The sequence below is a fragment of the Geodermatophilus aquaeductus genome, from assembly GCF_900182545.1.
Classification (GTDB): domain Bacteria; phylum Actinomycetota; class Actinomycetes; order Mycobacteriales; family Geodermatophilaceae; genus Geodermatophilus; species Geodermatophilus aquaeductus.
In genome coordinates this window covers 228,660-284,884 of sequence record NZ_FXTJ01000005.1, presented here as the reverse complement: position 1 = coordinate 284,884, position 56,225 = coordinate 228,660, and the positions used below count along the sequence as shown (strand labels likewise).

General features: G+C 73.4%; 54 protein-coding genes and 1 pseudogene (1 of these 55 only partly in view). 19 read left to right on the top strand and 36 right to left on the bottom strand.

Features of this window, described 5'->3' with window-relative positions:
* Positions 1–146: 146 nt before the first annotated feature.
* Positions 147–1,169, bottom strand: coding sequence for a diacylglycerol/lipid kinase family protein (locus FN207_RS14800; protein WP_142459241.1), 1,023 nt, complete (start codon positions 1,167–1,169; stop codon positions 147–149).
* Between the two features lie 82 nt (positions 1,170–1,251).
* Between FN207_RS14800 and FN207_RS14795 the strand changes: the two genes are divergently transcribed.
* Positions 1,252–1,725 carry a hypothetical protein gene (locus tag FN207_RS14795; protein ID WP_246066067.1) on the top strand — a complete coding sequence of 158 codons (474 nt, stop codon included), beginning with the start codon at positions 1,252–1,254 and terminating at the stop codon, positions 1,723–1,725.
* On the opposite strand, the gene FN207_RS14790 is transcribed toward FN207_RS14795, so the two are convergent.
* The 6 genes from FN207_RS14790 to sodN all read right to left on the bottom strand — a co-directional run bounded on the left by FN207_RS14790 (position 1,722) and on the right by sodN (position 5,531).
* Positions 1,722–2,504 carry an HAD-IIA family hydrolase gene (locus FN207_RS14790; protein WP_110905487.1) on the bottom strand — a complete coding sequence of 261 codons (783 nt, stop codon included), beginning with the start codon at positions 2,502–2,504 and terminating at the stop codon, positions 1,722–1,724. The two genes, FN207_RS14795 and FN207_RS14790, sit on opposite strands and share 4 nt — an antisense overlap.
* Positions 2,505–2,509: 5 nt before the next feature.
* Positions 2,510–3,001: a GNAT family N-acetyltransferase gene (locus FN207_RS14785; protein WP_142459239.1), complete on the bottom strand. Its 492-nt coding sequence runs from the start codon at positions 2,999–3,001 to the stop codon at positions 2,510–2,512.
* A complete protein-coding gene (gene pssA, locus FN207_RS14780) occupies positions 2,998–3,828 on the bottom strand; it encodes a CDP-diacylglycerol--serine O-phosphatidyltransferase (protein ID WP_142459238.1) in 831 nt (276 codons plus the stop codon). The genes FN207_RS14785 and pssA overlap by 4 nt, the downstream gene beginning before the upstream one ends.
* Before the next feature lie 9 nt (positions 3,829–3,837).
* On the bottom strand, positions 3,838–4,515 hold the full coding sequence (locus FN207_RS14775) for a phosphatidylserine decarboxylase (protein WP_142459237.1): 678 nt from the start codon (positions 4,513–4,515) through the stop codon (positions 3,838–3,840).
* A 68-nt stretch (positions 4,516–4,583) separates the two neighbouring features.
* Positions 4,584–5,000, bottom strand: coding sequence for a VOC family protein (locus FN207_RS14770; RefSeq protein WP_142459236.1), 417 nt, complete (start codon positions 4,998–5,000; stop codon positions 4,584–4,586).
* 126 nt (positions 5,001–5,126) lie between these two features.
* Positions 5,127–5,531 carry a superoxide dismutase, Ni gene (gene sodN / locus FN207_RS14765; RefSeq protein WP_142459235.1) on the bottom strand — a complete coding sequence of 135 codons (405 nt, stop codon included), beginning with the start codon at positions 5,529–5,531 and terminating at the stop codon, positions 5,127–5,129.
* Between the two features lie 51 nt (positions 5,532–5,582).
* On the opposite strand from sodN, the gene FN207_RS14760 reads away from it, so the two are divergent.
* The gene (locus tag FN207_RS14760; protein WP_246066066.1) at positions 5,583–5,945 is read left to right on the top strand and encodes a S26 family signal peptidase; all 363 of its coding nucleotides are present in this window, start codon (positions 5,583–5,585) and stop codon (positions 5,943–5,945) included.
* Positions 5,946–6,271: 326 nt separating this feature from the next.
* Positions 6,272–7,564, top strand: a complete 1,293-nt coding sequence (locus FN207_RS14755) for an epoxide hydrolase family protein (protein WP_425459853.1) — start codon at positions 6,272–6,274, stop codon at positions 7,562–7,564.
* Positions 7,565–7,653: 89 nt separating this feature from the next.
* Here FN207_RS14755 and FN207_RS14750 read toward each other — a convergent pair whose 3' ends face one another.
* Positions 7,654–8,265, bottom strand: a complete 612-nt coding sequence (locus tag FN207_RS14750; RefSeq protein ID WP_142459233.1) for a dTDP-4-dehydrorhamnose 3,5-epimerase family protein — start codon at positions 8,263–8,265, stop codon at positions 7,654–7,656.
* A gap of 93 nt (positions 8,266–8,358) precedes the next feature.
* On the opposite strand from FN207_RS14750, the gene FN207_RS14745 reads away from it, so the two are divergent.
* Positions 8,359–9,552 (top strand): NAD(P)-dependent malic enzyme, encoded by a 1,194-nt coding sequence (locus FN207_RS14745; protein WP_142459232.1) that lies wholly within the window; start codon positions 8,359–8,361, stop codon positions 9,550–9,552.
* Here FN207_RS14745 and FN207_RS14740 read toward each other — a convergent pair.
* Both FN207_RS14740 and FN207_RS14735 read right to left on the bottom strand, forming a co-directional pair.
* The gene (locus FN207_RS14740; RefSeq protein ID WP_142459231.1) at positions 9,542–10,996 is read right to left on the bottom strand and encodes a pyridoxal phosphate-dependent decarboxylase family protein; all 1,455 of its coding nucleotides are present in this window, start codon (positions 10,994–10,996) and stop codon (positions 9,542–9,544) included. The genes FN207_RS14745 and FN207_RS14740 overlap by 11 nt on opposite strands.
* Entirely contained in the window at positions 10,993–12,333 is a 1,341-nt protein-coding gene (locus tag FN207_RS14735; RefSeq protein ID WP_142459230.1) for an MFS transporter, read from the bottom strand. The genes FN207_RS14740 and FN207_RS14735 overlap by 4 nt, the downstream gene beginning before the upstream one ends.
* Positions 12,334–12,459: 126 nt before the next feature.
* Between FN207_RS14735 and FN207_RS14730 the strand changes: the two genes are divergently transcribed.
* Positions 12,460–12,879, top strand: coding sequence for a hypothetical protein (locus FN207_RS14730; RefSeq protein WP_142459229.1), 420 nt, complete (start codon positions 12,460–12,462; stop codon positions 12,877–12,879).
* A 29-nt stretch (positions 12,880–12,908) separates the two neighbouring features.
* Here FN207_RS14730 and FN207_RS14725 read toward each other — a convergent pair whose 3' ends face one another.
* The 11 genes from FN207_RS14725 to FN207_RS14675 form a co-directional block, all read right to left on the bottom strand.
* Positions 12,909–13,298, bottom strand: coding sequence for a DUF4362 domain-containing protein (locus FN207_RS14725; protein WP_142459228.1), 390 nt, complete (start codon positions 13,296–13,298; stop codon positions 12,909–12,911).
* Between the two features lie 9 nt (positions 13,299–13,307).
* A complete protein-coding gene (locus FN207_RS14720) occupies positions 13,308–14,345 on the bottom strand; it encodes an acyltransferase family protein (RefSeq protein WP_142459227.1) in 1,038 nt (345 codons plus the stop codon).
* Positions 14,342–15,169: an alpha/beta hydrolase gene (locus FN207_RS14715; RefSeq protein ID WP_142459226.1), complete on the bottom strand. Its 828-nt coding sequence runs from the start codon at positions 15,167–15,169 to the stop codon at positions 14,342–14,344. Before FN207_RS14715 ends, FN207_RS14720 begins: the two co-directional genes overlap by 4 nt.
* Before the next feature lie 75 nt (positions 15,170–15,244).
* Entirely contained in the window at positions 15,245–15,925 is a 681-nt protein-coding gene (locus FN207_RS14710; protein WP_142459225.1) for a response regulator, read from the bottom strand.
* Positions 15,922–17,184 carry a sensor histidine kinase gene (locus FN207_RS14705; RefSeq protein WP_142459224.1) on the bottom strand — a complete coding sequence of 421 codons (1,263 nt, stop codon included), beginning with the start codon at positions 17,182–17,184 and terminating at the stop codon, positions 15,922–15,924. Before FN207_RS14705 ends, FN207_RS14710 begins: the two co-directional genes overlap by 4 nt.
* Positions 17,185–17,212: 28 nt before the next feature.
* The gene (locus tag FN207_RS14700) at positions 17,213–17,926 is read right to left on the bottom strand and encodes a metal-dependent hydrolase (RefSeq protein WP_142459223.1); all 714 of its coding nucleotides are present in this window, start codon (positions 17,924–17,926) and stop codon (positions 17,213–17,215) included.
* A 138-nt stretch (positions 17,927–18,064) separates the two neighbouring features.
* Entirely contained in the window at positions 18,065–18,256 is a 192-nt protein-coding gene (locus FN207_RS14695) for a DUF6104 family protein (protein ID WP_110905470.1), read from the bottom strand.
* Between the two features lie 9 nt (positions 18,257–18,265).
* Positions 18,266–22,135 (bottom strand): multifunctional oxoglutarate decarboxylase/oxoglutarate dehydrogenase thiamine pyrophosphate-binding subunit/dihydrolipoyllysine-residue succinyltransferase subunit, encoded by a 3,870-nt coding sequence (locus tag FN207_RS14690; protein WP_142459222.1) that lies wholly within the window; start codon positions 22,133–22,135, stop codon positions 18,266–18,268.
* A 116-nt stretch (positions 22,136–22,251) separates the two neighbouring features.
* On the bottom strand, positions 22,252–23,070 hold the full coding sequence (locus FN207_RS14685) for an ankyrin repeat domain-containing protein (RefSeq protein WP_246066064.1): 819 nt from the start codon (positions 23,068–23,070) through the stop codon (positions 22,252–22,254).
* A gap of 49 nt (positions 23,071–23,119) precedes the next feature.
* Entirely contained in the window at positions 23,120–23,887 is a 768-nt protein-coding gene (locus FN207_RS14680) for an ABC transporter permease (RefSeq protein ID WP_142459221.1), read from the bottom strand.
* The gene (locus FN207_RS14675) at positions 23,884–24,885 is read right to left on the bottom strand and encodes an ABC transporter ATP-binding protein (protein ID WP_142459220.1); all 1,002 of its coding nucleotides are present in this window, start codon (positions 24,883–24,885) and stop codon (positions 23,884–23,886) included. The genes FN207_RS14680 and FN207_RS14675 overlap by 4 nt, the downstream gene beginning before the upstream one ends.
* Positions 24,886–25,074: 189 nt before the next feature.
* Here FN207_RS14675 and FN207_RS14670 point away from each other — a divergent pair, with 189 nt between their 5' ends.
* From FN207_RS14670 to FN207_RS14655, 3 genes are all read left to right on the top strand, one after another.
* Positions 25,075–25,533, top strand: a complete 459-nt coding sequence (locus FN207_RS14670; protein ID WP_142459219.1) for a universal stress protein — start codon at positions 25,075–25,077, stop codon at positions 25,531–25,533.
* A gap of 13 nt (positions 25,534–25,546) precedes the next feature.
* Positions 25,547–26,656 carry an adenylate/guanylate cyclase domain-containing protein gene (locus tag FN207_RS14665; protein WP_142459218.1) on the top strand — a complete coding sequence of 370 codons (1,110 nt, stop codon included), beginning with the start codon at positions 25,547–25,549 and terminating at the stop codon, positions 26,654–26,656.
* An 85-nt stretch (positions 26,657–26,741) separates the two neighbouring features.
* Positions 26,742–28,385, top strand: coding sequence for an ABC-F family ATP-binding cassette domain-containing protein (locus tag FN207_RS14655; protein WP_142459217.1), 1,644 nt, complete (start codon positions 26,742–26,744; stop codon positions 28,383–28,385).
* Here the strand turns inward: FN207_RS14655 and FN207_RS14650 are convergent.
* From FN207_RS14650 to FN207_RS14640, 3 genes are read right to left on the bottom strand one after another with little or no spacing between them, the layout of a single operon-like run.
* On the bottom strand, positions 28,378–28,944 hold the full coding sequence (locus FN207_RS14650; RefSeq protein ID WP_246066063.1) for a GNAT family N-acetyltransferase: 567 nt from the start codon (positions 28,942–28,944) through the stop codon (positions 28,378–28,380). The genes FN207_RS14655 and FN207_RS14650 overlap by 8 nt on opposite strands.
* Before the next feature lie 2 nt (positions 28,945–28,946).
* Positions 28,947–30,038, bottom strand: coding sequence for a PHA/PHB synthase family protein (locus FN207_RS14645; protein ID WP_142459216.1), 1,092 nt, complete (start codon positions 30,036–30,038; stop codon positions 28,947–28,949).
* On the bottom strand, positions 29,959–30,384 hold the full coding sequence (locus FN207_RS14640; RefSeq protein ID WP_142459215.1) for a hypothetical protein: 426 nt from the start codon (positions 30,382–30,384) through the stop codon (positions 29,959–29,961). The genes FN207_RS14645 and FN207_RS14640 overlap by 80 nt, the downstream gene beginning before the upstream one ends.
* Positions 30,385–30,506: 122 nt before the next feature.
* Between FN207_RS14640 and FN207_RS14635 the strand changes: the two genes are divergently transcribed.
* Positions 30,507–31,277 carry an SDR family NAD(P)-dependent oxidoreductase gene (locus FN207_RS14635; RefSeq protein ID WP_221888207.1) on the top strand — a complete coding sequence of 257 codons (771 nt, stop codon included), beginning with the start codon at positions 30,507–30,509 and terminating at the stop codon, positions 31,275–31,277.
* 44 nt (positions 31,278–31,321) lie between these two features.
* Here the strand turns inward: FN207_RS14635 and FN207_RS14630 are convergent, their stop codons facing one another.
* Entirely contained in the window at positions 31,322–32,215 is an 894-nt protein-coding gene (locus FN207_RS14630) for an alpha/beta fold hydrolase (protein ID WP_185938347.1), read from the bottom strand.
* A gap of 148 nt (positions 32,216–32,363) precedes the next feature.
* Between FN207_RS14630 and FN207_RS27315 the strand changes: the two genes are divergently transcribed.
* The gene (locus FN207_RS27315; RefSeq protein ID WP_142459214.1) at positions 32,364–33,842 is read left to right on the top strand and encodes an AAA family ATPase; all 1,479 of its coding nucleotides are present in this window, start codon (positions 32,364–32,366) and stop codon (positions 33,840–33,842) included.
* 155 nt (positions 33,843–33,997) lie between these two features.
* Entirely contained in the window at positions 33,998–35,251 is a 1,254-nt protein-coding gene (locus FN207_RS14620; RefSeq protein WP_142459213.1) for a polysaccharide deacetylase family protein, read from the top strand.
* A 16-nt stretch (positions 35,252–35,267) separates the two neighbouring features.
* On the opposite strand, the gene FN207_RS14615 is transcribed toward FN207_RS14620, so the two are convergent.
* Entirely contained in the window at positions 35,268–35,453 is a 186-nt protein-coding gene (locus FN207_RS14615; RefSeq protein WP_142459212.1) for a hypothetical protein, read from the bottom strand.
* Positions 35,454–35,585: 132 nt separating this feature from the next.
* Between FN207_RS14615 and FN207_RS14610 the strand changes: the two genes are divergently transcribed.
* A complete protein-coding gene (locus FN207_RS14610; RefSeq protein ID WP_425459851.1) occupies positions 35,586–36,452 on the top strand; it encodes an alpha/beta fold hydrolase in 867 nt (288 codons plus the stop codon).
* 692 nt (positions 36,453–37,144) lie between these two features.
* Here FN207_RS14610 and FN207_RS14605 read toward each other — a convergent pair.
* The 3 genes from FN207_RS14605 to FN207_RS14595 form a co-directional block, all read right to left on the bottom strand.
* Positions 37,145–38,236 (bottom strand): hypothetical protein, encoded by a 1,092-nt coding sequence (locus FN207_RS14605; protein ID WP_221888205.1) that lies wholly within the window; start codon positions 38,234–38,236, stop codon positions 37,145–37,147.
* A gap of 109 nt (positions 38,237–38,345) precedes the next feature.
* Positions 38,346–38,945: an RES family NAD+ phosphorylase gene (locus FN207_RS14600; protein ID WP_142459211.1), complete on the bottom strand. Its 600-nt coding sequence runs from the start codon at positions 38,943–38,945 to the stop codon at positions 38,346–38,348.
* A gap of 3 nt (positions 38,946–38,948) precedes the next feature.
* On the bottom strand, positions 38,949–39,350 hold the full coding sequence (locus FN207_RS14595; RefSeq protein ID WP_142459210.1) for a helix-turn-helix domain-containing protein: 402 nt from the start codon (positions 39,348–39,350) through the stop codon (positions 38,949–38,951).
* Positions 39,351–39,471: 121 nt separating this feature from the next.
* Here FN207_RS14595 and FN207_RS14590 point away from each other — a divergent pair, with 121 nt between their 5' ends.
* Both FN207_RS14590 and FN207_RS14585 read left to right on the top strand, forming a co-directional pair.
* Entirely contained in the window at positions 39,472–40,686 is a 1,215-nt protein-coding gene (locus FN207_RS14590; protein WP_142459209.1) for a hypothetical protein, read from the top strand.
* Between the two features lie 523 nt (positions 40,687–41,209).
* Positions 41,210–41,422, top strand: coding sequence for a hypothetical protein (locus tag FN207_RS14585; RefSeq protein ID WP_142459208.1), 213 nt, complete (start codon positions 41,210–41,212; stop codon positions 41,420–41,422).
* 301 nt (positions 41,423–41,723) lie between these two features.
* On the opposite strand, the gene FN207_RS14580 is transcribed toward FN207_RS14585, so the two are convergent.
* The 4 genes from FN207_RS14580 to FN207_RS14565 form a co-directional block, all read right to left on the bottom strand.
* On the bottom strand, positions 41,724–42,299 hold the full coding sequence (locus tag FN207_RS14580) for a hypothetical protein (protein WP_142459207.1): 576 nt from the start codon (positions 42,297–42,299) through the stop codon (positions 41,724–41,726).
* 409 nt (positions 42,300–42,708) lie between these two features.
* Positions 42,709–42,930, bottom strand: coding sequence for a hypothetical protein (locus tag FN207_RS14575; protein WP_246066062.1), 222 nt, complete (start codon positions 42,928–42,930; stop codon positions 42,709–42,711).
* A gap of 33 nt (positions 42,931–42,963) precedes the next feature.
* Positions 42,964–43,578 (bottom strand): hypothetical protein, encoded by a 615-nt coding sequence (locus tag FN207_RS14570; protein WP_246066061.1) that lies wholly within the window; start codon positions 43,576–43,578, stop codon positions 42,964–42,966.
* 192 nt (positions 43,579–43,770) lie between these two features.
* The gene (locus FN207_RS14565) at positions 43,771–43,980 is read right to left on the bottom strand and encodes a helix-turn-helix transcriptional regulator (protein WP_142459206.1); all 210 of its coding nucleotides are present in this window, start codon (positions 43,978–43,980) and stop codon (positions 43,771–43,773) included.
* A 763-nt stretch (positions 43,981–44,743) separates the two neighbouring features.
* Between FN207_RS14565 and FN207_RS14560 the strand changes: the two genes are divergently transcribed.
* Positions 44,744–45,079, top strand: a complete 336-nt coding sequence (locus tag FN207_RS14560; RefSeq protein ID WP_246066060.1) for a hypothetical protein — start codon at positions 44,744–44,746, stop codon at positions 45,077–45,079.
* 191 nt (positions 45,080–45,270) lie between these two features.
* Here FN207_RS14560 and FN207_RS27535 read toward each other — a convergent pair.
* A pseudogene (locus FN207_RS27535) lies at positions 45,271–45,558 on the bottom strand (TIGR02391 family protein); the annotation flags it as partial.
* 15 nt (positions 45,559–45,573) lie between these two features.
* The gene (locus tag FN207_RS27530; RefSeq protein WP_185938346.1) at positions 45,574–45,750 is read right to left on the bottom strand and encodes a TIGR02391 family protein; all 177 of its coding nucleotides are present in this window, start codon (positions 45,748–45,750) and stop codon (positions 45,574–45,576) included.
* A gap of 452 nt (positions 45,751–46,202) precedes the next feature.
* On the opposite strand from FN207_RS27530, the gene FN207_RS27525 reads away from it, so the two are divergent.
* The gene (locus FN207_RS27525) at positions 46,203–46,829 is read left to right on the top strand and encodes a GPP34 family phosphoprotein (protein WP_142459203.1); all 627 of its coding nucleotides are present in this window, start codon (positions 46,203–46,205) and stop codon (positions 46,827–46,829) included.
* Positions 46,830–47,490: 661 nt separating this feature from the next.
* Here FN207_RS27525 and FN207_RS14540 read toward each other — a convergent pair.
* A complete protein-coding gene (locus FN207_RS14540; RefSeq protein WP_142459202.1) occupies positions 47,491–50,955 on the bottom strand; it encodes an RHS repeat-associated core domain-containing protein in 3,465 nt (1,154 codons plus the stop codon).
* Between the two features lie 586 nt (positions 50,956–51,541).
* Between FN207_RS14540 and mobF the strand changes: the two genes are divergently transcribed.
* From mobF to FN207_RS14525, 3 genes are all read left to right on the top strand, one after another.
* A complete protein-coding gene (gene mobF, locus FN207_RS14535; RefSeq protein WP_142459201.1) occupies positions 51,542–55,204 on the top strand; it encodes a MobF family relaxase in 3,663 nt (1,220 codons plus the stop codon).
* Positions 55,205–55,335: 131 nt separating this feature from the next.
* On the top strand, positions 55,336–55,623 hold the full coding sequence (locus FN207_RS14530) for a hypothetical protein (protein ID WP_142459200.1): 288 nt from the start codon (positions 55,336–55,338) through the stop codon (positions 55,621–55,623).
* Positions 55,624–55,632: 9 nt separating this feature from the next.
* Positions 55,633–56,225, top strand: partial view of a tyrosine-type recombinase/integrase gene (locus FN207_RS14525; RefSeq protein WP_142459199.1) — the 5' portion only. 574 nt of this gene lie beyond the right edge of the window; 593 of the gene's 1,167 nt are visible here — the first part of the coding sequence; the start codon lies at positions 55,633–55,635; its stop codon lies beyond the right edge, outside the window.

The window sequence follows — 56,225 nt, the reverse complement described above, 5'->3', positions numbered from 1 at the left end:
GTGGACCCGGCGTGGCGGGCACCGACCTCACCGTGCGGTGCCCGTCCCCACGCTGCGGGGCGGGGTCGGGCGCCGCGGGTTGAGGCCGGTCGTGAGCAGGGCCGATCGCGCGCAGGGCGAGGCCGGCCGCGAGCGGCGCCGGCCGATCAGGCGACGACGCGCAGCGCTGCCGGCACCGAGCGCACGCGCAGCCCGGTCGCCGTCCCGAGGTGGTCGCCGTCGAGCTGCCAGCCCTGCGGGCGCGTGGCCCGCAGTTCCAGCGCGTCCAGGTCGTGCAGGCGGTGCACGCCCCGGCCGCGGGCGTCGGGACGGCGGGCCAGCACCTGTCGCGTGTGGTGCAGCATCCGCAGCACGCCCATCCGGCCCAGCGCGAAGACGTCGAGGCCGGCGTCGAAGGAGGCCTCGGGGCTGGGGTTGACCGGCCGGGTGCCCAGGTAGGTCCACGGGCTGACGTTGGAGACCAGGCAGAGGAACAGCCCGTCGAGGTCGTCGGCGCCGGGGACCGACAGCGTCATCGCCGGGCGCCGGCGCTCGCGGCCCAGGACGAACGCCCGGGTGGCCTCGCGGACGTAGAGCGCGCCGGTCGAGCGGCGCCCGCGCGCCCGCTGCGCCTCGACGCGGGCGATCACGTCCGCGTCGAAGCCCAGGCCCGCGGCGAAGGCGAACCAGCGCGGGTCGGTCCACCCGTCGTCGGCCGCGGCGTCGGCCTCGGCGACGGCCGCCGCGGTGCCGGGGTCGGTCCCGCGCAGCGCCGCGGTGCTGGTGCCCGTGGCGCTCGCGGTGCCGAGCGAGACCCGGCGGGTGCGGCCGGAGCGGAGCGCGTCGAGGATCTCCCCGGTGGCCTCCACGGGGTCGCGCGAGCGGCCCAGGGCCCGGGAGAAGACGTTGGTCGAGCCGCCGGGGACGACGGCCAGCGTGGGCACCTGCGCGCCGGGGCCGTCGGTCAGCAGGCCGTTGACGACCTCGTTGACGGTGCCGTCGCCCCCGAGCGCCACGACGACGTCGAACCCGTCGGCCAGCGCCTGCCGGCCGAGCTCGCGGGCGTGCCCGCGGTGGGTGGTCTCGGCGAGGTCCACCTTCAGCTCACTGGCCAGTGCCCCGACCAGGACGTCGCGCACCCGCCCCGTCGTCGTCGTCGCCGCGGGGTTGGCCACCACGAGCGCACGCATGCGGTCAGGCTATCCAGCCGACCGCCTGCTGACCGGCACGGACGGGGTCCTGGCGTGACCGGTGACGCGTAGCCTCGCTGGTGTGACGGACGAGGACGGGAGCCGCCGCCCCAGCCGGGCCGAGCGGCTCCTCGGCGGCGCCGCGCAGCCCACCGCACGCGCACCCCGGCCCCCGCGGCCCGAGGCGCCGGCCGCGGTCGTGCGGGCGGCGCTGGTGGCCGCCGTCGAGGCGGCGCTGCTCATCGGCGGCGCCCTGGTGATCCTGTGGCTGACCCTCACCAGCGACCCCGACAGCGTCGGCCGCGCGCTGGCCGAGGTGGTCTACGTCGGGATCTTCGGCGTCGCCCTGGCCGCGGCCGCCGTCGGGCTGCGGCGGGTGTCGGCGTGGGCGCGCGGGCCGGTCGTCGTCCTGCAGATCCTGCTGGGCCTGTTCGGCTACAGCACCGCGTTCCCGGGTGGCCAGCCGCTGCTGGGCGTCCCGCTGATCGTCCTGGCGGTCGCCGAGCTGTACCTGCTGGCCACGCCCGAGGCGCGGCTGGCCTTCTACGAGCGCTAGACGAGGCCGACGACGTCGGCGATCGAGTCGAGCACCCGGCTGGGCCGGAACGGGAAGCGGGCGACGTCGGCGGCGGCGGTCGAGCCGGTGAGCACGAGGATCGTCTCCAGGCCCGCCTCGATGCCGGCGACGACGTCGGTGTCCATGCGGTCGCCGATCATGACCGTGCTCTCCGAGTGCGCCTCGATGCGGTTCATGGCGCTGCGGAACATCATCGGGTTGGGCTTGCCGACGAAGTAGGGCTTGGCGCCGGTGGCCTCGGTGATCATCGCGGCGACCGACCCGGTGGCCGGCAGCGGGCCCTCCGGCGAGGGCCCGGTGACGTCGGGGTTGGTGGCGATGAAGCGCGCGCCGGCCCCGATCAGCCGGATCGCCCGGGTGATGGCCTCGAAGGAGTAGGTGCGGGTCTCGCCCAGGACGACGTAGTCCGGGTCGGTGTCGGTGAGCGTGTAGCCGGCCTCGTGCAGCGCCGTGGTCAGGCCCGCCTCGCCGATGACGTAGGCGGAGCCGCCGGGCAGCTGGTTGGCGAGGAAGTCCGCCGTCGCCAGGGCCGAGGTCCAGATCGACTCCTCGGGCACCTGCAGGCCGGAGCGGGACAGCCGCGCGGCGAGGTCCCGGGGCGTGAAGATCGAGTTGTTGGTGAGCACGAGGAAGCGCCGGCCGGTGTCGACCAGGCGGGCGAGGAAGTCGGCGGCCCCCGGGAGGGCCTGGCCCTCGTGCACGAGGACGCCGTCCATGTCGGTCAGCCAGCACTCCGCAGGGCCGCGCTCGAGGGTCATGATCGTCAGCCTGCCGTACCGCGCCGGTCGGCCGCGAAGCCGGTCAGTGCGTCGTCGGTGAGCCGGAAGACGGTCCACTCGTCCAGGGGAACGGCGCCGGCGGCCCGGTAGAAGGCGATCGAGGGCTCGTTCCAGTCGAGCACCGACCACTCCAGCCGGTCGTAGCCGCGCTCCACGCAGGTGGCGGCCAGCGTGCGCAGCAGCTCCCGGCCGAGGCCCGCGCCGCGGTGCTCGGGTTGCACGTAGAGGTCCTCGAGGTAGATGCCGTGGGTGCCGCGCCAGGTGGAGAAGTTGAGGAACCACAGCGCCGTGCCGACGACGGCGCCGTCGGCGAGGGCGACGTGGCCGAACAGCGCGGGGGAGTCGCCGAACAGCGCGGTCCGCAGCTGCTCCTCGGTCAGCCGCACCTCGTGCGCGGCCTTCTCGTACTCGGCGAGCTCGCGCACCAGGCCCACCACGGCCGGGACGTCGTCGGGCCGGATCGGGCGCACGCTCATGTCAGGACCTCACGGAGGCGGGCCGGCACCAGCCGGGCCAGGGGCGAGAGCAGCGGCACCAGCACCGGCGCCAGCAGGTAGCCGTAGGCCAGCACGCAGCCGGTGACCACGGGGACGGTGGCGAAGCCCACGACCAGGGCGACCGCGGCGGCGACCAGCCCGTAGGGGCGCCCGCTCTTCGGGCTCACCAGCGAGCGGAACGACCGGAAGCGGATGGTGCTGACCATGAGCAGGGCCGGGACGGCGACGATGAGCAGCACCCACAGCCGGTCGCGGCCCTGCATCTGGTCGCCGAAGGCGAAGACCGAGGCCAGCACGACGCCGGCCGCGCCCGGACTGGGCATGCCGGTGAAGTACCGCTTGTCCGCCGTCGGGTCGATGGTGGTGTTGAAGCGGGCGAGCCGGATGGCGGCGCAGGCCACCCACAGGAAGCAGACCACCCAGCCCAGCGGGTCCCACTCGTCGCGGCCTTCGGAGAACAGCGTGAAGGCCAGCAGGGCGGGGGCCAGGCCGAAGGAGACCAGGTCGGCCAACGAGTCGAACTGCAGGCCGAAGGAGCTCACCGCCCCGACGAGCCGGGCGACCGCGCCGTCGGTGATGTCGAAGAGCACCGACAGGCCGATGAGCACCGCGGCGAGCGTGTACTGCCCGCGGATGGACACCAGGATCGCGGCGAAGCCGCACAGCATGTTGCCGAGCGTGAACAGGCTGGGCAGGGTCGCGAGCGCACGACGGCGGCTGCCGCGCACCGAGCCGCGGACGAACTCGACCGTGGCCGTGCGCCGCGTCGGGGCCGGCCGCCCCTCACCCGAGGCCGAACTGGGCACCGGGGCTCCTCAGCCGGCGTCGGGCCAGCGGGCGATGACGGTCTCCCCGCCGCGCACCCGCTGCCCCTTCCGGACCGTCAGCGTGCACTCGGCCGGCAGGAAGACGTCCATGCGCGAGCCGAACTTCATGAGGCCGAACCGCTCGCCGGTGGCCAGCCGCCGGCCGACGCCGGTGCGCGTGACGATGCGGCGGGCCAGCACGCCGACCAGCTGCCGGAAGACGACGGTGCGCTCGCCGTCGCGCAGCCACAGCTCGCTGCGCTCGTTGCGGTGCGCCGACTCCGCGCGGTAGGCGGCCAGGAAGCTGCCCGGGCGGTAGGAGCTCTCCGCGACCTCGCCGCGGTAGGGCGAGCGGTTGACGTGCACGTCCACCACGGACAGGAAGACGCTGACCTGCTGCCAGCCGCCCTCGGGCGCCGGCTCCGGGGCCACGCCCTCCTGTGGCTCCCCGGCGACCATCACCATGCCGTCGGCGGGGGAGACGACGACGTCGGCCGGTGGCTCGACGCGGTCGCAGGCGCGTTCGGGGTCGCGGAAGAACAGCACCATGTAGGCCGACAGGGCGAGGAACGGCCAGGCGGCGATCCGCGCCCAGCGGCGGCCGGCGCCGGCGCCGGCCGCGGCCAGCAGGGCGGCCGGCGCGAGGGGTCCGGTGATGAAGGGCCACCCGGCCCGGTCGATGCGCATCGAGGCCCGACGGTACCGGGGACGGCCGGCGTCCCGGCCCACCCGCCGGGAGCGGCCCGGCGGGTCGCCTACACGGCGGGGGTGGCCACGTTGACCAGCCACCGGATGCCGAAGCGGTCGGTCACCTGACCGAAGGTGTCGCCCCACACCTGCTTCTCCAGCGGGACGTCGACCTTCCCCCCGTCGGCGGCCAGCGCCTCGAACCAGCCCGACAGCGTCGCCAGGTCGTCGCCGGACAGCGACAGCGACACCTTGTCCGGGCCGCCGGCGTCGGGGTCGTGGCCGTCGGAGGCCATGAGCTCCAGGCCGTGCTCGGTGCGCAGGAAGCCGTGCATGACGTCGTCGTCGGGGTACTCGCCGCCGCCCCCGCCCACGTCGCCGAAGGTCATGACCTCCAGGTGCCCGCCGAGGACGGAGCGGTAGAGCTCCAGCGCCTCGCGCGCGTTGCCGGAGAAGTGCAGGTAGGGGGTGAGCCGGACGGCCATCGGGTCTCCTCGGGTCGGGTGTCGGGGATCAGACCGGCGGGGGCGCCCGGACTCATCGGTGCCCGGGGACGACGACGGCCGGCGGGCGAGGTGCCCACCGGCCGTCGGGGTCGTTCAGGGAACCGCTTACGCGGCGGCCTTGGTCTCCCAGAAGATCTTGTCGATCTGGGCGATGTAGTCGAGCAGCTTCTGGCCCTCGGCGGGGTCCATGCTGCCCTTGCCGCCGGCCGCGCCGGCCTGCTTGGTGGCCTTGTTGAACAGCTCGTGCAGCTGCGGGTACTTCTCGAAGTGCGGGGGCTTGAAGTAGTCGGTCCACAGCACCCACAGGTGGTGCTTGACCAGGTCGGAGCGCTGCTCCTTGATCAGCACGCAGCGCTGCTTGAAGACCTCGTCGTCGCTGCCCTGGTACTTCTCCTGGATGGCCTTGACGGACTCCGCCTCGATGCGGGCCTGGGCCGGGTCGTACACGCCGCACGGGAGGTCGCAGTGCGCGGTTGCCTCCACGGCGGCGAACAGGCGGCTGAGCAGCATGTCCCTACCTCCGGATGTCGCGGGATCTGGTCGTCTGCGACCCTACTCGCGGTGATCACCCCCCACACCGGCGAGCGCCCCGTCCCGCCGCTGCCCACGGTGTGGGTCCTCGCGCGGGTCACCGGGCCGTCGATGACGCCGACCGTGCGCCACGGCGACCGGCTGCTGGTGCGCCGGCTGCGCCCCGGCCGGGCCCGGGTGGGCGACGTCGTCCTGGCCCGGTTCCCGGCCCGCCCGGACCTGCTGGTGGTCAAGCGCGTGCACCGGCTGCTCGACGGCGGCACCGTCGACGTCCGCGGGGACAACGGGCTGGTCACCGACGACAGCCGGGCGTACGGGCCGGCGGTGGCCGTGGGCCGCGTGGTGGCCCGGCTGCGGCCGCGCCCCGGCCGGCTGGCGCCGCCGCCCGCCTAGGGCCTGTCCTGCGGATGATGTGCGGCACGACTGCCGCCGGTGTCCCTGAGCGGCCCATTCCGTGACAGTCCGGGTGATCTCAGACGGTGGCCCGTCGGCACGACCAGCGGACGCTCGTCCTCGTCCTGCTGCCCGCAACGCCGAAGGCGGCCGGCTCCACGTCGTGATCGCACGCGCTTCGGGTGCCATTACACGTCTTCGCGATCACGGAGGGTGCCGCCACGCAGGAAAAGGTCCTCCGACCCTGGCGTCAATTCGAGGTCCGAGAACTGTGGAAATCGCCCCCGGTTTGCGTTGACCGCGCCGGTGGCGCTGGTTCGGGGCTACTGCGTCACGCCCGGTCTCCGGGGCTTCCCCGTAGGTCTCGAAATCGAGAGGCAGACCCAGCCATGACTGCAGTTGCAGAACAGACGGCACGTGGGATTCGCCCGTTCACGATCCAAGTCCCCGAGGCGGACCTCGAGGACCTACGTGCTCGCATCGTGGCCACGCACTGGCCCGAGAAGGAGACAGTTCCTGATCAGTCGCAGGGGCCACGGCTCGCCACCATGCGGGCGCTCGCGGGCTACTGGGCCACCGAGTACGACTGGCGCAGGTGCGAGGCGCGGATGAACTCCTTTCCGCAGTTCCTCACCGAGATCGACGGACTGGACATCCACTTCCTCCACGTGCGGTCGAAGCACGAGGATGCACTGCCACTCCTCGTCTGCCACGGCTGGCCGGGTTCGATCGTGGAGCAACTGAAGATCATCGAGCCGTTGACCGACCCCACTGCTCATGGTGGGCAGGCATCGGACGCGTTCCACCTGGTGGTCCCCTCCATGCCCGGCTACGGATACTCCGGCAAGCCGTCCACCCCCGGCTGGGGCCCCGAGCACATCGCGCGTGCCTGGGCCGAGCTCATGAAGCGCCTCGGATACGACCGCTACGCCGCCCAGGGCGGCGATTGGGGCGGGCAGATAGTCGATCTGATGGGTGCCCAGGCACCTGAGGGGTTGATCGGCATCCACACCAACTTCCCTGGCGCTGTTCGAGACGACGTGACAGCGGCGGTCGTGTCGGGCGGCCCGCCGCCGTCCGATCTCGATGACGAGGGAACACGGCTCTACGAGAAGCTGAGGGACTTCTGGGCGACGGATGTGGCCTATGCACTCGAGATGGGAACCCACCCGCAGTCGCTGTACGGAATTGCGGACTCACCCGTCGGCCTGGCCGCGTGGATGCTCGACCACGATTCGGCCAGTCTGGCACTGATCGCCCGCGTCTTCGACGGTCAGTCCGAGGGCCTCAGCCGAGACGACGTACTCGACAACATCACCCACTACTGGCTGACGACCACGGGGGTCTCTTCGGGCCGCCTCTATTGGGAGAACAAGTTGTCCTTCTTCGGCCCGAAGGGCGTCTCCATCCCGGTAGCGGTCAGCGTCTTTCCTGACGAGCTCTATCAGGTGCCGCGGAGCTGGGCAGAACGGGCCTATCCCAAGCTCATCCATTACAACCGGCTGCCCGTGGGTGGGCACTTCGCAGCCTGGGAGCAGCCGGACCTCTTCACAGAAGAGGTGCGCGCGGGCCTGAGGTCTCTGCGCAAGGTCCAGGTGCCTGAACCGCGCAGCTCCTGACGGAACCGCGGCTCCAGGGACATGGATGTTGTCCCTGAGGCCGCCTCCAGGGACACGGATGGCGGCGCGCGAGATCCGCAGGACAGGCCCTAGGCCCGGGCCCCGGCGCGGAGCTCGGCGTAGCGGGCGGAGCACTGCTCCATCGTCGGCAGGATCCCCTGCTCGCGGGCCTGCGCCAGCGTGGGCGCGGCGCGGTCCTTGTCCGACAGCCGCACCTCGACGTCGGACGGCCACGGCAGGTCCAGCTCGGGGTCCAGCGGCGAGACGCCGAACTCCCGGCCGGGCGAGTAGCCCGAGGAGACCAGGTAGGTGACCGACGAGCCGTCCTCGAGCGACAGGAAGGCGTGGCCGAGCCCCTCGGCGAGGAAGACCGCGCGCGGCTGCGCGGAGTCGAGCAGGACGGCCTCGGAGACGCCGAACGTGGGGGAGCCGACCCGGACGTCGACGACGACGTCGAGCACCCGCCCGGCCGGGCAGTAGACGTACTTGGCCTGCCCCGGGGGCACCAGTGCGAAGTGCACCCCGCGCAGGACGCCGCGGGCCGAGACGCTGTGGTTGGCCTGGGCCAGCGGCAGCGCCCACCCGGTGGCCGAGGCGAGCACGTCGGCGCGGTACCACTCGGTGAAGCGGCCGCGGTCGTCGCCGTGCGGAACCAGGTCCAGGACGTAGCCGTCCGGGACGGCGAGCTCGCGGATCTCCACGGCGGCACGGTAGCGAGGGCGCGCGCCCCCGGCGTCGCCCTGTGGGGGTGCACGCCGCGGCGACCTCGGTCACAGCACTACCCTGCTGGGTCCATGGGCGCAGAGACGGGTTCCGTCGAGGCCGGTGGCGACCGCTTCTCCCAGGACCCGGCGTTCGCGGTCCACGAGGGCGGCAAGCTGGCGGTACGCCCGACCCGCCCGATCGAGACCCGCGAGGACCTCGCGCTCACCTACACGCCGGGCGTGGCCCGCGTCTCCAGCGCGATCGCCGCGGAGCCGGCGCTGGCCCGGCGGTTCACCTGGGCGCCGCGCGTGGTGGCGGTCGTCTCCGACGGCACCGCCGTCCTCGGCCTGGGCGACATCGGCCCGGCCGCCGCGCTGCCCGTGATGGAGGGCAAGGCCTGCCTGTTCAGCGAGTTCGCCGGGCTGTCGTCGGTGCCGGTCGTGCTCTCGACCACCGACGTCGACACGATCGTCGAGACCGTCGTCGCGATCGCGCCGTCCTTCGGCGGGATCAACCTCGAGGACATCAGCGCGCCGCGCTGCTTCGAGATCGAGGAGCGGCTGCGGGCGCGGCTGGACATCCCGGTCATGCACGACGACCAGCACGGGACGGCGATCGTCGTCCTCGCCGCGCTGCGCAACGCGGCGCGGGTGACCGGCCGCGGCCTCGGCGACCTGCGGGTCGTCGTCGCGGGGGCGGGGGCGGCCGGCATCGCGTGCACGAAGATCCTGCTCGAGGCGGGCGTCGGCGACATCGCCGTCGCCGACTCGCGCGGGGTGCTGCACCTGGGCCGCGAGGACCTCAACCCCGTCAAGCGCTGGGTCGCCGAGCACACCAACCGGGCCGGCTACGCGGGCACGATGACCGGTGCGCTCGAGGGCGCCGACGTCTACCTGGGGCTGTCCGGCGGCTCGGTGCCCGAGGCCGCGATCGCCTCGATGGCGCCGGGCTGCATCGTGTTCTCGCTGGCCAACCCCATCCCCGAGGTGGACCCGGAGATGGCGGCCCGGTACGCGGCGGTGGTCGCCACCGGGCGCAGCGACCTGCCCAACCAGATCAACAACGTGCTGGCCTTCCCCGGGGTCTTCCGCGGCGCCATCGACGCGGGCGCCACGGCGATCACCGAGCGGATGAAGCTCGCGGCGGCCGAGGCCATCGCCGGGGTCGTCGGCGAGGACCTCGCGCCGGGCCACGTCGTCCCGAGCCCGCTGGACCGCCGGGTGGCCACCGCGGTCGCCGAGGCGGTGGCGGCCTGCGCCCGCGACGAGGGCGTCACCCGCTGACGGCGGACTCCCGCCGCGGGCGGTAGACCAGGTCGAGGACGCCGGCGAGCAGCCGCTCGGCCACCGGGCGGGGCAGCGCGGCGACCAGCGCGTGCACCGGCGCCATGCGCTCGGGCAGCGTCCCGCCGCCGACGCCGGCCAGTTCCAGCAGCGCGTCGACCTCGGCCACGGTGAGCGCCGCCGGGTCGATCGTCGCGGCCGCCGCCACCAGGCCGGGGTCGGCCACCGGCGGGGGGAGGGCCGCGGCGGCGCAGGCGGCGTCGGCGAGGTCGGCGAGCAGCGCGTCGACCCGAACGGCCGTGGCGCCGGTGACCGTGAGGTGCAGCGTGGCCGGCAGGTCCGCGCCGCCGGGCTGGGCGAACGGTGGCTGGGGCTGCAGCAGCCAGCCGCGGGCGGTGGCCTCGTCGGCGAGGTGGAGCACGTCGACGCCGTCCGGCCCGTCCTGCGCGATCGCGACCAGCGTGGCCACCGGCGTGCCGACCACCCGCAGCCCGGGGATCGCCGCCGCGCCCTCGGCCAGCGCCACCGTGGCCGCCCGGGTGGCCCGCGCGAGTTCGGCGTAGCCGTCGCGCCCGAGCCATCGGTGCACCGCCCAGGCTGCGGCCATCGGCCCGGCCGGGCGGGTGCCGGCCAGCGTCGGGTTGACCACCGGGTAGCCCGGCCAGCCGGCGGTGCTGAACCAGTGGCCCTGCCGCAGCTCGGGCTCGGCGGTGAGCAGCACGGAGACGCCCTTGGGCGCGTAGCCGTACTTGTGCAGGTCCACCGACAGCGAGGTCACGCCGGGCACCGACAGGTCGAAGGGCTCCGGGACGTCGTCGAGGAAGGGCAGCACCCACCCGCCGATGCAGGCGTCCACGTGGCAGGGGACGCCGGCGGCGGCGGCCAGCGCGGCCACCTCGCCGACCGGGTCCAGCACGCCGTGCGGATAGGACGGCGCGCTGACGACGACCAGCGCCGCGCGGGCGTCGAGGGCCTCGGCCACCGCCGAGGGCAGCGCGCGGCAGGTGACCGGGTCGACGGCGACGTCGACGACCTCGAGATCGAACAGGTGCGCGGCCTTGCGGAACGCGGCGTGCGCGGTCACCGGCAGGACCAGCCGCGGCCGCCCGGTGCCGCCGCGTGCCCGCCACCGCTCGCGCGCGGCCAGCACCGCCAGCAGGCAGCTCTCGGTGCCGCCGCTGGTGACCGTGCCGACCGTGGCCGGGCCACCGCCGAGCAGGTCGGCCGCCGCGCCCACCAGGTCGTCCTCGATGCGGGCGACGCTGGGGAAGGCGGTCGGGTCCAGCGCGTTGGTCCACTGGAAGGCGGCCTGGGCGGCGGCGGCGAGATGGTCGATCCCGACGCGGCCGGAGTCGTAGACGTAGGCCATCGTCGAGCCCCCGTGGGTGGGCACGTCGCCGGCCTGCAGCGCGGTGAGCTCGGCCAGCACCTCCTGCGGCGTCACGCGGGGACCTCCTGGGTCGGGGTGGGAACGGGGTCGAGCCGGTAGCGGGCCAGCACCGGCAGGCTGGCCAGCACGAACAGGGCGGGGAGGACCGAGAAGCCCAGCCGCACGGCGAGCACCGCGCCGGAGGACTGGACGGCGTCGCCCCCGCTGGAGGACACGTAGCCGGCCGCGCCGAGCAGCAGCCCGAGCAGGCCGGGGCCGACGGCGAGCCCGAGCGTCTCGGCCGCCGTCCAGACGCCGGTGAAGACGCCGGCCCGCCGCTGCCCGGACGCCGCCTCGTCGGCGGCGACGACGTCGGGCAGCATCGCCAGCGGGAACATCTGCATGCCGGCGTAGCCCACGCCGACGAGCACGACGAGCACGACGGCGAGCCCGGTGCCGCCGGCGTCCACGAGGGCCAGCCCGGCCGCCGCGACGGCGAACAGCGCCGAGGAGGCCAGCAGGCCGGTGCGCTTGCCGAGCCGCCGGCTGACCCGCAGCCACAGCGGCATGACCAGGATCGCCGGGCCGACCAGCGCGGCGAACAGCAGCGAGCCGGCCGCGGGGTCGCCGAGCACCTGCTCGGAGTAGTACGGGACGCCGGCGAGCATCACGCCGATGCCCAGCGCCTGGACGACGAAGCCGGTGAGCAGCACCCGGAACGGCCGGGACCGCCAGGTCAGCGCCAGCGTGGCGCCGAGCCGGCCCTCGCTGCTGACCCGCGACAGCGTGGGCGCCGAGCGGGTGCCGACGACCGCGCCGAGCATGCCGCCGGCCAGCAGCAGCGCCACGAACACCGCCATCGCCAGGTGCCCGCCGCGCCCGCCGCCGAACGCGTCGACCACCGCCGGGGCGCCGGCACCGGCGAGCAGGATGCCCAGGGCCAGCGCGGCCACCCGCCACGACATGAGCGTGGCCCGCTCGCCGGGGTCGTCGGTGATCTCGGCCGGCTGCGCGACGTAGGGCACCTGGAAGCAGCCGTAGGCGGTCGCGGCGAGCAGGAAGGTGACCGCCACCCACGTCGCCGCCAGCGCGGGCGGGGCGCCCGGGCCGGCGAAGACCAGGACGAACAGCGGCGGCAGCGCCAGCCCGCCGGCCAGCATCCAGGGCCGGCGTGGTCCCCAGCGGCCGGTGGTGCGGTCCGAGCGGCTGCCGATCCACGGGTTGAGCAGCACGTCCCAGGCCTTGGGCGCGAAGACGACCAGCCCGGCGAGGCCGGCGGCGATGCCCAGCACGTCGGTCAGGTAGTAGAGCAGCAGCAGGCCGGGCACGGTCCCGAAGGCCGCCGTCCCGATCGAGCCGGCGGCGTAGCCGAGGTGGGTGCCCCGGCCGAGGCGGGGGGCGACGGCGGTCACAGCGGGGGACCGTAACCGTCGCCGGTCCCGATCGGCCCCGCGTGTCCACCGATGAGGCGGCGCCCGCCGGCCGGTCTCCCCGGTGAGCCCCGCGACGGCGCCGGGCCCGGCCCGCAGGAGGACGCCATGACCAGCACCAGCCCGGACGCCCGCACGGCGGCGCTGCGCAGCCTCGACCGCCTCGTCGGCACCTGGACCGTCGCCAACCCCGACGGCCTCAGCGGCGAGGTCCGCTACGAGTGGATGGAGGGCGGGAACTGGCTCGTGCAGACCGTGGACCTGCGCGGCGAGGAGCCCACCCGCGGCGTGGAGTACGTCGGCTGGGACGCCGACGCCGGTGAGCTGCGCTCGCACTTCTTCGGCGCCGGCGGCGAGCACCTCGAGTACACCTACCGGATCGAGGGCGACCTGCTCACCATCTGGTTCGGCGGCACCGACTCCCCGGCGCGCTTCGAGGGGCGGTTCAGCGCCGACGGCACGGTCAACGACGGCGCGTGGCAGTGGCCCGGCGGCGGGTACGCGTCGACCATGACCCGCGTTGCATGACCCGCGCCGGATGACCCGCGTCCGCTGACTCAGCCGAGGACCGTCTCGGTGCAGTTCCCGAGGTCGTCGGGCGAGGTGGCGCCGGGGCAGTCCAGGCGCAGCCAGTCGCCGGTGCCGAAGCGGTCGCGGCTGCCGTCGACGAACACCTCCAGGCCCGGGACGCCGGGCCGGGCGCGGAACCAGGAGGCGACCGGGTCGCCCTCGGTGGTCGGCCGGGTGACCGCGAGCTCCGCCCCACCGGCGGCGAGACACGCCAGGGCCTCGGCGGCGACCCGGTCCCCCTGGCCGAGGTCCTGCGCGGGGCAGGCCGCCAGCGGGTCCCGGGCGGTGAACTCCGCGGGCGCCGCCACCGGCGCCGGGTCTGCCGTGCCGCAGCCGGCGCAGACGAGCGCCACCAGCAGGAGACGCAGCCGGGCCACGGCCGGACGCTAACGCCGTCCCGCCTCCCGCGGAGCCGGCCGGAGCACCCGGGACAGCACGAGCGCGAGGAGGGCGGCCCAGCCGGCCCGGGCCAGCAGCCAGCCGGGGCCGTCCGGGGCGTCGTGCAGGCCCGGCAGCGGCCCGAGCGGCAGCGTGCCCAGCCACAGCAGGACGAACAGCGGCTGGTGCAGCAGGAACACCGGCAGGGCCGCCCGGCCGAGCCCGATCGCCGCGTCGGACAGCGGACCGGCACCCCGCCGCAGCAGGGGCAGCAGCAGGCCCGCGGCACCGGCCTGCGCCAGGCCGAGGGCCAGCGTCGCGGCCGAGGGCGGGTCGAGGTTGGACGCCGCCGCCCCCGGCACCCCGACCGCGGTCGCGGGCAGCCCGGCGACCTCCACCAGCAGCAGCACCGCCGCCGTGCCCCCGGCGAGCAGCGCGACGCAGGTCCCGCGTCCCAGCGGCCGGCGGGCCGTCGCGACGCCGAGCTGCCACGGCACCCACCAGGCGCACACGGTGGTCCCCACGGTGGCCCAGACGCCGCCCGGCAGCAGCGGACCGGCCAGCGCGAGGCCCAGCGGCAGCGCCGCGGCCCCGGGGCCGGACCGGGCGTCGAGCCGCACGAGCAGCGGCGTGGCCAGCGAGAGCACCAGGTACACGCCGAGGAACCACAGCGGCCGCAGCGACAGGACGACGACCGTCCGGACGACGCCCTGCGGCGCCCCGGACACCGCCAGCGCCGTCGCCACCGCCGCCACCCCGGCGACCAGCGCGCCGACCGGGACGGCCAGGCGCCGCAGCTGCGCCGTCCACGGCGCCCCGCCGTCGCTCCGGGCGGCCGCCCAGCCGGCGACGAGGAAGAACAGCGCCAGCGTCTGCAGCAGCCAGCTCGCGGGCGCCAGCGCCGGCATCTCCCGCAGCGGGCTGCCGGTGGCCACCCGCCCGTCCACGGCACCGGGGACGCCGGGCGCGGTGACCAGCCAGTGCCCGGCGACGACGCCGGCCAGCGCCAGCCCGCGCAGCGCGTCGACGCCGCGGTCACGGCTCACGCCGCCACCGCCCCGCCGCGGCCGGTCGCGACGGCGGCGACGGCGGTCAGGGAGGCCGTGCCGGGGGAGAGGTAGCCGTCGTGCCCCGCGACGCCGTCGACCGGGACGGGCCGCGCGCCGAAGTCCGGGTCGGCGGGGTCGGCGCCGTGCCCGAGGTCGCCGACGCGCACGTTCGGCACCCGGCCGATCCAGTCGTCCTCGGCCCGCCCGGCCCACACCCGGGCCGTGGTGCCGAGCTCCGCCACCGAGTCCGCCCGGGCACCGGGGCTGGCGAGGAGCACGAGGTCGTCGGCGGCCAGGTCGCGGGCCGCCAGCGCGGTCACCACCGCGCCGTAGCTGTGCCCCACCACGGTGACGTGCGCGCCGGTGCCCAGGTCGTCGACGAAACGGACCAGCGCGGCCGCCCCGGCCCGGGCCAGCCGCCCGCCCGCCGCGTCGACCCCGAGCCCGTTCGGCGTCACGTACCCGACCCACACGACGACGGCGAGCCCGGGACCGCCCGCGCCGGCCAGCGCCTGCGCCCAGCCGAACGGCCGCCGCTGCGGGTGCTCCGGATCGGACAGCCGGGCCAGGTCGGCGTCGGCCCCGGGCACCAGGACGGCCACGTGCGCGGCCGTACCGAGGTCGCCGAGGACGACGACGGCGAGGCCGCGGCCGGCCGGGTCGCAGCCGAGCACGGTGCCCTCCCCGAGCCGTGCGGCGAGGTCCGCGGCGCACGCGGCGTCCAGCCGCACCGGCCCCGGCACGGCGGCCTCCGACGGCTGCGCCGACGCCGCCCACAGGGCGGTGACCAGCAGGAACACGGCTCCGAGGCGGTTTCTCACGCTGCCCGACGCTAGGCAGATCGGCGCTCCGGATCGTCACACCGGGGAGCCGTCCTGCGGGTGCTACCCGGGTACTCAGGAGCCCGGTGCGACCAGCCCGGTCTCGTACGCCAGTACCACCGCCTGCGCCCGGTCGCGCAGCCCGAGCTTGGTGAGCACCCGGCTCACGTGGGTCTTCACCGTCTGCTCGGCGAGCACCAGGGACGCGGCGATCTCGGTGTTCGACAGCCCCCGGGCCACCAGCCCGAGCACCTCGGCCTCCCGCTCGGTGAGCGCCGCGAGCACCTGCGGCCGGGTGGGGGCCGGGGCCACCGGGCGGGCGGCGACGAAGTCGGCGATCAGCCGGCGGGTGACGGCCGGCGCGAGCAGCGCGTCCCCGGCCGCGACCACGCGGACGGCGTGCAGCAGCTCCGCGGCGGGGGCGTGCTTGAGCAGGAAGCCGCTCGCCCCGGCGCGCAGCGCGTCGTAGACGTAGTCGTCGAGGTCGAAGGTGGTGAGGACCAGCACCCGCGGGTGCGGCCCGTCGCCGGCCAGGAGGGTGCGCGTGGCCTCCAGCCCGTCGAGCACCGGCATCCGCACGTCCATGAGGACGACGTCGGGCGTGCGGCCCGCGGCGACCAGCTCGGCGTGGGTGCGCAGCGCGGCGGCGCCGTCGCCGGCCGTGCCGACCACCTCGATGTCGGGCTGGGCGCCGAGCAGCGCGGCGAAGCCCTCGCGGACCATCTCCTGGTCGTCGACCAGCACCACCCGGATCACCGCGCGACCTCCGCCAGCGGCAGCTCGGCGAGGACCCGGAACCCGGCGTCGGGGGTCGGGCCCGCGGTCAGCCGGCCACCGTGCAGCTCGGCACGCTCGCGCATCCCGGCCAGCCCGGCCCCGGCGCCGGGGGTGCCCGGGGCCCGGCCGGCGCCGTTGACCACCTCGACCCGCAGGACGCCGTCCGCGCGGGCCACCGTCACCCGCACCGGCGCGCCGGGCGCGTGCTGGGCGGCGTTGGACACCGCCTGCTGCACGATCCGGTAGACGGTCAGGCCGAGGATGTCGGGCAGGTCGACGTCCTCGACGGAGACCTCCAGGTCGGTGCCCGCCGCCCGGACACCGGCGAACAGCTCGGCCAGGTCGGCGGTGCCCGGCTGCGGTGCCCGCTCGGCGGACTCGTCCTCGGTGCGCAGCACGCCCAGCAGCCGCTGCAGCTCGGTCAGCGCCGAGCGCGCGGTGCCGGCCACCTCGGCGAGCTCGGTCCCGGCGCGCTCGTCGAGCGGCGCGAGCCGGTAGGGCGCGGTCTCGCAGCGCACGGCGATCAGCGACAGGTGGTGGGCGACGACGTCGTGCATCTCCCGGGCGATCCGGGCCCGCTCGGCCAGCGCGCCGCGGGCGGCCTGCGCCTCCGCCGTCCGGGCCTGCTCGGCCTCCAGCGCGCGGCGGGCGTCCCACCGGGCGCCGAGGCTGCCGCCCACGACCAGCGGTGCCAGGACACCGACGTAGGCGATCGGCAGCGTCAGCCGCAGGTCGACCGGCCAGGGGGTGGTCGCGCCCAGCACGGTCACGAGCACCAGCGAGACGACGGCCACGCCGACGCTGACCCGCCGTGCCGAGGCCCATGCCGCGGCGAGCAGCAGCGGGCACCAGAGCAGCCACTGCCAGCCCTCCAGGACCGGCGCCGGCGCCGGGGGAGGGGGCAGCACGTAGCCGGTGAGGACCAGGCCCAGCAGCGACAGCCGCCAGCCGTCCAGCGGCCGCCGCACCGCGAGGACGAGGCCCAGCAGCAGCGGCGCGGCGCACAGGGGGAACAGACCGCCGCTGAGCCGCTCCTCGCCGGACCCCGAGGTCGTCGTCGCGACGACGAAGGCGTAGACGACGGCCACCAGCAGCAGCGCGCGGTCCCACCGCCGCCGGCGGGGCCGCCACGGGGGCCGGCCGGTGTCGACGGCGGTCCACAGCGCGGCGGCCACCACGCGCGGGAGGGCGCGCAGCAGCGGCAGCCACCAGCGCTGCGCGGAGCGGACGTCGGTCATCGTCCGGGCACGCTAGCGCCGTCGGGCGTCATCCGAGGCTGAGCAGGCCCTGCAGGTAGGGGTCCAGCGCCTCGCGCGCGCCGGTGTTGGCGTAGACGAACCACACCGCGACGCCGAGGAACAGCGGCGCGAGCACCGCCTTCTCCAGCGTGGTCCCGGTGCGCATGGGCGTGAGCGCGATCCGCTTGCGCTTGGCCAGCCACAGCACCGGCAGCGGCACGCCCTGCTTGGTGATCAGGTCCCCGGCGATGTGCGTGAGGACGCCGAGCCCCACCGCGGCCGGCAGCCACATCGGCTGGGGGGAGTGCGCGAGCAGCAGCCAGGCGCCGCCGAAGGACAGCACCAGGTTGCCGACGACGGTGTTCTCCGCGCGGCCGGGGATGACGAAGTGCAGTGCCCGCAGTGCCAGCCCGATCGCCAGCGCCATCACCACGAGGCTCGACCAGAACAGGTTGGCCGCCGCGAGCGCCAGCGCCCCGAAGGCCAGCGGTGCGAGGAGCGCGTCGTGGGTGCCCCAGCGGTGCCCGCCGGCCAGCCGGCCGACCGCCCCGGAGGGGACGTCGGTCACCGGGCCCCACATGTCCGAGACCGTGGAGCCGCTGTGGTCGAGGTCGGGCAGCATGGCGAACCCGCCGGCGGCGGCGACCCAGGCGACCTGGGCGACGGTGCCCTCGACGGGGGCCCAGGGGAGGGTCGCCGCGCCCGCGGCGAGGCCGGAGAGGGCGTGCGAGTGACCGAGCACGTGCGCAGCGTCCCGCCCACCGGGCCGGGAGCGGGGGAGGCGCTCCGGACGGGGGCCGAACGCCGACGGGGGCGCCCCGCGGGACCTGCTGGTCCAGCGGGGCGCCCCCGTTCCGCGCGGTGCCCGGTGCCCGGTCGTTCAGTCCAGGTCGTCGTCGACGTCGTCGGTGCCGCCGCGGGCCAGCCAGGTGGCCAGCCGCTCGATCGGCACCTCGAAGTCGGGGTGCTGGTCGACGAAGGCCTGCAGCTGGTCGGCCAGCCAGGCGAGGGTGACCTGCTCCCCGCCCCGCCGGTCGGCCAGCTCCTCCAGGCCCCGATCAGTGAAGTACACGGGCCACCCTCAGCCGGCGAGGGCCTGGGCGACGAGCTCCTTCTGCTCGACCTCGTGCACCTTGGCCGAGCCGACCGCCGGGCTGGCCGAGGCCTTCCGGCTGACCCGCCGCAGCGTCCGGCCGTCGAGGTGCTCGGGCAGGTTGAGCGCCATGAACGACCAGCCGCCCATGTTCGCCGGCTCCTCCTGCACCCAGACCAGGTCCTCGGCGTTCGGGTACCGGTCGAGGGCGGTGCGGATCTGCTCGGCCGGCAGCGGGTAGAGCTGCTCGACCCGCAGCACGGCGGTGTCGGCGCGGCCCTCGGCCTCCCGCGCGGCGAGCAGGTCGTAGGCGACCTTGCCGCTGCACAGCAGGACCCGGCGCACCGCGGCGTCGTCGAGCGGCTCGCCGCCCACGCCCGGGTCGCCGAGCACCGGGCGGAAGCCCTCGTCGGTGAAGTCCGAGACCGGGCTGACCGCGACCTTCGCCCGCAGCAGCGACTTCGGCGTGAACACGACCAGCGGCCGGTGCACGTCGGAGAGCGCCTGGCGGCGCAGCAGGTGGAAGTAGTTGCCCGGCGTCGAGCAGTTGGCGACGGTGATGTTGTTCTCCGCCGACAGCTGCAGGAACCGCTCGATGCGGCCGCTGGAGTGGTCCGGGCCCTGGCCCTCGAGGCCGTGCGGCAGGAGCAGCACCACGCCCGAGCGCTGGCCCCACTTGGCCTCGCCGGAGGAGATGTACTCGTCGATGACCATCTGCGCGCCGTCGACGAAGTCGCCGAACTGCGCCTCCCAGAGCACCAGCGCCTTCGGGTTGGCCACCGAGTAGCCGTACTCGAAGCCGAGCGCGGCGTACTCGCTGAGCAGCGAGTCGTAGACGAAGAACTTCGCCTGCTCCTCGGACAGGTGGGACAGCGGCGTGTACTCGCCGGCGGTCTCCCGGTCGATGAGCACCGCGTGCCGCTGCACGAAGGTGCCGCGGCGCGAGTCCTGGCCGGCCAGGCGCACCGGCACGCCCTGCATGAGCAGCGAGCCGAAGGCGAGCAGCTCGCCCATCGCCCAGTCGATGCCGCCCTCGCTGACCATCGCCGCGCGCCGCTCGAGCATCCGCTTGAGCTTCGGGTGCGCGGAGAAGTCCTGCGGCAGCGAGACGTGCGCGTCGCCGATCGCCTTCATCACCTCGGCCGAGATGGCGGTGGCGACGGTGGAGACCTGCTGGGCCGGCTGGTCCATCGCCGGCTGCGGCTTCGGCGTCTCGGTGGCGTCGTGGGTCTCGGCGAACGCCCGCTCGAGCTGGCCGCGGTAGTCCTTGAGAGCCTCCTCGGCCTCCTGCAGCGTGATGTCGCCGCGGCCGACCAGCGCCTCGGTGTAGAGCTTCCGGACCGAGCGCTTGCGGTCGATGATGTCGTACATCAGCGGCTGGGTCATCGACGGGTCGTCGCCCTCGTTGTGCCCGCGGCGGCGGTAGCAGACGAGGTCGATGACGACGTCCTTCTTGAACGCCTGCCGGTACTCGACGGCCAGCCGCGCCACCCGCACGCACGCCTCGGGGTCGTCGCCGTTGACGTGGAAGACCGGCGCGTTGACCATCCGCGCGACGTCGGTCGAGTAGAGGCTCGAACGCGCCGCGGCCGGGCTGGTGGTGAAGCCGACCTGGTTGTTGATGACCACGTGCACGGTGCCGCCGGTGCGGTAGCCGCGCAGTTGGGACAGGTTCAGGGTCTCCTGGACGACGCCCTGGCCGGCGAAGGCAGAGTCGCCGTGCAGCAGCACCGGCAGGACGGTGAAGCCGTGCTCGCCCTTGTCGATCATGTCCTGCTTGGCGCGCACGACGCCCTCGAGGACGGGGTTGACCGTCTCCAGGTGCGAGGGGTTGCTGGCCAGCGTGACGTCGATCTGCGCGCCGGAGCGGAAGGGGTTCTCGAACGTGCCCTCGGCGCCGAGGTGGTACTTCACGTCGCCGGAGCCCTGGACGGTGCCGGGGTCGATGTTGCCCTCGAACTCGCCGAAGATCTTGGCGTAGCTCTTGCCGAGCACGTTGGCCAGCACGTTGAGCCGGCCGCGGTGGGCCATGCCGATCGCGACCTCGTCGAGGTCGTGGTCGGTCCCGGCGATGAGGACCTCGTCGAGGATCGGGATGACCGACTCGCCACCCTCGAGGCTGAACCGCTTCTGCCCGACGTACTTGGTCTGCAGGAAGGTCTCGAAGGCCTCGGCGGCGTTGAGCCGGCCCAGGATGTGCTTCTGCTTCTCGCGGTCGGGCTGCTCGGCCTTGACCTCGATGCGCTTCTGGAGCCAGTCGCGCTCCTCGGGGTCGGTGATGTGCATGTACTCCACGCCGACCGTGCGGCAGTAGGAGTTGCGCAGCACGCCCAGGATGTCGCGCAGGGCCATGACCTTCTCGCCGGCGAAGCCGCCCACGGGGAAGGTGCGGTCGAGGTCCCACAGCGTCAGACCGTGCTGGAGGATGTCCAGGTCGGGGTGGCTGCGGACCTTGAACTCGAGCGGGTCGGTGTCGGCCAGCAGGTGGCCGTTGCGCCGGTAGGCCTCGATGACCTCGATGACCCGGGCTTCCTTGTCGATCTCGCCCTCGCGGCTGACCCGCACGTCCGGCATCCAGCGCACCGGCTCGTAGGGGCAGCGCAGCGACCGGAAGACGTCGTCGTAGAAGCCGTCCTCGCCCAGCAGCAGCGCGTGCAGCCGGCGCAGGAAGTCGCCGGACTCGGCGCCCTGGATGATCCGGTGGTCGTAGGTCGAGGTCAGCGTGATGATCTTGGAGATGCCGAGCTCGGTCAGCGCCTCGGGGCTCATCCCCTGGAACTCGGCCGGGTACTCCATGGCCCCGACGCCGATGATCGCGCCCTGCCCGGCGGTCAGCCGCGGCACCGAGTGGACGGTGCCGATGGTGCCGGGGTTGGTGAGGCTGATCGTGGTGCCCTGGAAGTCCTCGAGGGTCAGCTTGCCGGCGCGGGCGCGGCGGATGACGTCCTCGTAGGCGCCCCAGAACTGGGCGAAGTCCATCTGCTCGGCGCCCTTGATCGAGGCGACGACGAGCGAGCGGGAGCCGTCGGACTTGGGCAGGTCGATGGCCAGGCCGAAGTTGACGTGCTCGGGCTGCACGAGGGTCGGCTTGCCGTCGACCTCGGCGAACGCGGCGTTCATGTTCGGGAAGTCGTCGAGCGCCCGGACCAGCGCGTAGCCGATCAGGTGGGTGAACGAGACCTTCCCGCCGCGCGAGCGCTTCAGGTGGTTGTTCAGGACGATGCGGTTGTCGGCCAGCAGCTTGGCCGGCACCGCGCGCACGCTCGTCGCCGTCGGGACGGTGAGCGAGGCGTTCATGTTCTTGACGACGCTCGCCGCGGCACCGCGCAGCGGCGTCCGCTTCGGCCCGTCGGAGGCCCCGGCGGCCGGCGCCGGGGCGGGCTTGGGCGCCGGGGCGGCGGGGGCCTTCTGGTCGGCGCGGTCGGCGGCCCGGTCGACGACGGTCGCCTCGGTGCGCTCGGGCACGCGGGTCGAGCGCGGCGTGGGCTCCGGCGCGCCGGGGGCGACGGCGGGGCTGCTGGGCCGGGTGGCCGAGCCCTCGGCGTCGGCCACGGCCGGGCGCTCGGGGGAGGTGGCGGCGGCCACGGGGGCCGGCGTGGCCTTCGCGGCGGACCCGTTGCCGGCGGTGCCGTCGCCCGCCGGGGCGGCGGCGGGGGCCTGCTCGCGGTCGTCGCTGGCGGCGACCGGGCTGCCCGGCCGGTAGTCGGCGAAGAACTCGTGCCAGGCCTGGTCCACGCTGGACGGGTCGGCGAGGTACTGCTGGTACATCTCCTCGACCAGCCACTCGTTGGTGCCGAAGCCCGCCACCGCGGAGGAGGACGAGGTGGTGGACGGCCGGGATGAGTTGTCGCGTGACACGGGGCGAGTGCCTTCTTCGTCGTCGGTGGACGTCGCTGGACCGGGGTCGGAGTCTACGCCCGTCCGTTTCCCCGGAACCGCGCGGAGCAGGCCGTCCGCGCCCGTGGCCTGCCGGGTCAGTCGGTGGCGCCGGAGGCGACGAGCAGGTCGACCAGCGCGTCGCGCGCGCCCGCCTGACCTGCGTCGCGCCGGTGGCGGGCCGCGGCGACCCGGCCGATGTCGAGGGCGCTCGCGCCGTCGCTGGTGGTGGCGTTGACGTCGGCGCCGGCGGCCACCAGGAGCCGCACCACCTCGGGCGCGTCGCCGCCCGGACCGGCCGCGACGGCCTCGTGCAGCGCGGTGCGGCCGGTGTCGGGGTCCCGGCGGCCGACGGTGGCGCCGGCGTCCAGCAGCACCCGCACCAGGTCCGGCCGGCAGGCCCCGGCCGCGGCGGCCAGCGCCCCGCCGTCGGGGTCGGCGCCGCGGTCGAGCAGCAGGCGCAGCGTGCGCGCGGCACCGCCGGCCGCGGCGACGGTCAGCAGGTCCCAGCCGCCGGCGGCATCGTGCAGCGGCGCGCCGCCGTCGAGCTCGGCGGCGAGCCGGTCGGCGTCGTCGAGGTAGGCGGCGGCCGCCGCGTCGACGTCGGCGCCCAGGCCGGTGAGGACGCCGACGAGGTGCGGGGCGTACTCGACCGCCACGTGCAGCGGTGTCCGGCCCGACCCGGTGCGGGCGCCGGGGTCCGCGCCGGCGTCCACGAGCACGCGGACGACGTCCTCGCGGCCCTGCGCAACGGCGAGGTGCAGGGGCGTCCAGCCGTCGTCCCCGGCGCGCTCGGCGGTGGCGGCCAGCAGACGGGGGCTGTCGGCGACGGCGGCGCGCACGGCGTCGGCGTCGCCGTCGGCCACGAGCCGGCCGAGTCGCGAGGCGGTCATGCGCGTGGGCAGGGGTGTGCTCATGCGGGAGCCTCCCAGGGCGGGGGAGTCGTGCCGGCGTGCCGGCGTGGGCTCAGCCGACGTCGCGGCGGACCGCGAGGAAGGTGCCGAGCAGCGCCGCGAGCAGACCGTAGCCGAGCAGCAGCAGACCGCCCTGCCAGGGCTCCAGGAGGTCCGGCGCCTGGAAGTCCGACGTGATCGCCTGCACCGCCCCGCCGGGCAGCCACTTGTAGGCGCCCTGGATGGCGCCGATCGAGGAGATGATCGGCTCGGCCACGTACAGGTAGACCAGCGCGCCGACGATCGCGCCGACCTGGTTGCGCAGCAGCGCGCCGATGCCCACGCCGATGACGGCGAACACGACGAGCACCAGCCCGGCCGCGCCCAGCGTCCGCAGGTTGTCGGCGTCCAGCGACGGCGCCGCCCCGCGCGCCCCGGCGTAGACCAGCACCACCCCGACGACGACGGCGAGCACGAGCAGCGCGAACGGCACGGCCGCGGCGCCGTAGGCGAGCAGCTTGCCGGCGACCACGCGGCCGCGGCGCGGGGTGGTGAGGAAGGTGGGCGTCGCCGTGCGGTGCCGGTACTCCTGGGTCATCCCGATGATGCCGAGGATCAGGAACAGCACGCTGGCGTTGGCCGCGACGGAGAAGACGACCTCCTCGTACTGCGGCGTGCCCACCGCCGGCAGCCCGGGCTGGCCACCGTCCGGCTCGGCGCCGGCCAGGCCGGTGAACAGCGCGGCGAAGCCGCCGGCCATGAGGCAGGCGCCCAGCAGCAGGCCGATCCAGACGCGGGTGGTGAACAGCTTGGTCCACTCGGCGCGGACGAGCGCGGTCATCGGAGGGCCCCCTCGGCGGTCGCGGCGGTCGCACCCGGGGCAGTCGCGCCCGGCGCGGTCGTGCCCGCGGCGAACTGCTCCTGGCCGGCGGTGAGCCGGAAGTAGAGGTCCTCGAGGCCGGTGGCCTCGGCGCGCAGCTCGTGCAGCTCGATCCCGGCGGCGAACGCGCGGGCGCCGACGTCGGCCGGCGTCGTGCCGGTGGAGGTGACCAGGCCGTCCTCGCTGCGGGTGGCGGCGATGCCGGCCTCGACGAGGACGGCGGCCAGCCGGTCGGCGTCGGGGCTGCGGGCCAGCACGCTGCCGCCGGTGGCGCCCTCGCGCAGCTCGGCGATCGAGCCCTGCCGCACCAGCCGGCCGGCGCCGACGATGACGACGCGGTCGGCGGTCTGCTCGACCTCCGACAGCAGGTGGCTGGAGACCAGGATCGTGCGGCCCTCGTCGTGGGCCAGGTGCCGCAGGAAGCCGCGCAGCCAGAGGATGCCCTCGGGGTCCAGGCCGTTGGCCGGCTCGTCGAGGACCAGCACCGGCGGGTCGCCGAGCAGCGCGGTGGCCAGCGCCAGCCGCTGCCGCATGCCGAGGGAGTAGCCGCCGGCGCGGCGCCGGCCGGCCGCGGTGAGCCCCACGCGGTCGAGCACCTCGTCGGCGCGGGTCACCGGCAGGCCCGCGGCGCGGCAGTACACGCGCAGGTGGTCGCGGCCGGAGCGGGCGGGGTGGAACGCGGTCTCGAGGACCGCGCCGACGGTGCGCACCGGCTCGCGCAGGGCCGCGTAGGGGACGCCGTCGAAGGTCGCGCGGCCGGCGTCGGGGGCGATGAGCCCGAGGACCATCCGCAGGGTCGTGGTCTTGCCCGCGCCGTTGGGGCCCAGGAAGCCGGTCACCGAGCCGGGCTCCACGGTGAAGCCGAGGTCGGAGACCGCCTTCACCGTCCCGAACGTCTTGCTCAGACCGGACACCTCGACCCGCACGGGCCTCGGGTGCCCGGCAGTCGCGCTGGTCATCGGTCCTCCTCGTCCTCGGTCCCCGTGCAGCCGCCATCCTGGCCCACGGCGGCCCGATCACCGAGGGGCGGGCGCGACGGCGCGTCGCCTGTCGCCGCCCGGCAACCCGCCGTCCACCAGCCGTTTCCCCGTACAACCACGGGGTGACCCGCGGCACAGGCCGGCGGTGCGCTCACTACAGTGCGCGCCGTGAGCGCCTATCGGACGGTGGTGGTCGGGACCGACGGCTCGGAGTCCTCGCTGCGGGCGGTCGCGCGGGCCGGTGCCCTCGCCGGCGCCTGCGGGGCGACCCTCGTGGTGGCCTGCGCCCACCTCCCCGCCGAGGTCGACGAGCGGGAGCTGTCGCGGGCCCGGGACGTGCTGCGCGACGAGGCCTACCAGGTGGTCGGCTCGCACCCCGCCGAGGACACCGTCCGGCAGGCGGGGGACGTCGCCCGGGCCGCCGGCGCCGGCGAGGTCCGCACGGTCGCCGTCGTCGGCTCGCCGGTGGAGGCGCTGCTCGACGTCGTCCGCCGCGAGGACGCCGACCTGCTCGTCGTGGGCAACCGCGGGCTCAACAGCGTCAAGGGCCGGCTGCTGGGCTCGGTGCCCGCCGACGCCACGCGCCGCTCGGACTGCGACGTGCTCGTCGTCCACACGACGGGCTGACCCGGGACCCGTCGTGGACCCCGCCGGACCCCAGCCGGGCGACGCCGACCGCGCCGCCGTGCACGATGCGCTCGAGCGGCTGCTGCTCGGCGGGCAGCGCCGGCTGACCCGGCTGGAGGTGGCCGCGGCGGCCGGCATGCCGCCGGAGCGCACGCAGCGGCTGTGGCGCGCGCTGGGCTTCCCCGACGTCGCCGACGACGACCCCGCCTTCACCCTCGCCGACGTCGGGGCGCTGGGCACCCTCTCGGCGCTCATCGACTCCGGCTTCGTCGACCCCGACACCGAGGCCTCGATCGCCCGCGCGACCGGGCAGGCGCTGTCCCGGCTGGCCGACTGGCAGACCGACCTGCTCGCCGACACCCTCGTCCGGCAGGCCCGCGAGCACGGCCCCGACGCCGTCGACCCGGTCGCCGCGGCCGAGGTCCTGCTGCCGCTGCTGGCCCGCACGCAGGACTACGTGTGGCGCCGGCACCTGGCGGCCAACATCGACCGCCTCCTGGGTGCCGGGGAGCCCGGTGACCGCCGCGAGCTCGCCGTCGGCTTCGCCGACCTGGTCGGCTACACCACTCGCTCGCGCGGCATGGCCGGCCGCGAGCTCGGCGCGATGGTCGAGGCGTTCGAGGCGACGGCGACCGAGGTCATCGCCCGCTCGCACGGCCGGGTGGTCAAGACCGTCGGCGACGGCGTGCTGTTCACCGCGGCCTCGGCCGTCGACGCCGTCGAGATCGGGCTGACCCTGCCCGAGGCCTGGGACGCCCCCGACCGGCCGCCGCTGCGGGTGGGCGCGGCCTACGGCACGGTGCTCACCCGGCTCGGCGACGTCTACTCGCCGGTGGTCAACCTGGCCAGCCGGCTGACGTCGGTCGCGCACGCCGGCACGGTGCTGGTCGACCGCGAGCTCGCCCGGCGCCTGCGCGGCGTGCCGGGGTACCGGGTGCGGCCGCTGCGGCGGGTGTCGGTGCGCGGCTACGACCACCTGCAGCCGTGGCTGGTCCGCCGACGGCCCGGGGACGACGAGGACATCGCGCTCGAGGAGATGCTCGACGAGATGGCCGACGAGGTGCTGGCCGCCGAGGACGACCCCGACGACGACCCGCTGGGCGGGAACGCGCGCGACGCCTGACCGTGCCGCGCGCTACCGTGGCCACGTGCTGTGAGCCGGAGACGACGTCGACCGCTGACCGTTCCGTCCTCCCGGGAGCACCTCCATGAGCGCCACCCTCGTCGCGCGCGGCCTGGCCGCCGGCCACGGCGCCCGCGTCCTCTTCTCCGGCCTCGACCTCGTCGTCGCGCCCGGTGACGTCGTCGGCCTGGTCGGCGTCAACGGCGCCGGCAAGTCCACCCTGCTGCGCACGCTGGCCGGCGAGCTGCCCGCCGGCTCCGGCTCGATCACGCTGAGCCCGCCCACGGCGACCGTCGGCGCCCTGCCGCAGGAGCGCGAGCGGCGCGAGGGCGAGACGGTGGCCGCCGCGCTCGCCCGGCGCACCGGCGTGACCGCCGCGCAGGCGGCCCTCGACGCCGCCACCGCCGACCTCACCGAGGGCCGCCCCGGTGCCGACGACGCCTACGCCGAGGCGCTGGAGCGCTGGCTGGCCCTGGGCGGCGCCGACCTCGACGAGCGGCTCGAGCAGGTGCTGGCCGAGGTCGCGCCCGGCGTGGCGCCGGACGCGGCGATGCCCGCGCTGTCCGGCGGGCAGGCGGCGCGGGTCGGGCTGGCCGCGCTGCTGCTGTCCCGCTACGACCTGCTGCTGCTCGACGAGCCCACCAACGACCTCGACCTCACCGGGCTCGAGCAACTGGAGGCCTTCGTCGCCGGCACGCGCAGCGGCATCGTGCTGGTCAGCCACGACCGCGAGTTCCTCGCCCGCACGGTCACCCGCGTCGTCGAGCTCGACCTGGCCCAGCAGCTGGTGCGCGTCGTCGACGGCGGCTACGAGGCCTACCTGGCCGAGCGCGAGGTGGCCCGCCGGCACGCGCGCGAGGAGTACGAGGAGTTCGCCGAGACGAAGGCCGAGCTGGAGGCCCGCGCCCGGATGCAGCGCAACTGGCTGGCCAAGGGCGTCCGGGACGCGGTGAAGAAGCAGAAGGACCCCGACAAGCACATCAAGGCGCACAACCGGTCGACGGCGGAGAAGCAGGGCGCCAAGGCCAAGCAGACCGAGCGGCGGATCGAGCGGCTGGAGGTGGTCGAGGAGCCCCGCAAGGAGTGGGAGCTGCGGATGACCATCGCCGCCGCGCCGCGCGCCGGGGCCGTCGTCGCCACCCTGCGCGACGCCGTCGTGCGGCGCGGGCACTTCACCCTCGGGCCGGTGAGCCTGCAGGTCGACTGGGGCGACCGGCTGGCGATCACCGGGCCGAACGGGTCGGGGAAGACGACGCTGCTCGGCGCGCTGCTGGGCCGGGTGCCGCTGGACGCCGGCGCCGCCTCGCTGGGACCCGCGGTGCGGCTGGGCGAGGTCGACCAGGCCCGCGGGCTGTTCACCGGTGACCGGCGGCTGCTCGACGCCTTCGGCGCGGAGGTGCCCGACTGGCCCACCGCCGAGGTGCGCACGCTGCTGGCCAAGTTCGGCCTGACCGCCGAGCACGTGCTGCGGACCGCGGCCACGCTCTCGCCGGGCGAGCGCACCCGCGCGGCGCTGGCGCTGCTGCAGGCCCGCGGGGTGAACGTGCTGGTCCTCGACGAGCCGACCAACCACCTCGACCTGCCGGCCATCGAGCAGCTGGAGTCGGCGCTGGCGGCCTACCCGGGCACGCTGCTCCTGGTCACCCACGACCGCCGGATGCTCGAGGCGGTGGCCACCACCCGGCGCATCGCCGTCGACGGCGGCCGGGTCACCGAGCTCCTCAGCTGAGGTCCTGGCCGAGTGCCTCGTCGAGGCCGACGGTGGCCATGCCGGCCCAGGTCTCGTCGACGTGGTGGGCCAGCACCATGAGGTCGCGCAGGTTGCCCTCGCGGTCGCGGATGTGGTCGCGCAGCAGCGCCTCCCCGGTGAAGCCCAGGGCGGTGAACAGCGCGAGGGCCGCGCCCTGCTCGGCGACGACCTCCACGACCAGCTTGGTCAGCCCGTCGCCGACCGCCGTCACCAGCGCCTGGCGGGCCAGCTGCCGGCCCAGGCCCGAACCGCGGCTGGCGGGGGAGACGACCAGCCGGACCTCGCCGACGTGCGAGGACCAGCCCGGCAGCGGGCGCACCGCCACGTAGCCGGCGATCTCCGGGGCGTCAGGTGAGCCGTCGAGGGCCACGAACCGGCGTCCCCCGGAGGCGCCCGACGCCCACGACCGGACGACGTCGGGGTCGGTGACCGCCTCCTCGATGAAGGTCAGGTCGCCCTCCGGCAGGCTGCCGAAGAAGCGCAGCAGGGCGTCGCAGTGCGCCGACTCGAGCTCGACGATCTCCACGGTCCGGTCCACGCTCAGTCCTCCCCGACCTCGTCGCTGCGCTTCCGGAGGAAGCCGATGATCTCCGGCACCGTGGTCTTGGCCGCCGTCCGGCCGACGACCAGGCCCATGTGTCCGGCGTGCAGCCGCAGTTCGTGCTTGTCCTCGGACCCGACCAGGTCGATCAGCGCCTCGGTCGCCTCCGGCGGGACGATGTGGTCGCGGTCGGCGCGCACGGTGAGGAACGGCAGCCGGATGTCGGACAGGTGCACGGGGTCACCGCCCACGGAGAGCCGGTCGGTGACCATCGCGTTGTCGCGCACCAGCATCTGCACCGTCTCGCGGGCGGCCGCGCCGGGGAACGGGATGTGGTCGTCGGACCAGCCGGTCATCGCCTGGTAGGCCGACACGTACTCGTCGCTCCAGAGCCGCTCCCACAGCGTCACGTACCGGGTGACGTCGGCGGTGGGGGTGAGCGTCTTGAACCCCTGGACGACGACCCGCGGCGGCACGTTGCCGTCCTCGTCGACGACGTCGTCGACCTCCAGGCCGCTGTTGCGGAAGATGTCCGACATCGGGCCCATCTTCGTGAAGTCCACCGGGGTGGCCAGCACGGTGAGGCTGCGCACCGGGGCGTCGGGGTGGTGCGCGGCGTAGAGCAGGGTCAGGTCGCCGCCGAAGCAGTAGCCGAAGAGGTTCACCTCGTCGGCGCCCGACAGCTCCCGCACCCGGTCGACGGCGGCGGGGATGTAGTCGTCGACGTAGTCCTCGAGCCGGTTCTGCGCGTCCCGCTCGTCGGGCTCGCCCCAGTCGACCATGTAGACGTCGAAGCCGGCGTCGAGCAGTTGCTCGATGAAGCTGTTGCCCGGCGTCAGGTCGAGGATGTAGCTGCGGCTGATCAGGCTGAACACGATGAGCAGCGGCGGCGAGTACTTCACCTTGTCGCTGCGGTAGTGCCACAGCTGGGTGCGGCCGCGCTCCCAGACGACGTCCTTGGGCGTGAGCCCGACGCCGGGCCGGTCGACGCCGGCGACGAGCTTGATGCCGTTACGAGCGCGGAGGGCGTTGCGCTCCACGTCGCGCCGGACGCGGTCGAGGACTGCCTGTGGGCTGGGCACCGTGGGCATCGGGTTCCTCCGAGGTCGCTGTGGTCGGGACGTCGGACGTCAGGGGGCGGCGGCGCTCGTTCTCCAGTTGCACGGTCAGCCGCCGGACCTCGCGGTCGAGCGCGCCGAGCTGGGCGCGCAGCCGGGCGAGGTCGGTCCCCGCAGGCAGGTTGACCAGGTGCCAGGCGCGCGCGGACACGCCGCGGGCGGTGTCCTTGGCGATGTTCTGCGCGCGACGCAGCAGGCCGACCCCGGTGGCGAAGTACGGCGTGCGCACCAGTTCCTCGGCGTGCGGGGTCACCCGCTTCTCGGCGGCGTCGAACGCCTGCCGCCACAGGGGCGTGCCCGGTGGTGTCTGCGCCGTCATCGACGTACCTCCTCCGCGTGGACCGGCCGTCCGCCGGGATCCCCTACCCGCCCGCCCGGTGATCTACCGCGCAACGCCGATACGGTCGCGGGGACGGTTCGGGCACGTGAGAGGAGACCACGGTGGCGGACAGGACGATCCTGGACATGTTCCGGCTCGAGGGGAAGGTCGCGGTCGTCACAGGCGCCTCGTCCGGGTTGGGCGTGGTGTTCGCCCGGGCGCTGGCCGAGGCCGGCGCCGACCTGGCGCTGGGCGCCCGGCGCGAGGACCGGATGGCCGCCACCAGGGAGGCCGTCGAGGCCGCCGGGCGGCGGGCGATCACGGTGCGCACCGACGTCGCGAAGGTCGAGGACTGCCAGGCGCTGGTCGACGCCGCCATGGCCGAGTTCGGCCGGGTCGACGTCCTGGTGAACAACGCCGGCATCGGCACCGCGGCCCCGGCCACCCGCGAGAAGCCCGAGGAGTTCCGGGCGGTCATCGACGTCAACCTCAACGGCTGCTACTGGATGGCCCAGGCCTGCGGGCGGGTCATGAAGCCGGGCAGCTCGATCGTCAACATCTCCAGCGTGCTGGGGCTGACCACCGCCGGGCTGCCGCAGGCCGCCTACGCCGCGAGCAAGGCCGGCCTGATCGGGCTGACCCGCGACCTCGCCCAGCAGTGGACCGGCCGCAAGGGGATCCGCGTCAACGCGCTGGCGCCGGGCTTCTTCGCCTCGGAGATGACCGACCAGTACCCCGAGGGCTACCTCGACGCGCAGATGGGCCGGGTGCTCGTCGGCCGGGCCGGTGACCCGATGGAGCTGGCCGCGGCGCTGGTCTTCCTGGTCAGCGACGCCGGCGGTTACGTCACCGGGACGACGATCCCGGTCGAGGGCGGCATGCTCACCAGCTGACCGCTGCCCGGGCCCCGCGCACTCCGCGCGGGGCCCGGGCGCGTTCAGCGGCCGTCGGCGCGGTCGGCCAGCGCGGCGATCCGGTCGACGAGCTGCGGCCACACCTCGCGCGGCAGATCGTGGCCCATGCCCTCGACGACGAGCAGTTCGGCGCCCGGGATCGCGGCCGCGGTGGCCCGCCCGCCCGAGACGTTCACCAGCGCGTCCTGCTCGCCGTGCACGACCAGCGTCGGGACGGCCACCTTCCCCAGGTCGGCGGTGCGGTCGGGGCTGGCCAGGATCGCGGCGAGCTGGCGGGCGACGCCGGCGGGGTTGTACCGGCGGTCGTAGGAGAGCCCGGCGCGCTCGCGGAGGCTCGCCTCGTCGAACTCGAAGCCGGGGGAGCCGATCACCCGGTAGGTGTCGATGGCCCGCTGCACGGCCGAGTCGCGGTCGGTGGCCGGCGGGGCGAGCAGGACGCCGATCGCCGCCTCCGCGGGCGCGCCGACCGCCGGGTCGCCCGTCGTCGACATGATCGAGGTCAGGCTGCGCACCTTCTCCGGGTGCCGGATCGCCAGCAGCTGGGCGATCATCCCGCCCATCGAGGCGCCCACCACGTGGGCGCTCCCGATGCCGAGGGCGTCGAGCAGGCCGGCGGTGTCGTCGGCCATCTCGGGCAGGCGGTAGGCGACGCCCGAGTGGTCGCCGCCCATCACGGCGAGCACGTCGGGCGCGCCGGCGTCGTCGAGGTGGGTGGACAGGCCGATGTCGCGGTTGTCGAAGCGGACGACGAAGTGGCCGCGGTCGGCCAGCATGCGGCAGAACTCGTCGGGCCAGCCGATCATCTGCGTGGCCAGGCCCATGACCAGCAGCAGCGGCGTGTCCTCCGCCGAGCCGAAGGTCTCGTAGGCCAGCTCGACGTCCCCGGCGCGGGTGGTCTGCACCCCGGTGGTCTCCATGCCCGCACGCTAGTTCGGCTCTCCGCCGGCCACCGAGGCGCCCGTCACGGGACCGGCCCGCACGAGCACCCGGGACCGGTTCGTGGGTGCAGCCGGTGCCGCTAGGCTCCGCCGCCACGTGCGGGCGGACGGGGAGCGGGGGAGTGCCGTGGCGGCCGAGGCAGCGGAGCCGGAGGTCCGGGAGTTCGCGGCGGGGCTGCGCGCCCTGCTCGACTGGCTGCACGTCCCAGGGCAGGGGGCGCGCAACGACGTCGTCGCGCTGGTGCGGGAGGTACTCGGCCCCGAGGGCCGCGAGCAGTCGGTGGTGGGCCGCGACCTGCCGCCCTTCGAGCACGTCAACCTGCAGACCGCCCTCGACGCGTGGAGCGCGGCGCCGGGGCGCACCGTGGAAGTCCGCGGCGTCGCCCTCCCGCCGCACTACGGCGGCATCGACCTGCAGCAGCTGATGACCGGCGAGGCGCTGCCCCCGGTGCGGTTGAGCGCCCCCGCGGTGGCCGACCTGCCCAACGGCCCGGGGTCGACGCTGGCCTGCCTGCGCCTCGCGCTGCTGCTGGTCACCGACGACGACGGCCGCTACGTGGTCCTCGTGCAGGGGCCGGGCGAGCACCGGGAGACCCTCGGCGTGGAGGTGGCCGGGCTGCCGGTGCACCGGGCGCAGGCCGTCCTGGCCGAGCTCGACCGGCTGCGGCGGGAGCTCAACGTGTACCGCGGCCGGCTCGTCGAGGTCACCCCGACGCCGATGGGCGGCGTCGCGCTGGTCTTCCTCGACCCGCCGGACCTCGCCCGCGACGACGTCGTGCTGCCCGCGGCCGTGCTCGAGCGCGTCGAGCGGCACGCCCTCGGGGTGGCCGAGCACCGGGCGGGCCTGCGCGCCGCCGGGCAGCACCTCAAGCGCGGGCTGCTGCTCTACGGGCCGCCGGGGACCGGCAAGACGCACACCGTCCGCTACCTCCTGGGCCGGATGGGCGACTACACCCGCCTGCTGCTCACCGGCCGCTCGCTGGGCCTGGTCGGCTCCGTCGCCGACCTCGCGCGCGACCTGCAGCCGGCCGTGGTGGTGCTCGAGGACGTCGACCTCGTCGCCGCCGACCGCTCCTTCGGCCCCGGCGGCAGCCCGGTGCTGTTCGACCTGCTCGACGCCATGGACGGCGCGGCGCCCGACGCCGATCTGCTCTTCGTCCTCACCACCAACCGCGCCGACCTGCTCGAGCCGGCGCTGGCCGCGCGGCCCGGCCGCATCGACGTCGCCGTGGAGGTCGACCTGCCCGACGCCGCGGCCCGCCGCGAGCTGTTGCGGCTCTACGGCCGCGACGTGCCGCTGCGCCTGACCGACGACGACGTGACGCGGGCCGTGGAGCGCACCGACGGCGTGACGGCGTCGTTCCTCAAGGAGCTGCTGCGCCGGGCCGTCCTCGAGTCACTGCACGAGCAGGACCCGGTCGTCGCCGTCACCGGCGCGCACCTCGACCGCGCCCTCGACGACCTGCTCGACAGCGCCCAGCAGATCACCCGCACCCTGCTCGGCGTGGGCGCCGAGGACGTCGTCGCGTCGGGCGACGGGGCGCAGCCCGGCCTCGCGCCGGCCGTGCACCCCTCCGGTGGCTGGCGCCCCCACCGGCTGCGCTGACCAGGGCTCCCGCGCGTCGTCGTTCCCGGGTGCACGGACGGGTTCCGGTATGCCCGGGGTGACCGCTACCGTCCGTCGGGCCGCCGGGACGGCCGGTGGCGCGGGCACGGGGGCTGTGTGTTGGGGGACCTCGTGGGCGCTGCTGGTGATGTCCTGTGTCAGAACTGAGCCGACGGGCGCTGCTCGGCTGGGCGGGGGCCTCCGTGCTCGCCGCCGCCGGGTGTGGCGTCGCCGACCGTTCGTTCACGACGGCTGCGGCGGTGACGGCCGCGCCCGCGACGACCTCGTCCGTACCGCCTCCTGAGCCCCCTCCGCCGCCGGCACCCGCGGTGCGGCTGATCGGTGACGGCTCGACGGCCGACACCGGCCTGCAGCCCCACCAGCCCGTCCCGCAGCGGCTGCTCCCCGGGCAGCGCCCGCCCCAGTTCGTGGTCTTCTCGTGGGACGGCGCGGCGAACCTGTCCACCGGTCAGTTCCCCCGGTTCCGGACGCTGGCCCAGGAGCTCGGCGCGTCGATGACCTTCTTCTTCACCGGTCTGTACGCGCTGCCGGAGGACCAGCGGATGCAGTACGCCCCGCCGCGGCACCCGGTCGGCGCCTCCGACATCGGCTTCCTGTCGACGCAGGAGGTGCTCGACACCGTGGCGGAGGTCCGCCTCGCCTGGCTGGACGGGCACGAGATCGGCACCCACTTCAACGGCCACTTCTGCGGCGAGAACGGGGTCCGGCTCTGGTCGCCGGAGGACTGGACCAGCGAGATCGCCCAGGCGACGCGGTTCGTGCAGACCTGGAAGACGACCACCGGCCGCAGCGACCTGCCGCCGCTGCCCTTCGACTACGACGTCGAGCTGATCGGGGGCCGCACCCCGTGCCTCGAGGGCCAGGACGGCCTGCTGCCCGCCGCCGCCGCGCTGGGGTGGCGGTACGACGCCAGTTCACCGGGCGGCCGGCAGGTCTGGCCCGCGAAGAAGCTCGGCCTGTGGGACTTCCCGCTGCCGTCGGTGCCCTTCCCGACGACCGACCCCGGCGTCAGCGCCAGCGTGCTCGCCATGGACTACAACCTCATGTACAAGCAGACCCAGGGCGACACGTCCGGCGATCCGGCGATGTACGGCACCTGGCGAGCGCAGGCCCGCGACGCCTACCTGGCCGGGTTCGAACGGGCCTACACCACCAACCGGGCACCGCTGTTCGTCGGCAACCACTTCGAGCAGTGGAACGGCGGGATCTACATGGACGCCGTGGAGGACGCCCTGCGGGCCATCGCCGGGCAGCCCGAGGTGCAGCTGGTGTCCTTCCGTCAGCTGGTGGCGTGGCTGGACGTGCAGGACCCCGCCGTCCTCGACCGGCTCCGGACCCTGCCGGTGGGTACGCCCCCGGCCGCCGGCTGGGAGTCCTTCCTGGCCTGATCCCGCCCGGCCGCGGTCAGCGCTGCCGGGGCCGGCGGAGGGTCCGCACGCCGAGGACCACCGCGCCGAGGGCCAGCAGGACCCCCAGGCCCTGCAGGCCCGGTGAGTCGTCGGCCTCCCCGAGCACGACGCCGGCGATCCCGAGGGCGACCACGACGAGGACCGCGAGGACGACGACAGCGGACCGGATGGCAGGAGTCATACACCGAGTATCGGTACATCCCTATCGAATATCAATAGGCGCCACCCCGGCGGCGCGCGTCCCGGGGAGGACGCGGAGCACGGTCGGCGATGAGTTCCGCGGGCCGGTGGGGTCTGCACGACCATGACCATGGTGATCGCCACCCGCATGCTCGACACGCCTGAGGCATCGCTGGCCTACGACGTCCGCGGTCCCCTGCCGACGGCGGACGGACGGCCGCCGCTGTTCCTCATCGGGGCACCGATGGACGCCAGCGGCTTCGGCACGCTCGCGGGGCACTTCACCGACCGCACCCTGGTCACCTACGACCCGCGCGGCCTGGGCCGCAGCACGCGGACCGACGGGCGGACCACGCACACGCCGCAGCAGCACGCCGACGACGTCCACCGCATCATCGAGGCGGTCGGGGGGCCGGTGGAGATGTTCGCCAGCAGCGGGGGAGCGGTCACGGCGCTGGCCCTGGTCGCCGCGCATCCGGACGACGTGACGACGCTCGTCGCCCACGAACCCCCGCTGCTGCCCGTCCTCCCTGACGCCGAGCGTGCGATCGCCGCCACCCGCGCGGTGCAGGCGGTCTACGAGGCCAAGGGCTGGGGACACGGCATGGCGGCCTTCATCGCGCTCAGCTCCTGGCAGGGCGAGTTCACCGACGACTTCTCGGTCACCACCGCCCCGGACCCGGCGGCCTTCGGGCTCCCGGCCGAGGACGACGGTTCGCGCGGCGATCCTCTGCTGTCGCACGACTCCGACGCGATCACCGCCTTCCGGCCCGACGTCCCAGCCCTGAGGGCGGCACCGAGCCGGATCGTCGTTGCTGCCGGCATCGAGTCGCAGGACACCCTGACCTGGCGCACCGCGGTCGCGACCGCCCAGGAGCTGGGCCAGGAGATCACCGTCTTCCCGAGCGACCACGGTGGGTTCCTCGGCGGCGAGTTCGGCCAGCACGGCCGGCCGGAGGCGTTCGCCGCACGGCTGCGCCAGGTCCTCGACGCGCGCTGACGCGTTCGCTCAACGCTCCGGCAGCTCGACGGGCCCGGTCAGGTGGCTGCACGGCTGCGGCCGACCGCCGGCAGACTCCCGGCTCCCAGCTGAGGCTCTCCCCGTGAAGGGGAGGCGGCGCCACCGGCTGGACGAGGCGGCCGAGCGCATGGCGGTCGCGCGCGCCGCTGCTGTGCCCGGGTGTTGCCCGAGGCCCTCTCCCTGTATGCAGAGAGTGCTGGCCCGCGGGGCTCGTTGCCGCGCTGACCAGCACTCTCAGGTTGTGCCCCCGGCAGGATTCGAACCTGCGCACCCGCCTCCGGAGGGCCCTCCCAGTCAGCGCGATTGATTTTGGCAGGCGCTGAATACGCAGGTCAGCCTGTTAGTAGCACGATGGTCAGCGTTGGTAGGTGTCGCCTCCGTACGGACCTGTTGTGTACCGGGTGTGTACCGGTCGGACGGTCGAAGTACTCAGGCTGCAACTGCACTCGGGATCATGGGCAGCCTGCTGTGTGCGACGACGGCAGGCAGTCCTCCCCCATCGAGGTCCGCAGCGTCACGGGCCGCAGCCGGGGCCGGTGCGGGTCCAGTAGCGGTACAGGACAGCTCTCGGCCGCGTAGCAGCGGTGCTGGCCGTGCGGGGTGGTGAGTCCGAATCCGTGAGGGCATCTGGGACGGTAGTAGCGGCATGTCGGAAGGTCTCGACGGTCGGCTCACCAGGGGGGCGTTGATTCGACTTCCCCTCCCGCGCCAAAAAGGCTGACCGGCACTGTGTTCTCGTCGATGGTCGTCCATGGGCCGGCGGCGGCCACACGGTAGTCCAGGTCGGACGCGCGGTGACGCCAACGAGTCCACTGGTCGTCGTCACGGAGGCCGACACCTGAGCAGAGCAGCACCGCGTCGAAGGCTGCGCCGACGGCGTCGGACACCGCCTGCGCATCGTCAACTGCGGTGAAGGTGAAGCCGACGTGCCATGGGTTGTCGGCGAGCAGGTGGACCAGCAGTGGCTGGATGTCGGCCACCGCGCTGTCGTGCCACAGGCGGCGCAGGTCGATGGTGCGTTCACGCATGTAGAAGTCGGCGTGCCACAGCAGGCCAGGGGCGTCGGCCAGGTCCTGGGGCCACCTGGCGCAGGGGCGCTTGCTAATCCCGATGCGTAGGCGGGTCTCGTATTGGCGCTGGGCGTGAGCGATGAGCCGCTGCGCGGTGGGATGTCGGCGTCGGACCCATCCGGTGGTGACTGGGTCGGCATGCTCCGATGGGTCGGGGACCTGCCGTCGGTTGTAGGAGGCGTAGCTGATGAATCTGCCGCGCTCGAGGTCGCGCAGGGTCTGCTCCAGCCGGCCCAGGTCGTCGCGATGGGCAGACCGGACGTGACCGATTCGGTGACGGATGCGGGCCAGCTCAATCTGCCGCCCTGCCCAGGCCTGTCGCTCGATGAGCGCGTATCCGCACTGGTCCCAGTGATCGTCGATTAAGGACACGAGCTGGCGGTAGTCCAGGTAGGCGAGGGGATTGTCGGTGTCGGCGCTGCTCATGTGAGTGAAGGCGGCGTCTTGGGCTTGTCGCCCGGTGGCGGTCTTCAGTGCGTCGATCCAGGAGACGCCGCGTAGGGCGCGCAGTTCGACATAGGCCAAGTCGCGCAGCCAGGTCTCCAGCTGCCACCAACGCGCGTACAGCTCCAGGGACCGTCTGGGCATGCCGGCGCCGACGGCTGCATGCAGGGCGTCGTGGATTGGCTGATCAGTTGCCGGCGGAGGGCCATGGCGCGGGATCTCGCGCGTGGGGGTGGGGTTAGAGGACATCGGTCAGGCTGAATTCGTCGGGCGGGCAGCTGTCACTCGTTCGACGGGCGGCGGCCCCGCGCTGCGGCACCGAGCCGCCACCCGCCGTGGTCGTTCCGTCCTGACCTGGCTAGATCTCATCGCGGACAACCCGCAGGCGAGGTGCCTGCGGCCGCCGGGGATCGGCGGGCAGCTGGGTCCACAGCTGGTCGTCGGTGCTGCGGACGGGCCGTTCGTGGTCGGGAAGCCGGTCCATGAACAGCACCAGGGTTTCACCGGCCTGGGTCGCCGAGGGCGCTAGGATGCCATGGCGTCCCAGCTGATGAGCCACCTGGGCGACCTCCTGGCAGCGGGCGTAGGCCTCCCGGTCGTGGGTCGCCGACGTCAGGTCGGGCATGGTCAAGCCGGTGTGCATCCGGCCGACTGCCGTACGCAGGTCGACGATGTCGGTGACCGACACTGACGCGGTCACCAGCACCCGGGGCGCCAGCGCCGTGGTCGGCAGCTCGTCGAGGACGGGATCGACCAGGTGCCGGTAAGCCTCGATGATCACCGAGTCGGTGGGCCGCCCCAGATAGAGCACGGCAAAGCCGTGACTGGTCCCCCACCTGCCGTGACCGCGCCGCCCCTCCAATGCCTGCTCGGAGAAGCGTGCGGAGACGTGGCGCTGCCAGGTGCCGGACACCGAGGTCAGGGGTGCTGCGGCGACTTGAGCGGCCATGGACGCCATCGGCTACATCGCTCCCGAGATGCGTTCGGCCTCTTCCAGGACCTCGTCGAGGTGACCTGCCACGATCAGGTCGATGGGGCGTTGCTTGTCGAGGTTGCGGTTGCGTGAGTGCAACCAGATACCGATCCCCTCCTCGGTGTAGGCAGACTTCAGCTGCTCGATGAGATAGCCGAGATCCAGCAGCCGGGTGACCTTCGCCCCCTTCGGCGTGGCCTCACCCTTCGCCCAGTTCTGTACCGTGCGCACGCTGGCACCGACGGCCTCTCCCAGCTCGGCCTGGGTGATGCCCGAGCCGGTGACGACCTCCACGATGCGCGGATAGGTCAGTGAGTTGCCAGCCCGACCGGTTCCTTCAGCGGCAGTTCCTCCTCTCAGGCCCCGATCGGTACGGGTCGCCCTGCTCATGCATGTCTCCCCTCCGTTGTGAACATTGCACACGCTACAGCGCCGCGAACTGCAGGCACAGTTGCGTACCCAACTTCGCGTCGTGTTACCGTTTCGATGCGGGGAGAGACGGAGGATTGTGATGGCTGACCTCTTGGCGCGGTTCGGCGCAGGGGATGTGGCGCTGCTCGAGCGCCTGATGGGGCCTGCTGCCCGCGAAGGTGCAGCGGTCGCGCCGGACCGAGTGGTGCTCGACGCTCCGGTGGCTGCCGCCCAGCCGCGCTACGTGGAGCTGACCCGGCACGCGGGCGTGCCGCTGCTCATCGACCCACAGACCCACTACCTGCAGGACGTCCAGCACGTCGGGGACCCCTGGGCGCGGCTGCCCTACGCCAGCGCCTCCGCACACACTCCGGCCGACCTGACTTCGCCGGCGCGGCAAGACGAATTGGTGGCCGGCTGCCTGGAGTACCAGCTTGAGCATGGCGCCAGCGCGCTGCTGCCGCCCTATGTCCACATCGAGCGAGACGACGACGGGTGGATCGAGGTGCAGACCGCCCTGTGGCGGCGCACCCGCCGCTACCTCGACCGGCACCACCTCGTCCTGCCCGTGGTCGCCGTCACCGCGGTCGGATGGCGGCTGCTGGACCGTACGCGATGGCCCGGCGGGATCGACCGGCTGGCTGCCGTCCTCGACGATCTGGGTGCCGACGAGATCGCTCTCGCGGCTTCCAGGGTCGACCAGGGTGCCCGGCCCGACGACCGCCTGGTCGGCCTGGTCGCGACCGTCCGGCGTCTGCGCGGCCAGGCGCCCGTACTGGCCTGGCAGCAGGGTCTGCTCGGTGAGGCCGCGGTCGCCGCCGGAGCCGCCGGGTACGAGACCGGCATCGGCTGGCGGGAGCGCTGCGACCTGCGCACCGCCGCAGCCGCCCACCGCCGCCCACCGGTCGATGGCGCCCGCTTCGGAGCACGCCCGGTCTACATCCCCGCGCTCGGCCGCAGCATCCCCAAGAGCACGCTGCAAACCCTGCTGGGCACCCGGCTTTCGGCGCAGCTGCTCTGCATGGACCACCGGTGCTGCCCCGAGGGCCCGGCATCCCTACTCAGCGACGCAAGAGGGCACGCCCTGACCAGCCGAGCCCGCTCCCTCCATACCCTCGACCGGATCTCCCGACACGCCTGGCGCTGGCATCACCTGGCCGACACGAACACTGAAGCGCTTCAGCTGGCCGAGCGCATCAACACCCTGGCATCGCGCCGCCCTGACATCACCAGGGTCAACACCAACGCCCTGCGGGCCGTTCAAGTCGTCGCCGACAACCGCCGTCAGACGCTAGGCCGCCGTCGCGCCGCGTGACGACGCTTAGCGCATCACTCCGCGGGGCGCAGCGACCCGTCGAAGCGACGTGGTCGTCGACAGTTGGCGGTGCATCCGCGGATCTGACGGACCGCAAGGCCGTCAGGTGTCTCCGATCAGCGCCCCGGATAGAGAACCCGCCACCGCGACCGCCGTGCGGTCGTGCAAGTGCGGCGCCGACGTCCTGCAGGGATCTCGCTACGGCGACGTCCCAGTGGGCCACCGCAACCACACCGCCGGTGTCACGTAAGGATCCTCGCGTGCGGCGGTTGGACTTCGGTGCGCTGCCCGCGCCACTCATGCCGTTCCCGCTGATAGGAAACGGCGTGCACGGACTGGTGAGGTTGATGCGCTTCCGGTGTGGACTTGCTCGGGCGTTACCCACCGTCCTCGGCATAACCTCCCGGCGGCTCGTCCTGGCTCGTTTCACGCGGCACCGACACCCTGTCGGGCTTTTCTCTGGCCGAGACGGCAGTGCTCGGGGCTCCTCCGGAGTCATCTAGTTCGACGTTACGGTGACGTGGTGCCCAGTGGCGCGGTTTGTCTCAAGGACGTCAGCGCCGTCTTCGGCGATATTGATGCCTTGCGCGGGGGAATCGACCGCAGCTTCTCCGATCAAGGGATCGGTTGGAGCCGAGGCGTCCTCGCCTTTTCGCCCTTCCTCATCCATCTGGTTGCGCGCGGGGTCGTCCCGCTCAGCGGTGACTCGCCGGCGGCGGGCAAGCGCGGCAGCTAGCTGTCCCTGATTGAGCCGCTATGGGCAACTCGCTTTCCGGATGATTCTCGACTAACCGCGACCCTGTCCCGCAAGGGGAACCTGCTGCGGCGACGTCCACGCGGTCCGGCAGTCAGTGTGCCGGCATTTCGCAGGAGATCCTTGCGGGCACGGCGACTCCGTCGTGACGTCGGCGACCTAGAGCTGCAGATTGGTGCGCGACCGAGGGATGCGTGCAGGACTCCCTCACGGCAGGCGCTGTCGTAGTCCGCCATGAGCTCGAGCCACATCAGGGTTCTTAGCGCTGCAAGCGGCGATCGACCTATTCGGCGGCGCCTAGTGCAGGTTCATCAGGCACTCCAAGGTCCCTGCGCATCGTCTCCTGAAGCAGGCCGTACTTCTGCATGAGAACTGCGTTGAGATCCTCCGCGTCCTCGTAGTGCTCGCCTTGGTGGGGCGGCAGCCGATCAAACCTCTGCAGGGTCCTCACCGCGTTGTCAGCAATCCGAGTAACCGCCGTGGATGCGAAGAGCCGCAGGGTCCGGAGCTCCTCAGTGAGCTCCACGTAGGTCTGGTCGCCTTCCGGGACCGGTTGCGGCCAGTGCCCAGGCAAGTAGTACCGGCCGGCCACCAGTTCCCACACCTGATCGAATAGCGTGACGAACCTGAGATATGCGTCCCGACGCTGCTCGTAGCTGCGGGCCGCGTCCTCCCTGGCCCACTGATCACGCTGCTGCCGCTCCTGTCGATCCCACTGCTCCTGCTCGCGCTGGCGTGCCTCGTCTCGGGTGCGCTGCTCGCGGATATCGGAACGCCACTGCGTGTAGAGCACTCCGAGTAGACCCAGGAAACCCACAAGAAGCGGGACCCAGAGCGGCACGCCACTGCTGGTCGGCACTACTCCTCCTGCGGACCTCGACAGGCGCCATGCACAGCAGGACGAGCACCCGGTGGCGCCCTGTGCGCGGAGCCCGACTGGGAAGACTGCAGGACAGCAGTCTGTCCGGGTCCATGTTCCCGTAGGACCCGCCAAGTGAACCTGCCCGCTCGGGGAAAGCCCTCCCGGGGAGGATGATTGAGGTTGCCAGGCGCTGTATGCGCAAGGCAGCTCCCCGCACCACGTTGGTCAACGTTGGTAGGTTTCGCCTCCGTACGGACTTGTCGTTTCCTGGGTGTGTGCCGTTCGAGGCGGCCCGCAGGGCCATGGGTTCTGTGAGGCTGCAGCTTTGCTAGTACGAAGTTTCGTTGTGACGTGATTGAGGTGGTCCGCAAGAGCGAGGCGGCGGTTGCTCAGGTCGCCGAGGACGTCAGCATTCCGAGACCGGAGGTGCCGGCGACCGCAGCGGCTCGGTGTCGACGCTCGAATGCTGCCGGTCGTTGTCCTCCCATGTGCCCAGGCGCAGCAGTACTTCCTCCAGGGCGCGCAGCGGCGCCAGCGGCTCGCCGTCGAGGTCGACGACGAACTCGGTGCGCTGCCCCGGCCGCGTCTCCTCGGCCGGGCCGGGGTGGCCGGTCAGCTGCTCAGTCACGGGCGGACCACCGCTGGGTGGCCGACCGGCCGGTCATGCCGGCGGCCCGGCCGATGTCGGCCCACGAGACTCCAGCGGCGAGAGCGCGCACGCCAGGTTCAGCGCGCGGGCGGCGGCGGCCTGCCGGGCGGCGGCCGCCTCGACATCTTCGAGGGCTTGCCATCCGGCGATGTGCGGTGCCATTCGGCTATCGCCCGGTGCTCGTCGGCGGCCTCCAGATTGGCCCACGGGCCCGCTACGGCCAGCCGCCGCACCGCCGGGTCGGCCAGCTCCCATGCAGGCACGCGGGCCCAGGGGGGTGCCGCGCCAGCCGCAGGTGCGGCCGGCGGCCCGGCCGACGACCTCCGCGCCCGGACGCCACTCCTCGGCCTGCTCGATCACCTCGCAGTGCACCGGGCCGCCGGCGTCGGCGCGCACGATCCCGTCGCCGCGGAGGAGCGTGCCGTCGGACCAGCGACCCTCGGCGGTGAAGCCGTCGCCATAGGTCAGCCGCACCCGGTCGCCGTCGCCCGGCCCGTCATTGGGCCGGCGTGCTATCGGCAGACCGCGGGCGCTGCTGGTGCCGGGCCCTTGCGCGCCGTCGGTGAACAGCGGCACCACCCAGCCCTCGTGCTCCTGGCCGTCCACGACCGGGCCCATCCATCCCATCGCTCCTCCTCCCGCCCGTATGCAGCGTCGTGGTTCCGGCCCAGCCGCAGGCTGTCCTGGTCGGCCGCTGTGGACGGCCGACGTTGTCCACAGCCGGGGCTGGCCACGGACCGCACCGTGTACCCGGGAGTCCGAAGCGGCCCCGTGCCCCGGTGCAGCCGCGTCCCGCCAGGTGAAGGGGCCATCGGCGGTCTATCGGGGCAGGGACGGGTCTGCTTGTGCGTCGATCCAGGCGCGCAGGTCCGCGCGCCGGTAGAGAACGCGCCGGCCGAGTCGGAAGCTGTTCGGGCCGGTGCCGAGCTGTCGCCAGTACCGGAGGGTGGCGACGGGGGTGCGGAGCACGTCCGCGGCCTCGGTGATGGTGAGCAGTTCGGGCTCGTGGTCCGCGGTGAGGTCGGGCATGGCTGGCTCCGGAGGTCGTCGGTGGTGGGGGTGCCGTCACCACAGAAGGCGCCATTTCGGGCTCGGTGGTGACACCTCACAGCCAGCTTTCTCGACCGGTCTCCGGTTGTTCCCCTGTTGCGGCTGGCGCTGTTTCGTCACCTGGCAGCGACGGAGGCCCGGCAGCCGTCGATGCCGGTGGATCGGGCGCCCAGGACAGCCGATGGCAAGCCCCCGGTCCTGCGGCCGAGTCCACCTCCGTCCCGATCAGGGCAGTGGTCTGCCGGAACCGCGTGCGGGTCGTCTCCCGCCGGTGCCCGGTCGTCCTTCGTGGCGTCGTCGCTCTCCGGCCTCGTGCCGCTCGCGCTCGGGTGGCACGTTCTCCGGTCCGCCGCCGAGTGCCGGGGGACCCGTGCGCCCATGGGGACTCGAGAACCGCTGAAGGTCCGCGGCCGACCTGGGGTCCCTCCCGTTGTCCTCCTGCCGTCCTCCAGTCGGCCCGTGCACATCGTTGGCATCGGGGCGCGGCAGGAGCACCCTTCGGGCCACGCTGCGCGTAGCGCCGGCTGCGCCGTTGTCACGGTCCGCCTGCGGCGGGCTGTCCTTGCTGGTCCCCCGGCCCGTCCGGCAGCTCGGCGTAGGGGCCTCCCGCGCCGTCTCCTCCCGACCGGACCAAGATCCTTCCGCCCTTCGGGCGCTTCGCTGCGGAAGCAGTCTTGGTCCGGTCGTCCCCCGCCGTCGTTCCCGGCCCCTGAGCAGAGCTCTTGCCGGACGGGCCGGGGGAGTGGGTGGCAGGACACCGGTTCCGCAGTTCCTCCCGTACCGGTGTCGGCCCCAGTTCCGGGAGGGTCCAGATGACCAGCACCACAGCCAAGGGCAGCAGTCGGATCGGCAGGGAAGCCGGCGACCGCAGCTGAGCCCGGCGCAGCGGGAGGCGGCCGACGGCGCGCGAGCGGCGAGGATCGCCGCCCTGCACGAGCAGATCGGCGAGCGCGTCGAGCAGTTGACCGCCGATCCGCAGTGGCGGGCGATGCTCGATGCCGCCGCGAAGTTCCACACCTACAGCCCGAGCAGCCAGCTGCTGATCGAGCTGCAGTCTGGCCGTTCTCCAGGTCGCTGACCGTCTGTCGGCGCAGACCTGCCCAGCGGGCGACAGTGTGCGCCGACAGGCGCGCTCCCTCGCGCCGCCTGCGCAGCGTCACCGCTGCGCCTGGATGGGGAAGGGGTGGGCTGGCTCGACAGCGGCAGGAGTCGCGACCGGCTGCACGAGCGGCGCCGCATGCCGCCCGGCGGGGACGGGCAGCTGGTGGCTCACGGCGCGGACACCACGCGGGCGTCGTCGACCCAGCGGGCCAGCACGTTGACGGCGGCCAGCTGCTCGAGGGCGCGCTGCTCGTCGGCCTGGTTCTCGGCCACGGTGTGGGAGACGACGTTGCGGATGCCGGCGAACAGGCCCTCGGCCAGCGACCACGCGTCACGGTGCGCGTTCCCAGAGGTCTTGCTGCCGTCGTCGTCCCGCAGCCGCAGCCGCGGCATGCCGGGCTTGGTCTCGTCCAGGGAGAACAGCTGCTTGAACAGGTTGGTCTCGGTGATGTCGTACCGGCCGGTCTTGTTCTACGCCTCGGCGTTCACCGTCTTCAGCGCAGCCTCGACCGCCTCGCGGTAGTGGTGGCGTTGCCACAGCGACCGGGCGCCGTCCCACGCCCAGGGGTGCAGGCGGCTGGCGTCGAGCGTAGGGGCGTTGTCACCGAGCTTCTCGCGGAGCTCCGCCTGGCGTTGTAGCAGGGTCACGGCACGTTGGGCAGCCTCCCGGCGCTGGCTCCAGCGGTTATAGGAATCCTTGGGGACTGCGGTCTGCCAATCGGGTATGACACGGGCGAGAATCATCTCGACTACCGGCGCGGCCGCCTTGATGGCCTCTTCTACGCCCTCAGTGTGAATGTCATTGGCGCTCGGTTTGTCCGGGCGGATTCGTCGTAGAAGCTGTAGTTCAAGTCCTCCTGTGTCATCGCCAGGATCGCCCGAAGCTCGCCGATGGCCCACGGGACGTGCTCACTGTCGATCGCCACGGGTACAACACAACGTCCTTTGTGTTGTATATCGCGAGGTGTGGAGAGGTCGGCAGACGGACGGCGACGATCGACCGGCACCCAGCTCACGGCGGTGGTGGGGGCCGCCGTGTTTGACATCGACAACGGTTGGTCATAGCCACAGCCACCAGGCGTTGAGATTGCGAGACATCTATGGAGAGTGTTGCCATCACGCTGGCATTGCTATGCCTTGAGTCGAACGGTAAGCCTACTCAATCCCTCTGGGCGGATTACGCCATCCGAAGTGGACTCCTGGCTGACCTGTCGCTGACAGGTCAGCTAATCGAGCAGGAGCGGCACATAATACTGACCGATCCAATTCAAGGGCCAAAACCGCATCAGGAGTTGGCACTTGAAATCCTGAAGCGCCCTGACCGATCCCTTACCGACCACATAAAATCTAGCAAGGTCGGATTATCGCAGATGTGCGAACAGCTTCTGGAGCTAGGGCACTGGAGAACCGCTGCTGGCCGGTGGCCGGTCTTACGTCGTCGTTACCGCGCTACCTCGGACGATTACTCCCGCAAATCTGTTGAGACGGTGCTGGTGTCCCTGACTGGAACTGGGGTCCAGGATCCGCGCAGAGCAGCCGCTGCGGCTATCGCTCGCGCAGCCGGCCTGTTGACTGGACAGTTCCTGCCGGTCGACGAGAGCCTGATCGCAGCCTGCGGCGTGGGGGAATGGATCGTTAGAGTCGGGGTTGGCTATATCGAGTCGGCACGGATTTGGCATCGAACGGTGAGTCGCGCGACGGTGCGGGATTTGGGAAGCCCCGGATAACTTCATACGAGCAAGGCCCGCACCTCCGCGCGTGACGGCTTGGCAGCGCTCAGTCGTCGTATGTGGCGTCGTCATGTCAGCTTGGGTCCGAGACTTGGAAGCGGTCCAGGATGCCTCACAGTATCCTGGACCGCTTCTAAGTCTTGTGGCGGATCAGACAAGGCCTAAGCGGGGCCGAAAGACCTTGCGAGTAGCGGGCGGCTCATTTCGCTTGCGATTTGCTCTTTCAGTCGACCACCTGATTCCGACGATGCGTCGCCATCGACAGCGCCAGCGAGGACCGCAAGACGGTCGAGGTGACAAGCGCCCAAAGGGGCGAATGGCGAGTACCCACGACGGTCCTTTGGCTCAGCGAGCAGACCAGAGGGACCACGAACTCTGCGCACAGCATGCCTTGCCGAATGCGCCCCGTGTGGGCCCGCCCCATGCGCCTGTCGCGGTACAATAATGAGCGCGTGAGAAGAGCGACAAGGACAGCTCCTAGGGACGGTCCTATTTGTACGCCTCGCTTCCCCCGTAGTGATCGGACAGCTACCACGAGTAGCTCTGGCAGGGCCGCCACCGGCCCGACGAGGAAGACGGCATACATTGTCTCACTGTCAACCTCGGCGATCCAGCTGTCTGCATCAGAAGCTGAGTTGTTCATCGTCTCTCCCGCAGCTTAGCAGTTGGCCTGCAGATTCTGGATTCCCGTCAGCGTCTTGATCAGATCAAATCCCGCCTCTGCGAAGTCGGTCGCGTCGATCTCGTTATTTCCAAGCGCTCGAAGGAACTTCCTAATTCCGCCCTGAATTTGCGCCAAGCGGTAGAGCTTGCCCAGAGGAATGAGATTCTCCGCGGCAAAGGCCGCGATAGCCAAAGCGCAGCCTAGCGATATCTGCCCCGTGGGATCGACGTAGTTCGTGGGGTTGCCATCGGCGTATTCATAGCGGTTGGCCCGCGACGGGTCGGCAAGGGTCTCGAGGCTGTCCTCCTGGGTCCAGCGTCCCGAAGCCGGGTCGTACCAGCGTTGACCGAAGTGGACCAGGCTGCTGCGGCGATCGGTGAGGCCGCCGGCGTAGCCGTAGATCTGGACGTTGGTGACGCCGCTGCCGCCCAGCGGGGTGGCGGTGCTCTGGCCGTAGGGGGTGTAGGCGTAGGCGGCGGTCTGGGTGCCGCTGTGGTTGACCAGTGCGACCGGGGAGCCCAACCCGTCGAGGGCGAGGTAGTGGCTGTTGGCGCCCTCCAGTGCCAGCGGGGTGCCCTGGGGGTCGTAGGTGTAGGAGTAGGTGACCCCGCTGCTGGTGTAGGACTCCAGGATCGGCAGGCCGGCGGTGTTCGTGCGGCCGTAGGTGTAGTCGAACCCACCGGACTGGGCGATGAGCTCGGTCTGGTCGGTGCCGGCGTAGGTGTAGGTAGCGCTGCCGCCGCTGCTGTAGCCGTCGCTGGCGGCGGTGCGGGTAGTCATCTGCTCGGCGCCGTTGTAGCCAACCGAGCTGCCGACGCTGGGGGCGGCGGTGGTGTTGCCCGAGGCGTCGAAGGAGTAGCCGTTGCCGGTTATTTGGTCGCCGGGGTTGACGTCCAGGGACTGGACGACCGCGCCATTCTTGGTCGTCTGGGTGCGGTTGCCGTTGCCGTCGTAGGTGTAGGTCCAGGAATCGGCGCCGGAGGTGGTGGCCGAGATCAGCCGGTTGGCCCGGTCGTAGCAGTAGCTGGTGACCTTGCCGGTGCGGTGGTCGGTCTGGGTCCAGCGCAGGCCGGTGTCGGTGCCGGTGGCGGGGGCGTTCGGGCAGGCGGCGGGGCCGGGAGAGGCGTAGGTGTAAGACAGGTCGGTGACCCGGTCGGTGTCGTTGCCGGCCTGGGCGGTCCAGGTCTGGGTGATGCGGCCGGCGGCGTCGTAGTCGGTGTGGGTGTGCGCAGCGAAGCTCGTCGGGGTGCTGTACCCGTCGTAGGAGAAGCCAGCGGTGGGGTGGAAGACGGTGTCGGTGCGCCGGCCCGAGGGGTCGTGGGTGAACTCGATCGCCCGCCCGGAGGGGGTGACCGCGCGGATGACCAGGTTGCGGCTGTCGTAGCTGTAGCGGGTGGTGCCGGCGGCGTTGGTCGCGGTCGCGAGGTTGCCGGCCTTGTCGTAGCTGTAGGACACCGGACCGCTGGCGTTGGCGGTGTGGCTGCGGGAGGTCAGCCGGCCCAGCGGGTCGTAGCCGTAGTCGGTGGTCCCGGAGGCGTCGCTGCGTGTGTCGATGGTTCCGGCGTCGTCGTAGGCGTAGGCGACGGTTGGGGTGGTGTCGGAGTAGTCGACCTCGAGGACCCGGTCGAGGTCGTCGTAGGTGTAAGTCTCGGTGACCCCGCGGCCGGTGGTGGAGGTGGCCACCCGCCCGTAGTTGTCGTAGCTGTAGGTGCGCTGACCGAGGGTGGTGCCGGCCGGCGGGGTGATGGAGGTCAGCTGCCCCACGCTGTCGTAGCCGTAGGAGGTCACCGCGCCCGAGGGGCTGGTGGAGGTAGCCACCGTGCCGTCGGCGTTGTAGGTGACGGCGGCCTGGGCGCTGCCGGCGTCGATGGCCGACAGCCGGTTGCCCGCCCCGTTGTAGGTGTAGGTCGAGGTGCGGCCCTGTGCGTCGGTGCCGGAGGTGGGCTGGTAGCGGGTGGCCGCGGCGGTGTTGGCGTAGGCGAACGCCGTTCCGGCGCCGGTGGTGCTGCGGGTGGAGGTCAGCGACTCACCGCCGTTGACCGCCGGGTCGTAGCCGAAGGAGCTGGTGCCGGCCGGGTCGGTGGCCGTGGCGACGTCGAACTGCGGGGTGTAGGTCACCGAGCGTTCGTGGCCGGCCGGGTCGGTGGCCCGCTCCACCAGCAGCCAGCCGTCGTCGGTGAGCTGGTAGGTGGTGTGCGCGGCGGTGCCCACTGGCTGATCCTGGTCGCTGTTCGGGTCGGCGACCAGCGTCTGCCCGTCCGGGTAGCTGAACCGGGTGACCGCCTGGACACCGGCCTGTCCGGTCGGCTGGGTGACCGTCTGCACCCGACCGTGATCGTCGTAGGTGAACGACGTCTGCGCGTCGCCAGGGGCGGTAATCCGGTTGAGGTTGCCGTTGGCCCCGTGCGTGAACTCGGTGGTGCGGCCCTCCTGGTCGGTCAGACTGGAGAGGTAGCCGGTGGCCGGGTCGTAGGACAGGTTCACCGACCGGCTCGCCCCGCCGGCGGTCTGGGTGATGGTGGTGATCCGGCCGCGGCCCTCGCCCTCGGTGGCCACCGTCAGTGTGCTGGCCCCGGCGCTGCCCTGGTCAGCGCGGATCTGGTTCAGCGAGCCGTCGGCGTCGTAGCCGAATGTGGAGGCGTTGCCGTTGCGGTCGGTCAGCTTCGTTAGCTGGCCCTCGGTGGTGAACTGGCGGACCTCGCCGCTGCCGTGATCGGTCAGCGTCCAGCCGCCGCCTGAGGCTGCGGCCAGGGTGCTCTTGAAGCCGGCCGGCGCGGCGAAGCCGCTGGATTCTGGTGTGAAGGTGCCGGTCAGCCCGTTGGGGCCGTGGTAGACGACCGAGCCGTCACCCGGGAAGCGCAGCCGCACGTCCGCCCCAGTCGACAGCCGCCAGCCAGAAGCAGCGTCACCTACCGAGCCGGGGAACTGCGCGCCCACGTTGCGGGTGCGGCTGTTGTAGGCCAGCCCCACTTCCAGCGGCGCACCCGAGCGCCGCGGCAGGCTGAACAGCGCCGAGGTGACCAGCAGGTTGCCCGACCCGGCGTCGACCTGGGCCCCGAGCCGGTCGCCGACGGTGAACGGCAGCCGCGTTCCTCCCGGCCGCTCGCCGGCGGCCAGCGCCGCCGACACCTGCCCGGTTTGCACCGCCGAGCTGGTACAGCCGGTGGTGTCGCAGTGCGCGACCTGGTACTCGAAGGCCTGCCCGATGCCGAGTCGGCCGGCCGGCAGAGGCAGGTACCCCCGGGTGCCGGACACGCTGACCCCATCCAGCAGGTCCCAGCCCGTCGCTCCCTTGGTGCGGGCCGAGAAGCGCAGCGACTGAGTCCCCGACCCCGGTGCGGTCGCCTCACCGACAAGCACCGGCGCGAGCGACCAGCTGTTGGCCACCTCCGCTGTCGGTGCGCTGTAGGGGGCGGCCAGCACGCCGGTCGCCGACCCGGCGACCACCGCCGTCGTCACCGCCCCGACCGTCAGGGAGCGCCTGAGCGCACGCCTCGGCGTCGGCCTCCGCCGACGGCTCACGGCCGCTTGCAGCGTTCGTGATGTCACAGCACACCTCACCGGGAAGACACGGGACGGACCGGACCTGCGACCTGCTCGACCACCCAGCGGACCGGGTGGCGGCGGCGAGGCTGGTGGCGGCCAATAGCCGAACGCAACGGGTCGATTGCGCGTCGTTACACGACCGTGATAACTCGCTGTAGACACGCCGTAGACGCTGCGTGACGAACCGTTTCGGCCACGTTGTCCGTGGTGACTGCCTCGCCCAGGATCTCGCCGCCACGATGGCCGTTCGGCTTGTACGTCCTGCCCCGGTCGCTGCTCGGACGTCTACAGGGGCCGCAAGACCGGCCATTTCTTGACGTGCTCAGCGCTGGAGCGACGCAACCTCAGCAGCGTTCGAGTGGTCACCGGCTTTTCACCAAGGCGACGGCACGCATGCTACCTTCGGAGGTGGATCGGGCCCCGCTTCGCGGGGCCCATTACCGTTTCTAGGGGTGACTTGTTGGTCATTGTCGGGTGGCGTTGAAGAATGCATGGCGGAATGAAGGTCTACGCCGGCGCGCCGGCGGCTGCCCGGCACTACGTGGAGGCCGACCGGGGCCGGGCCGATGACTACTACCTCACCGAGGGCACCGGCCTCGCCCGCCGGTTCAGCGTCACCGAGGGGCGGGTGGCCGAGCTGGCGCCGCTGACCGGGGAGGCCTACGAGACGTGGGTGGCCGGCCGTGATCCGGGCACCGGGCAGCCGCGGGGCCAGCTGCGCGGTGACGGGCGTGCGGTGCGGTTCGTCGAGGTGGTGGTCAACGGCCCGAAGACGTGGTCGCTGGCCGCGGCGCTGCATCCAGACATCGCGACGGCATACGACGCGGCCCAGGCGCGGGCGGCCGAGCAGATCATCGGCTGGCACGGGCAGCACGCCACCACCCGGGTCGGCCCGCGCGGGGGGCAGCTGCAGGTGCCGGTCGAGGTGGCCGAGGCGGTGACGGTGGCGCACCACACGTCGCGGGCCGGCGACCCGCACCGCCATCTGCACCTCCAAATCAACGCCCGAGTCTTCGCCGCCGGGAAATGGCGCGGCCTGCACACCGTCGGCGTCCGCGACTCCCTCGCCGCCATTAACGGGATCGGGCACGCCGCGGTCGCCTGCGACCCGCCATTCCGGGCCGCACTCGCCGCTCACGGGTACGCGTTGAATGCCGATGGCGAGATCCAGCAGCTGGCGGATTTCGTGGGCGCATTCAGCGCGCGAGCCGCACAGATCGCCCGCAACATCGACACCTGCGAGCGGGAATGGACCGCGGCGCATCCCGGTGAATTTCCCGGCCCGGCGCTGCGCCGCTCCTGGGACGCGCGAGCGTGGGCAGCGGGCCGCCCGGACAAGGTGCGGCCCCAGCCCGGCGAGGACCTCACCGCCCGGTGGGCGGCCGAGCTGGCCGGCCTGGGCTACCGCGACCGCGACGTTCCGGTCAGCCTGACCCCCACCCCGGTCGGCGGCCTGGACCGGGATCAGGCGGCCGACCGGGTGCTGGCCCGGCTGGGCGCCGCCCGCTCGGCGTGGAACGCCGCCGACGTGCGCGGGGAGGTCGAACAGTTGCTCGCCGCCGCCGGTGTCGTCACTGACCCGGCGGTGCGCCTCGAAGTCGCCGAAGACCTCACCGCCCGCACCCTGTCCCGCTGCCGGCCGCTGCTCGACCGCCATAGTCCTGCCGGTGGGGTGCCCGAGCACATCCGGGCCTGGACCTCGAGCTCGGTGCTCGCCGTCGAGGCCGACCTAAGCGCCCGTCTCGCCGCCCGCGCCACCGAGCGCCCGGCCGGCGCCCCGGACACCGACCCGATCCCACCGGTCGACGTCGCCGCCGGTTCTCCGAGACTGGACCCGGAGCAGGCCGCGGCGGTCGCAGCGCTCACCGGCCCGTGGCGCCTGGTCGTGGTCGAGGGCGCGGCCGGCGCGGGCAAGACCACCACCCTGGCCGCCACCCGGTCCCGGCTGGCTGAGCAGGGGCGCCGGCTGGTGGTCGTCACCCCGACGCTGAAGGCGGCCCGGGTCGCCGCCGCCGAGGTCGAGACCGCCGCGTCGTCGGCGGCCCGGCTGGTTTTCGAGTACGGCTGGCGTTGGACCGACGACGGCGTCTGGACCCGGTTGTCCTCCGGCCAGGCCGACCCGGTCACCGGAGCGCTCTACCCCGGCCCCCGGGACGCCGCGCGACTGGCCGCGGGCGACCTCCTCGTCGTCGACGAGGCCGGGATGCTCGATCAGGACACCGCCCAGGCCCTGCTGACCGTCGCCGACGAGTGCCGGGTGCAGCTCGCCCTGCTCGGTGACCGGCACCAGCTCGCGGCGGTCGGCCGCGGTGGCGTCCTCGACCTTGCTGCGGCCCAGGTCGCCCCGGCCGGGCACCTGACCCTGGTCGGAGTGCACCGCTTCACCCGCACCGACGCCACCGGCCGCAGCGCACCGGACGGCGACTACGCCGAGCTGACCCTGGCGATGCGCGCCGGCACCGACCCCGGGGCGGTGTTCGACGCGCTGCTGGCCCGCGGGCAGCTCCGGCTGCACTCCGACGTGCAGGCGCTGCGGGAGGCGCTCGCCGCCGGCGCGGCGGAGGACTCCGCCGCGGGCGAGCGGGTGGCCGTGGTGGTCGCCACCCGTGAGCAGGCCGCCGCCCTCAGCGCTGCCGTCCGGGACCGGCTGGTCACCGAGGGCCGGGTCGACAACCGGCGGGTGGTGATTACCGGGGCGGGGGAGCGGATCGGCGTCGGCGACCGGATCGCCACACGCCGCAACGACCGCGACCTCGACGTGGCCAACCGGGACACCTGGGTCGTCACCGCGGTCGGCCGCAACGGCGGACTGCTGGTCACCCCCGACGGCCCACCGCACGTCACCCCGGCCGGCGACGGGCAGGCCGCCGTCACCCCCGCTGTTCCCCCGGCCGGGACAGCGGCGCGGGTGCTGCCCGCCGACTACGTCACCGCGCATGTGGAACTGGCCTACGCCACCACCGCCCACGGCACCCAAGGCGACACCGTGACCGCCGCGCACCTGGTGGTCGGCGAGGACACCGGCGCCGCGGCGGCCTACGTCGGGATGACCCGCGGCCGTACCGCCAACACCGCCCACCTGATGGCGACCGACCCCGACCAGGCGCGCGAGCAGTGGCTGGCGGTCTTCGCCCGCGACCGCGCCGACCTCGGCCCCGCCCACGCCGCCCGGCTGGCCGCCACGGAGGCCGCCCCCTACGCCCCGCCCCGACCGCTGGAGCAGACGCTGGCCGACCTGCACTCCGCGTGGACGGACGAGCAGCGCTGCCTGGACCGGCTCGCCCGCGACCTGCCGCGCCGGGACGCGCTACGCGAGATCGTCGCGCTCGAGTCCGCCCACGCCGAAGAGGCCGCCGCCCTGGCCGAGGCAGTCCGGCAGGCCGGGATCGACGCCCGCCGCGCCGCGGCGCGGGCCGAGAACAGTGAAACGCTCATCGCCGCCGACACTGACCGGATCCGCGACGCACTGCTCCACAGCTGGGACACCGGACGGAGCGCTGCCCGCGACGCCGCGCAGGTCGTGCTCGACGGCCCCGGCCGGCTCCGGCTTCGACGGGCAGCGGTGCACCGGGCCGGCGAACAGCTACTCGACTGGGCGGACGCCTGGCGGCCCTACCTGCCGGCCATGCCCGCCGACCCGCAGCAGATCGCCTGCCTGGCTGACCGAGCCGACGACCGGCCCCGGCTGTGGACCGCCTTCGACTCCTACGCCCGCCGCCACGCCGACCACGCCCACCCGCAGCACGCGCAGCTCGGCGCGACAGCAGCCACCGCCCAGGAGGCCCACCAGCACGCCGAGGTCGCGCTGGCCCACGCCCGCCGTCAGCACGAGCACCGGGTCACCCTCTTCGGATCCCTCGGCTGGACCCCCGACCCGGCGGAGCGACTGGCCAACACCGACCGGCACATTGCCGCCGACCACACCGAACTGGCCGCCGTCCGAGATCGCATCGCGCGCCTGACGGCCGAGCCGGCTCTGCTCACCCAGCCAGTCGGCTGGCTCGGCGCCGAACGCGACGCCTGGCGGGCGCAGCACACCGCCGACGCCCGGGAGCGTCCGAGAACACCGCAGCCGACCGCCTTCGGCCTCGAGCCTCCCCATCCGCAGCAGTTCTCCTTCTCCGCCGGCCGGTGCAAAGCCGAGCCGTCGCTCGGGCGATGACGTGGACCCCGCCGTCGGCCCGAATGGCTCCGGACCAGGACAACAGGAGGGATGCAGGAGGACGACGCAAGGTCCACGGGAGAGCTGCTGCAGGCCGGCAGCATGCCGACCCGGCTGAGGAGAAAAGGACCATGACCGAGCGCCATCCGCGACCACCGAGCACCCCGCCGTCGATTACCACGAGTACATCGATCGGTCCAGACGTCAACCTCGACGCCGACGACATCCGGCTGACCGACGGCACCCGATTGACCGAGCAGCGCGCGGCCGAGGTCACGGAGGAGGTCCGCCACCGCAGCGGCCGGCTCGCGCTGAGCGGCGAGGCAACGGCATCCCCGCGCACCGCCTTCCGTGTCTCTTCAGTGGATGGCGAGACAGCTGTGGATGGCCAGCGCCGACGTGACAGTAGTTCCTGCTAGGAGGTCGGCATGGCGAGCATCGAGAAGCGTCAGCGCTCTGGACAGACCCGGTGGTACGCCCGCTATCGCGACCCCACAGGGCGGCAGCGGGTCAAGGTGCTCGACCGGCGGATCGACGCCGAGCGCTACCTGACGACCGTCGAGTCGGCGAAGTTGGTCGGCTCCTACGTCGACCCCGCCCTCGCACGGCTGACCGTGGGGGAGTGGACCGACCGGTGGCTCGCCGGGCAGGCGCACCTCAAGGCCTCCACCCTGGAGCGCTACGCCGGAATCGTGCGGCGTCACATCACACCGACCTGGGGCACGGTCAAGCTCGCCGACGTCTCCCATGCCGAGGTGCAGCGGTGGGTGACGCGATTGGCGGCACAGGGTGAACCGGCCACGGTGCGCAAGGTCCACCGCGTGCTCTCCCTGATCCTGGACCTGGCCGTACGCGACGGTCGGCTGGCGAGGAACCCCGCCGCCGGCATCAGGCTGCCGCGGGCCGTCGACCGGGAACGGCGCTACCTGACCCATCGGCAGGTCGACCAGCTCGCGACGGCCTGCGCCCGGCCGGCAGTGATCAGCAAGCACCGGCGGCTCAGCGAGCGCGAGAACGACAC

What these genes read in the sequence shown, in the direction of transcription:
- FN207_RS14800 (WP_142459241.1), bottom strand. Translation starts at nt 1,169, where the DNA reads ATGCGTGCGCTCGTGGTGGCCAACCCCGCGGCGACGACGACGACGGGG.
- FN207_RS14790 (WP_110905487.1), bottom strand. Translation starts at nt 2,504, where the DNA reads ATGACCCTCGAGCGCGGCCCTGCGGAGTGCTGGCTGACCGACATGGAC.
- FN207_RS14785 (WP_142459239.1), bottom strand. Translation starts at nt 3,001, where the DNA reads ATGAGCGTGCGCCCGATCCGGCCCGACGACGTCCCGGCCGTGGTGGGC.
- FN207_RS14775 (WP_142459237.1), bottom strand. Translation starts at nt 4,515, where the DNA reads ATGCGCATCGACCGGGCCGGGTGGCCCTTCATCACCGGACCCCTCGCG.
- FN207_RS14770 (WP_142459236.1), bottom strand. Translation starts at nt 5,000, where the DNA reads ATGGCCGTCCGGCTCACCCCCTACCTGCACTTCTCCGGCAACGCGCGC.
- sodN (WP_142459235.1), bottom strand. Translation starts at nt 5,531, where the DNA reads ATGCTGCTCAGCCGCCTGTTCGCCGCCGTGGAGGCAACCGCGCACTGC.
- FN207_RS14745 (WP_142459232.1), top strand. Translation starts at nt 8,359, where the DNA reads ATGGGCGCAGAGACGGGTTCCGTCGAGGCCGGTGGCGACCGCTTCTCC.
- FN207_RS14730 (WP_142459229.1), top strand. Translation starts at nt 12,460, where the DNA reads ATGACCAGCACCAGCCCGGACGCCCGCACGGCGGCGCTGCGCAGCCTC.
- FN207_RS14705 (WP_142459224.1), bottom strand. Translation starts at nt 17,184, where the DNA reads ATGACCGACGTCCGCTCCGCGCAGCGCTGGTGGCTGCCGCTGCTGCGC.
- FN207_RS14685 (WP_246066064.1), bottom strand. Translation starts at nt 23,070, where the DNA reads ATGAGCACACCCCTGCCCACGCGCATGACCGCCTCGCGACTCGGCCGG.
- FN207_RS14680 (WP_142459221.1), bottom strand. Translation starts at nt 23,887, where the DNA reads ATGACCGCGCTCGTCCGCGCCGAGTGGACCAAGCTGTTCACCACCCGC.
- FN207_RS14675 (WP_142459220.1), bottom strand. Translation starts at nt 24,885, where the DNA reads ATGACCAGCGCGACTGCCGGGCACCCGAGGCCCGTGCGGGTCGAGGTG.
- FN207_RS14655 (WP_142459217.1), top strand. Translation starts at nt 26,742, where the DNA reads ATGAGCGCCACCCTCGTCGCGCGCGGCCTGGCCGCCGGCCACGGCGCC.
- FN207_RS14645 (WP_142459216.1), bottom strand. Translation starts at nt 30,038, where the DNA reads ATGCCCACGGTGCCCAGCCCACAGGCAGTCCTCGACCGCGTCCGGCGC.
- FN207_RS14640 (WP_142459215.1), bottom strand. Translation starts at nt 30,384, where the DNA reads ATGACGGCGCAGACACCACCGGGCACGCCCCTGTGGCGGCAGGCGTTC.
- FN207_RS14630 (WP_185938347.1), bottom strand. Translation starts at nt 32,215, where the DNA reads ATGGAGACCACCGGGGTGCAGACCACCCGCGCCGGGGACGTCGAGCTG.
- FN207_RS14615 (WP_142459212.1), bottom strand. Translation starts at nt 35,453, where the DNA reads ATGACTCCTGCCATCCGGTCCGCTGTCGTCGTCCTCGCGGTCCTCGTC.
- FN207_RS14605 (WP_221888205.1), bottom strand. Translation starts at nt 38,236, where the DNA reads ATGTCCTCTAACCCCACCCCCACGCGCGAGATCCCGCGCCATGGCCCT.
- FN207_RS14600 (WP_142459211.1), bottom strand. Translation starts at nt 38,945, where the DNA reads ATGGCGTCCATGGCCGCTCAAGTCGCCGCAGCACCCCTGACCTCGGTG.
- FN207_RS14595 (WP_142459210.1), bottom strand. Translation starts at nt 39,350, where the DNA reads ATGAGCAGGGCGACCCGTACCGATCGGGGCCTGAGAGGAGGAACTGCC.
- FN207_RS14590 (WP_142459209.1), top strand. Translation starts at nt 39,472, where the DNA reads ATGGCTGACCTCTTGGCGCGGTTCGGCGCAGGGGATGTGGCGCTGCTC.
- FN207_RS14570 (WP_246066061.1), bottom strand. Translation starts at nt 43,578, where the DNA reads ATGGGATGGATGGGCCCGGTCGTGGACGGCCAGGAGCACGAGGGCTGG.
- FN207_RS14565 (WP_142459206.1), bottom strand. Translation starts at nt 43,980, where the DNA reads ATGCCCGACCTCACCGCGGACCACGAGCCCGAACTGCTCACCATCACC.
- FN207_RS27525 (WP_142459203.1), top strand. Translation starts at nt 46,203, where the DNA reads ATGGAGAGTGTTGCCATCACGCTGGCATTGCTATGCCTTGAGTCGAAC.
- mobF (WP_142459201.1), top strand. Translation starts at nt 51,542, where the DNA reads ATGAAGGTCTACGCCGGCGCGCCGGCGGCTGCCCGGCACTACGTGGAG.
- FN207_RS14530 (WP_142459200.1), top strand. Translation starts at nt 55,336, where the DNA reads ATGACCGAGCGCCATCCGCGACCACCGAGCACCCCGCCGTCGATTACC.